A 56,261-nucleotide genomic window follows, 5' to 3' on the forward strand; every position below is an offset into this window, starting at 1 on the left:
CGGCACCCACCTCGCCACCGCCAGCACGGACGGCACCGCACGCATCTGGAACACCACCACCGGCGAACACCAACACACCCTCACCGGACACACCGAACCACTCTGGGGAGTAAACGCAGCGAGGTTCAGCCCCGACGGCACCCACCTCGCCACCGCCGGCACCGACAACACCGCACGCATCTGGAACACCACCACCGGCGAACACCAACACACCCTCACCGGACACACCGAACCACTCTGGGGACTGGCCTACAGCCCCGACGGCACCCACCTCGCCACCGCCAGCGACGACCGCACCGCACGCATCTGGAACACCACCACCGGCGAACACCAACACACCCTCACCGGACACACCGACGAAGTGAACGCCGTGGCCTACAGCCCCGACGGCACCCACCTCGCCACCGCCAGCGCCGACGGCACCGCACACATCTGGAACACCACCACCGGCGAACACCAACACACCCTCACCGGACACACCGGACGCCTCTGGGGAGTGGCGTACAGCCCCGACGGCACCCACATCGCCACCGCCGGCACCGACAAGACCGTACGCATCTGGAACACCACCACCGGCGAACACCAACACACCCTCACCGGACACACCCGCGAAGTGAACGCCGTGGCCTACAGCCCCGACGGCACCCACCTCGCCACCGCCAGCGACGACAACACCGCACACATCTGGAACACCACCACCGGCGAACACCAACACACCCTCACCGGACACACCGGACGCCTCTGGGGAGTGGCGTACAGCCCCGACGGCACCCACATCGCCACCGCCAGCAGCGACAACACCGCACGCATCTGGAACACCACCACCGGCGAACACCAACACACCCTCACCGGACACACCTACGAAGTGAACGCCGTGGCCTTCAGCCCCGACGGCACCCACATCGTCACCGCCAGCGACGACGGCACCGCACGCATCTGGAACACCACCACCGGTCAGCCGACTTGGCTCATCACATTCCTGACGAACACCGCGACCGTGACCTGGTCCCCCACCGACAACCGAGTGCTCTCCACCACCGGCGACGCCTGGCGGTACCTGCGCGCGGCCTGCCTCGACGAGCAGAACCGCGTACTCAGCCTCCAGCCGTACGAGCGCTACTACTCGACGGAGGAGCCGTCCTGAAGATCTTTCAGTAGGCACGGATCTCCAGGTCAGGCCAGGATGATCAGAACGTGGTGGACGCCACTCCATGATCCGTGCAACGGTCGGAGCCTGGGCGTCGATGGTCCCTCGGGAACGAGCGAGGAGGTGGATGGATCATGACGATCAACGAGCGCACCAACGGGGGCAGGGCGGCCAGATGGCCCCTGCTCGAACCGCCGGAACAACGGGCGGAACAGCGGGCGAAGGTCCACCGGCCGAACCTGCTCAAGCACCGGCCGTGGCACGTGCTCGAGGCGCCCACCGGGGAGCTGCCCGCCGTCGAGGCCGAAGAGGCCATGGGGCCGCAGCTGCCCGACGAGACCACCGTCAACTTCGTGCTCGACCTCTCCCTGCGGATCGGGGAGGTGCAGATGGCGAGCGGGGCCGGCGCGTCCGACGTCACCGCGACCATCCTCGCCATCGCCGGGGCGCTCGGGCTGCCGCACTGCGAGGTCGACGTCATCTTCACGTCGATCACCGTCACCTGCCACCGCGGGACCGACCTCTCGCCCGTCACCGCGCTGCGCGTCGTGCGGAGCCGGAGCCTCGACTACACGCGGCTGACCGAGACCGAGAAGCTCGTGCGGAAGATCGTGCGCGGGCACATCGGGGCCGAGCAGGCGCAGACCGAGCTCGAGCGGATCACCTCGGCGCCGCACCCCTACCCGCGCTGGACCGCGACGCTGGCCTGGGGCGGCGTCGCCGCGTTCGTGACGCTGCTGCTCGGCGGCGGGCCCGACATCGCGCTCGTCGCGTTCGTCATCAGCGGGGTCATCGACCGGATCGGGCGGTTCGTGAACCGCTACGGGCTGCCGTTCTTCTTCCAGCAGGTGATCGGCGGCCTGTTCGCGACGCTGTCGGCGATGATCATCCTCAGCACCGGCGTCCTGACCACCGACAAACCGACGCTCGTCGTCGCGGCCGCGGTCACCGTGCTGCTGTCCGGGCTCTCCACCGTCTCGGCGGTGCAGGACGCCATCACCGGCTACAACGTCACCGCCGCCGGCCGCACGATGGAAACCGTGCTGATGTCGGCCGGCCTGATCACCGGGGTCGTGCTGGCCCTGCGCATCGCCGTCATGCTCGGCCTGCCGCGCACGCCGCTGCCCGAGCTGCCGACGTCGACGGCGCTGCAGCTGCCGATGGTCGTCCTCGGCGGCGCCGGCGCGGCCGCCTGCTTCGCGCTCGCGAGCTACTCCAAGATGCGCGCGATGCTGGTCGCGGCGGCCGCCGGGGCCATCGGCGCCGCCGTCTACGGCTCACTCATGGTGGCGCGGCTGGACGGCGTGAGCTCGTCCGCGATCGCCGCCACGCTGGTCGGGTTCTGCGGTGGCGTGCTCGCGCGGCGACTCGGCGTTACTCCACTGGTGGTCGCCGTGTCCGGGATCACTCCACTGCTTCCCGGCCTCTCGACCTACCGTGGTCTGTACCAGATCGGGGTCGAGCCGGGCGGCAACATCTCGATGCTCATGACGGCCGTCGCAATCGGGCTTGCGCTGGCAGCGGGCGTGGTACTCGGGGAATGGCTCGCCCAGCCGGTGCGCACCGGCCTGGGCAGGCTCGAGCGGCGGTTCGCCGGACCACGCATGGCTGGTCCGCTCGAACCGACCGAACGAAGCTTGGAGTAACGCCGCGGTCACCGGCTGTTCATCGCTCACGCGATAGGGTTTCACTCTGGGGCCGCGACCCAGAACGCGAGGAGCAGTCGACGTGGGTGAACCGAAGGAGCACGGGAACCAGGCCGATTTCGTCGTGGTGGCGAACCGGCTACCGGTGGACCTGGAACGGACGACGGACGGCGAACGCCGCTGGACGGCCAGCCCGGGCGGGCTCGTCTCCGCGCTGGAGCCGTTCCTGCGTTCGCGCAAGGGCGCCTGGGTGGGCTGGCCGGGCGTACCGGACGTCGACGTCGACGAGTTCGACGACGACGGGCTCGTGCTCCACCCGGTGTCGTTGAGCGCCGACGAAGTGCGCGACTACTACGAAGGTTTCTCCAACGCGACCCTCTGGCCGCTCTACCACGACGTCGTGGAGCGCCCGGTGTTCGACCGCGTGTGGTGGAACAGCTACGTCAAGGTGAACCAGCGGTTCGCGAAGGCCAGCGCCGAGGTCGCCGCGCCGGGCGCGACCGTGTGGATCCAGGACTACCAGCTGCAGCTGGTGCCGGCGATGCTGCGCGAGTTGAGACCGGACCTGCGCATCGGCTTCTTCCTGCACATCCCGTTCCCGCCGGTCGAGCTGTTCATGCAGATGCCGTGGCGCGCGGCGATCATCCGCGGCCTGACCGGCGCGGACCTCGTCGGCTTCCACCGCCCCGGCGGCGCGCAGAACTTCCTGTGGCTTTGCCGCCAGCTGATCGGCCTCGAGTCGACGCGCGGCGCGGTCGGCGTGCGGTCGCGGCCGGGCACCATGCAGGTCGGCGACCGGACCGTCCGGGTGGGCGCGTTCCCGATCTCCATCGACGCCGCCGGGCTCGACACCCTCGCCCGCACGAAGGGCGTCCAGGAGCGGGCCGCGCAGCTGCGGCGCGACCTCGGCAACCCCAAGACGGTCATCCTCGGCGTCGACCGGCTCGACTACACCAAGGGCATCGACCTGCGGCTGCAGGCGCTGCACGAGCTGCTGCACGAAGGAAGGCTGCAGCCGGACGACGTCACGTTCGTCCAGCTCGCCACCCCGAGCCGCGAGCGCGTCGAGCACTACCAGCGGATGCGCGGCGAGATCGAGCAGATGGTCGGCCGGATCAACGGCGAGTTCGCCCGCGTGGGCCACCCGGTCGTGCACTACTTGCACCAGTCCGTGGACCGGACGGAGCTGGCGGCGTTCTTCTCCGCCGCGGACGTCATGGTCGTGACTCCGTTGCGTGACGGCATGAACCTGGTGTGCAAGGAGTACGTCGCCGCCCGGCACGACCTGGGCGGCGCGCTGGTGCTGTCCGAGTTCGCCGGCGCGGCCGCCGAGCTCTCTAGCGCATTCCTCGTGAACCCCCACGACCTGGACGGGGTGAAGGACGCGCTAGTGGCTGCCATTACGCTCGACCCGGCTGAGGGCCGTCGCCGGATGCGCGCCATGCGTCGCCAGGTCCTCACGCACGATGTCGATCGTTGGGCGCGCTCTTTCCTACAGGCTTTGGGTGCCGAAGCGGTCGATTAGCCCGAACGACCACGCACGAGCTCCTGAGGAGGAGTGTTGACTGCCGAGGCCCTGCCCGCCGAGTTGCGGCGCGCGATCGTCCAGATCGCGCGTACCCCGCGACTGCTGGTCGCGTGCGACTACGACGGCACGCTGGCACCCATCACCCTCAACCCGGACGAGGCACGCCCGCTGCCCGAGTCCGTCGGTGCCCTCAGATCGCTCGCCGGTCTGCACGAGACCACCACCGCGGTCATCTCCGGCCGCGCGCTGCGCGACCTCGCCACGCTGTCGCGGCTGCCGTCCGAGGTGAACCTCGTCGGCAGCCACGGCTCGGAGTTCGACATCGGCTTCATCCACGCCCTCGACGACAAGGCGCGTGAGCTGCACCGGCGGCTCGAAGCCGAGCTCGAACAGCTGGTGCTGGACGTGCCGGGGGTGTCGCTGGAGGTCAAGCCGGCGAGCATCGCGGTGCACGTGCGCCGCGCCGAGCACGAGGCCGGGCGCCGCGTGCTGGCCGCCGTCCACTCCGGACCGTCGAAGTGGGAAGGCGTGTCGACCACCGACGGCAAGGAGGTCGTCGAGCTCGCGGTCGTCCAGACGGACAAGGGCCGCGCGCTGGACATCCTGCGCCACCAGGTCGGGGCGACCGCGGCGATCTTCCTCGGCGACGACGTCACCGACGAGAAGGCCTTCGCCCGCCTCTCCGGCCCGGACCTGGGCATCAAGGTCGGCGACGGGGAGACCCTGGCCGGCTACCGCGTGCCGGACACCGTGGACGTCGCCCTGGTGCTGGCGTTCATGCTGGAAGAGCGCCGCAACTGGCTGTACGGCGAGTCCGCGCCGCCGATCGAGCGGCTGTCGATGCTGGCCAACGAGCGGTCGGTCGCGCTGCTCACGCCGGACGCGAAGCTGACCTGGCTGTGCCACCCGGGGCCGGACGCGCCCGCCGTGTTCGCCGACCTGCTCGGCGGCGAGGGGGCCGGCCACTTCTCGATCAAGCCGCACCGCAACGGCCTCCCGCTCGGCCAGCGCTACCTGCCGAACACGATGACGGTCGAGACGCGCTGGTCGCGCCTGCTCGTCACCGACTACCTCGAGCCGGAGAGCCCGCAGCACCGCACGGACCTGGTCCGGGTGATCTCGGGCGAGGCGGTGGCGAGCGTCAAGTTCGCGCCGCGCCCCGAGTTCGGCGGCGTGCCGGTGAAGCTGGAGATCACCGACGGCGGCGTGCGCGTGCTCGGCACGTCGGAGCCGTTCGTGCTCTATTCGCCGGGCGTCGAGTGGACCATCACCTCCGACGGCCTGCACGACACCGCGACCGCGCTGGTGCAGCCGACGCCGACCCGGCCGGTCGTGCTGGAGCTGCGCTGCGGCACCACGGACCTCGGCCCGCACGAACTGTCCGAAGTGGAGCGACGCGACCGCGCCGGCCGCTACTGGAGCGAGTGGACGTCGAAGCTGCAGCTGCCGAAGGTGCAGACCGACCTGGTGCTGCGCTCGGCGCTGACGCTGCGCGGCCTGGTCAACACCGACACCGGCGGCGTGCTGGCGGCGGCGACGTCGTCGCTGCCGGAGGAGATCGGCGGCGTCCGCAACTGGGACTACCGCTACTGCTGGATCCGCGACGCCGCGATGACCGTGCGGGAGCTCGTGCACCTGGGCTCGATCGACGAGGCCGAGGGCTACCTGCGCTGGCTGCACGGCGTGCTCGCGACGCTGGCCGGCCCGGAGCGGCTGCACCCGCTCTACACCTTGGCGGGCAGCGTGATCGGCGCCGAAGCGGTGATCGAGTCGCTGCCCGGGTACGCCGGTTCGCGCCCGGTCCGCGTCGGCAACCTGGCGAACCACCAGGTCCAGCTGGACGTCTTCGGCCCGGTCGTCGAGCTGGTCGGCACCCTGGCCGCGGCGCGCGGTGACCTGCGCGACGAGGACTGGCAGATGGTCCGCGCGATGGCGGAAGCCGTCACGCGGCGCTGGAACGAGCCGGACCACGGGATCTGGGAGGAGCGGCACGTGCCGCGCCACCGGGTCTACTCGCGGGTCATGTGCTGGGTGACGATCGACCGCGCGGTCAAGCTGGGCGAGCAGTACGGCCGCGGCGTGCCGGGCGCGTGGCCCACGCTGCGCGACGAGATCAAGAACGACGTCCTCGAGCACGGCTGGAACGACGAGGTCCAGGCCTTCACCACGGCCTACGACGGCACGGACCTGGACGCGGCGTCGCTGTTCGTCGGCCTGACCGGGCTGATCGACCCGGCCGACGAGCGCTTCCAGCACACGGTGACCGCGATCGAGGCGGAGCTGCGCAGTGGGTCCACTGTGTACCGTTACCGCCGCGACGACGGCCTGCCGGGCGGCGAGGGCGGCTTCCACATCTGCGCGGCGTGGCTGATCGAGGCGTACCTGCTCACCGGGCGGCGCACCGAGGCGCAGGAGCTGTTCGACCAGATCGTGGCGGCGGCCGGGCCGACGGGCCTGCTGCCGGAGCAGTACGACCCGATCGCGGAACGGTCCCTCGGCAACCACCCGCAGGCCTATTCCCACATCGGGCTCATCCGGTGCGCCAACTTGCTGGCGGCGAGTTAGCCCTTTCGGTCCGAATCTCCGTGAAGGCCACCTTGAGGAAGCACAAGTTCCTTATGGTGGCCTTCACGGCATTCGGAGGTGAGCTGGGTGCAGGGGACGTTCGGGCAGGTCGACTTCGTGCCGCTGCCGCCCCGGTTCGCCGACCGGGTGCGCTGGGGGTCGGTGGTCGTCGGGTCCTCGATGATCGGCGGGATGGTCCTGCTGTTCGGGCTCACGACGTTCCTGCAGGGCATCGTCCACGGCCACGCGTTCCCGGCCACGCTGCTCGGCAAGGCCGCGGCGGTGCTGCCCCCGCTGGGCGTGCTGGCGATCGCGGTGCTGGTGCTCTCGTCCCGGCGCTGCCTGCGGGGTGACTACCTGGTCGTCGCGAGCGCGGCGTCCGCCCGCCACGCGCTGCTGTTCACCTACGCGCTGACGCTGGTGCTGATCCTCGGGTCCTTCGCGGTGCCGATCGTGTTCCGGGTGTGGCCGGACTCCCCGGAGTTCCAGGCGCCGGACCTGCTCACGACGTTCTCGACGCTGGCCTTCGCGACCGTGGGTTTCCTGGCGGGCATGTTCTACGTGCGGCCGAGCGTGCAGACGCTCAGGAAGTTCAGCGACCACCCCATCTGGTGAGTCCACAGTAGACACTCGGCCGGGCACCCGTCTGCGCCGAGTTGCAGAGATTTCTTTGCACAATTTCCTTTGCACGGCTACGGTGGAGCCATGACCAGCGCTCCACCACCGGAAGAGCTCGACCCGGACGCCCTCAAGGCCGTCACGCACCCGCTGCGCCGCCGCATCCTCGGCGTGTTGTCGGCGGGCCCGGCGACCGCCACGAAACTCGCCAAAGCCTTGGGCGAGAACACCGGCGCGACCAGCTACCACCTGCGGGAACTGGCCCGGTTCGGGTTCGTCGAGGACGCCCCGGAGCTCGCGCGGGGCAAGGAACGGTGGTGGCGGACGCGGCCGCGGGACATCCGCTGGCCGCGCCGCAGCGAGCAGAGCGCCGAATCCCGGGTGCTGTTCGACGACATGCAGCGCCAGGGGTTCGAGGAAGACCTCGCGAAGCTCAACCGGTTCGCGGAAACGCGTGAGGAACTGCCCGGCGACTGGCCGGACTCGCTGTTCTACGCGCGTGGCGGCACCTGGCTCACCGCCGAGGAGCTGAAGCAGTTCTGGGACGACTACATGGAGCTGTTCCGCCGGTACTGGCGAGCCGAGGACGACCGGTCACCGGAAGCGCGGCGCGTGCTCGTGCGTCTGCTCGCGTTCCCGGAACCAGGGGAATGACCATGACAGGGGATCTCGCATGCGAAGAGGGGCTCTACTACTGGCCGGGGTGATCCTGGCCGTCACGGCCGCGGCACCACCGGCTTCGGCCGCGGACGGCGCGGACGTGACTTTCGAAAACGGCGGGGTGACCTTGCACGGCACCGTCGTCGCACCACCCGGCGGCTCGAAGCTGCCGGGACTGGTGATGGTCCACGGCTCGGGGGCGCACAGCCGGGAGGACTACCGCGAGCAGGCGGAAGCCTTTGCGCGACAGGGGATCGCGACGCTCATCTACGACAAGCGCACCGAAGGCTATTCCCAGTTCGAACGCTCGTACTCGACGCTGGCGGACGACGCGCTCGCCGCCGTCGAGGCGTTGCGCAAGCGGCCGGACGTCGATCCGGCGCGGGTCGGCGTCTGGGGGCTGAGCGAAGGGGGCTGGGTGGCACCGCTCGCCGCCTCGCGGTCGGCGGACGTCGCGTTCGTCGTGACACTGGGGGCGAACGGCGTCGAGCCGTCGAGGCAGCAGGCGTGGGCGATCGAGAACCAGTTGCGGCGCCTGGGAATGGACGGCTCGATCGTGCGGATGGCGGCTTCGACGATGATGCGCCAGCTCGTCGGCGGCGGCGTGTTCCCGGAAGCGCACCACGACCCGGTGGCGGTGCTGAAGAGCCTGCGCCAGCCGGTGCTCGGGTTGTGGGGCGCGAAGGACGTCCTGACGCCGCCGGGTGAAGCCGTCCGGATCTTCCAAGCGTCCCTGGAGAACTACACGCTGCGGGTGTTCCCGGACGCCCAGCACCAGCTGCGGCGCACGACCGACGGCTTCGACAAGCTGCCCGGTTACGCACCGGGCTACCTGGAGCTGGTGGGCACGTGGGTCAACCACCCGCCGTCGACGTCGAGCGCCGACGCGCCGCCCGCGCAGGACCGGCCGAGCGTCCAGGTGACGCCGTTGAACTGGTACGAGCCGACCTGGCTCCAGCTCGCGGTGCTGGTGCTCCTGCTCGTCGCGTTCGCCTGGTACCCGCTCGTCCGGCGGGGTCCGGCGGCGAAACCGGCGCGGTGGCTGTCGGCGACCGGGTTGCTCGCCGTGCTCGGCTTCCTGGTCGTGGACGTGCTGATCCAGGTCACCATGGGCAAGGGACTGGGCCCGGTCGTCGCCGGCCGTCCACTGGCGTGGCTGGCGTTGCAGCTGCTTTCACTGGGCGCGGTGGCCGCCGCCATCGGCACGGCGGTGGCGTGGCGGCGGCACCGGACCCCACGGCTCGGCGTACCCCTCGCCGGCGGCGTCTTGTTCGTCCCCTGGGCCGTCTACTGGGGCCTGCTGGGGATCTAGGCGGCGTAGCCCTTCGGCGGGATCAGCGTCGCGAGCTGGTCGAAGCTCAGCCAGTAGATCTGGTTCCCGCCGAAGCTTGCCGGGTCGGCGATCTTGACCGTCATGTCGGAGCTGTCGTAGCCGATCACGGTGAAGTAGTGGTAGATCGTGTAGTTCGGGTAGCCCGGCGGGTGGTTGTTCGCGGGCGCGACGATGTTCGCGACGATCGGGTAGCCGTTGTTGATGTCGAGCACGATGTCCCGCCACAGCAGGTCGCGCTGGGCCTGCGTCGGCGGGTCGTTCGGCATCTCCTTCGTCTCGTACCAGCTCGTGCCGAGGTCGGCGTTGAGCACGCCGGTGACCTGGCCGACCCAGTCCGTGCCGTTGGTGGTCGTGCCGAGCTGGGCGGCGAGCGTCGCCTGGCTCGGCAGGTTGCCGGTGCGCGCGGACAGCGCGATCCGGGTGGCGGCCGGGCCGCACCAGTAGCCGGTCTCCTGGACCTGGTACTGGATGTTCAGCACGGCTTCGGTGCTGGCGTCGGCGACCGCGGGCAGCGAGACGAGCCCCATGGCGGCGACGAGCGTGACGAACCCCAGGCGGAATCTGCGCATGACGATCCTTCCCCAGTTAGGGCGTCAGTGGGTCAACGCCTCACGAAGGGATGATCCCGACCACTCGGGCGCTTGTCCCTCACCCACCCCGAACGGATCACGACGAAGGTAGGTTCGCCCGTGAACGCTCGTGCGCGCTGCGGGCAACTGGGGGCATGCAGGTGATCCACGAGGGATCGGAGCTCTGGGGGCACGACCGCCCGGACCTGGGCGGACCCGAGCCCGGGCCGGCGTTCGGGCAGCTCTTCGACGCCCACGCCCCGCAGCTGCGCCGCTACCTCGCCCGCCGGGTCGGGCCCGAACCGGCCAACGACCTCGTCGCCGAGACCTTCCTGGTGGCGTTGCGCCGCCGCGAGACCTACCGGCCGGAGCTGGGCACGGCCCGGTCGTGGCTCTACGGCATCGCGACCAACCTGCTCCGCCACCACGTGCGGTCCGAGCTGCGCGGGCTGCAGGCCACGGCGCGGCTGGCCCGCACCGGCGAAACGAGCCACGCGGGCCACGACGGCCGCGTCGCCGAGCGCGTCGACGCCCAGGTCCGGGCGGCGCAGCTGGCCGCGGCGCTGGCCCGGCTGAGCCCGGCCGACCGCGACACGCTGCTGCTCGTGTCGTGGGCCGGGCTGGAACCGGCGGAGGTGGCCGAGGCCCTCGGCATCCCGCCGGGTACGGTCCGCTCCCGGTTGCACCGGATCAGACGCTGGCTCAGGACGAACGCCCCGATCGAAGAGGAGGTGCAGGACCTTGCGTGAAGACAACGTCCGGAAGATCTGGTCCGAAGCCGAACTCGACGCGGCCCTGTCCGACCTGCACGGCGACGCCGACGCCGACGACGGGCTGGCCTTCGCGCGCGCGTCCCTGATGGCGGCGGCCGGCACGCCCGAGGCCCCGGCGCCGCGGCGCACAGGCACCTGGCGCTGGCTCGCCGTGGCCGCGGCGGTCGTCACGCTGGTGGGCGGCCTGGCGGTGGTGACGTCGCTGCGGCCGTCGGACCCGGAGCCGGCCCGCCCGGCGGCGACCCTCACCGACCTGGACCGCCCGCTGGAGCCGGGCGAATTCCGCTACGCGCAGAGACTCAGCTGGATACCGGAAACGGCGAACGGGCGGCAGTTCCACGCCCAGCGCAAGGTGGAGCTGTGGATCCCGGCGGACCCGAAGGGGATCTGGCACCGGCGCACGATGTGGACGGGCGCGGTGAAGGACCTGCGCGACGGCGAAGCGGCGCGGATCGACCAGGCTCCCACCGACGAGTACGGCCCGGGCGGCCGGTTCCCGGGCGAGCCGCGCCCGGACGGGACGACCAGCCCGAACTGGAAAACGCCGTTCCGGAACTGGTTGAGCCCCGACGCCGCACTGGTCGCTTCGCTCGTCCCCGACCGGACGACGCTGGCCAAGCGCCTGAAGTCCGACACGATCGACTCCACCGACGACGGCCGGGCCCACACCCCGACGGAGTCGCTCACGATGGTGCGGATGGTGCTGGAACTGGGCCTGGCCGGCAAGGACGTCCGCTTCGCCCTGCGCGACGCGCTCACCGACGTCAGCGGGGTCTTCGCGAAGCCGGGCCACACCCCGGACGGCCGCCCGGCCACGGTGTTCGAAACGAAGGACACGAGCCAGCACCTGTACCTCGACCCGGCGACGGCGCAGCTGCTGGCCTGGGACTTCCCCCCGGGCACCCCGCAGACGACCACCCGGCCGAGCGGGATCCCGCTGAGCACGTCCGAGCTGCCGCCGAACCACGGTGGGCCGTCGTCGAGCACGATCGAGAGCACCCCGAATTCGGCGGTGCCGCCGCCGATGGCCACGACGAGCCTGCCCCCACCGATCCCGCCGCAGTTCCAGGGCGCACCGGAGACCGTGTACTCCTACGCGATCACCCGCACGTCCGGCTGAACCCCGGCGGCCGCCGGAGCCCGGGGTCAGCGAGCGTGGCTGGCCGCGTTCAACGCGTCCGCGACGTTCGCCACCTCCAGCACCCGGATCCCCGCCGGCGGCTTCCCCGAATCCGGCGGCACCAAGGCGTGCGTGAAGCCCAGCCGCGCCGCCTCCGCGAGCCGCCGGGTCACGCTCGGCACCCGGCGGATCTCCCCCGCCAGCCCGACTTCGCCCACCGACACCAGCCGTGGCGACAAAGCGACGTCGCCGAACGAAGACGTCAGCGCCAGCACCACCGCCAGGTCGATGCCCGGCTCGGTGATCTTCATGCCGCCGACCGTGGCCGTGTAGACGTCCTTGTCGCCCAGCTTCAGCCCGCCGCGCTTCTCCAGCACCGCGAGGACCATCGCCACCCGCGCCGAATCGAGGCCGCTGACCGCGCGCCGCGGCTGGGGTGCCGACGTCGACGACACCAGCGCCTGAACCTCGCCCAGCAGCGGCCGCTTGCCCTCCATGGACACCGTGATCGCCGTGCCCGCGACCGGCTCCGCCGTGTGGCTGAGGAACAGCCCCGACGGGTCCGGGACGCCGACGATGCCCTCTTCCTGCAGCTCGAAGCAGCCGATCTCGTCGGAGGCGCCGAAGCGGTTCTTGATGCCGCGGAGCATCCGCAACGTCGAATGCTTGTCGCCCTCGAACTGCAGCACCACGTCCACCAGATGCTCCAGCACGCGCGGGCCGGCCACCGAGCCGTCTTTCGTGACGTGCCCCACCAGCACCACCGGCAGCCCGCGCTCCTTGGCCACCGCAACCAGCCCGGACGTCACCGCCCGGACCTGCGTCACGCCCCCTGGCGAGCCTTCGACCTGCGGCGAAGCCATGGTCTGCACCGAGTCGACGATCAGCACGCCCGGCTTGACGTCGTCGATGTGCCCGAGGATGGCCGAAAGGTCGCTTTCCGCGGCGAGGTACATCCGGTCGTGGATGTTGCCCGTGCGCTCGGCGCGCAACCGGACCTGGCCCGCGGACTCCTCGCCCGTGACGTACAAGGAGCGGTCGACCGTCTTCGCCCACTGGTAGGCGACCTCGAGGAGCAGCGTCGACTTGCCGACGCCCGGCTCACCCGCGAGCAGCACCACCGCGCCCGGCACCAGGCCACCGCCCAGCACCCGGTCGAGTTCCGAGACGCCGGTCTTGCGGGCTCGCGCGGCTTCGACGTCGACTTCGCCGATCGGCCGCGCGGGTGCACTGGGCGCCCCGGCCGCGACGCGCTGGATGGCCGGCCTGGCCGGCACCCCGCGTTCCTCGAACGAGCCCCATTCCTGGCACTCCGGACAGCGGCCGAGCCACTTGGCCGCTTCGTACCCGCAGCTCCCGCAGCGGTAGGTGGTCCCTTTCTTCACCCCGCGAGGCTAGCGGCGACCACCGACAAAACCGGGGACCTACTCCTTGGCGTGCGCCGGGGCCGCCACGGGCAGCTCGACGGTGACCGGCCCGGCGTTCTTGAAGACGAACGTGACCTTGAGGACCTGACCCGGCCACAGCGGCTGCTTCAGCGCGGGCAGGGTGACGGTGGCCTGGCCGACCTTCTCCGGCGCGGTCGGCGTCGCGGCCGGGCCGGACGACGGGACCTCGGAGGTGGCGGTCGCGGTCAGGTTGCCCGGGCTGGCGGTCGCCGAGCTGCTGCCGGTCGCGGTCGACGTCGACGAAGACGGCGCTCCCGACGAGGACGGCGCGGCCGGAGCCGAGGTCTGCACCTCGTCGGTCGATTCGACGGCGTCGTCCGGGCCGATGACGAGCGAGTGCGCCGCGACGACGTCCTTGGAGCCGCCGATGGTGGCCTGGGTGCCGTCTTCGGTCGTGACCGAGACGAGCGAGTCGTCCTGGGTGCCCTGGTTCACGATCGTCAGCGTCAGCGCCGGGGTCGCGCCCACCGGGTAACCGGGACCGGACTTCGGGTACTGGACCGCGGCGTCGCGCAGGACAAGGGTCTTGACCTGGGCGTGCGTGCCGTTGACGGCGGGCTGCTGCGTGTCGGTCTGGGTGATCTGGCCTGCCCCGCACCCGGCGAGCACGAGCGCGGCACCGAGCGCCAGCACGCCCGCGCCGAGCACGCGACGATTCTGCAGCCTCACGTCGCAGTCCTTCCCTTTTCACGGCCTCGTCCCCGCGAAGACTAGCCGGGGTCGATCTCCGGCACCGAACCGGTCCGCGTTGCGCCCAAGATCAACCGTCCAAAATGGATTTCGCGATGCCCCCGAAACGCTTCCCCGCTACCTGCGTGAGCACGGGGGTCCGACGTTTGTCAACCCCCGCTCAGGCCGCTGACCTGCGAGGACGAGTCCGGCCCGCTAGGTGGGCACTGGCGGCCCGTGCTAGGATGGAGTCAGCGAAAGGGGCAGAGGACACATGGTTTTCAAGGTCGGAGAGACCGTCGTCTACCCGCACCACGGTGCCGCACTCATCGAAGCCATCGAGACCCGCGTGATCAAGGGCGAGGAAAAGAAGTACCTCGTCCTCAAGGTCGCGCAAGGGGATCTCACGGTTCGCGTGCCCGCTGACAACGCCGAGATCGTAGGCGTACGCGATGTCGTCGGGCAAGAAGGACTGGACAAGGTCTTCGACGTTCTGCGTGCTCCGCACACCGAAGAGCCAACCAACTGGTCTCGTCGGTACAAGGCCAACCTCGAGAAGCTCGCCTCCGGCGATGTGAACAAGGTGGCCGAAGTGGTGCGCGACCTCTGGCGGCGAGAGAAGGACCGCGGACTTTCAGCCGGCGAGAAGCGCATGCTGGCGAAGGCGCGGCAAATTCTGGTCAGCGAGCTCGCGCTCGCGGAGGGCACCGACGAGGACAAGGCTGAGGTCCTCCTCGACGAAGTTCTGGAAACCGCGACGGTCTGAGCCCAAGGCAGTCCGCTGGTGGCTGCCTCTACGATCGCGAACCGATGAACGTCGTCGTGATCGTGACCGTCGCACACCATGCCTCCGACTGGGAGCTCGCTCTCACGCCGGTCCATGGTGAGGCGCTACTCACGCACACCGTGCGGGGGCTGCTCGACGTACCGGAGATTTCTACGGTGCTCGTGGCGGCCCCCCAGCGGTGTGCGAAGTCGTATTCCGAAGCCCTCGAAGGGCTTTCGTGCCGGGTCGTCCCCGGCTCGCTCCGGCAGGCCTTCGCCGTCGTCGAGCCCGAAGTTCCCCGTGACTCAGTTGTACTCCTCCATGACGCTCTGCGTGCCTTCATTCCTGCGCAAACCGTGCGTGACGTGATCAACGCCGTCGGTGACGCCGAAGTGGTCGTCCCGGTGCTGCCGATGGCCGACACGGTGAAGGTGACCGACGACGCATCGCTGATCGTCGGCACGGAGGACCGTTCCCGCCTGCGCACGGCCCAGACGCCGATCGGCTTCACGCTCGACGCGTTCCTCGCGGCCGGCTTCACGACGGCGGTCCCGCCGGGCGCGGCGACCGTGCCGGGCCACCCGGACGCGATGCGCGTCACGACCGATTTCGAACTTTCCCTGGCCGAGGCGATCGCGGCGGCACCGAAGAACGAGGAGACGCTGTGAGGATCGGCAACGGGGTCGACGTCCACCCGATCGAACCGGGCCGCGAGTGCTGGATGGCCGGGCTGCTCTGGCCGGAGGCCGACGGCTGCGCCGGCCACTCGGACGGCGACGTCGCCTCCCACGCGCTCTGCGACGCCCTGCTGTCCGCAGCGGGCCTCGGCGACCTGGGCGCGGTCTTCGGCACGGGCGACCCCCGCATGGACGGCGCCCACGGCGCGGACATGCTCACCGAGGTCAGGGGCCTGCTCGAGGCGGCGGGCTGGCGCGTCGGCAACGCGACGGTCCAGATCGTCGGCAACGCCCCTCGGGTGGGCAAGCGACGCGAGGAAGCGCAGAAGGTCCTCTCAGAGGCGGTGGGCGGCCCGGTGAGCGTCTCGGGCACGACATCGGACGGCTTGGGCCTGACGGGCCGCGGCGAGGGCATCGCGGCCTTCGCGACGGCGCTGCTGCTGGCGGCGGACTAGCGCCCCCGCTCCGCACCGGTTCCGCCCACGCCCGGCTCTGCCGGCCCCACTCCACCCGCCCCGGCCCAGCGCCGCCCTCGGCTCCACGCGGCCAGCCCACCCAGCGCCGACCTGCCCCGCTGCTCTCGGCTCCACACGGCCGGCCGGCGCCGCCCGGCCCGCCGCCGCGCACTCGCGCAGTCCGTCCCCACCCGGCGCCGCCCCGCCGCACCCGGCACCGCCGCTCCGGCCTTCACGACCCGAGCCCCGCCCCGCCCGTCGCGAATGACTCATTCCCGGCCTCCGAGGTCCCGGATGAGTCATTCGCGCCCTCGGCCGAGCCCGCCCCACCAGGAACCAGCGACAACCAGCGCCGGAATAGGCCCCAGCCCGCGCCGGTTCGGCGTGATATGTCCCTCACCCTCCCGGCCGCCGTCCGCGCGCTGATCGACGGCAAGAACTTCGCCACCGTCGCCACCCTCGATCCCGACGGCAGCCCGCAGACCTCCGTCGTCTGGGTCGGGCTCGACGACGGCGACCTCGTCTTCAGCGCGACCGAGGACCGGCGCAAGGTCCGCAACCTGCGGCGCGACCCCCGCCTCGGCGTCTCGATCACCGACGCCGAAAACCCGTACCGGCACACCCAGCTGCGCGGCACCGCCGAGCTCACCCCCGACCCCGGCAAGGCGCTCCCCAGGGCGCTGAGCCACAAGTACCTCGCCCAGGACCCGCCGCCCGAGGGCCCCGAGGTCGAACGCGTGGTCGTGCGGCTGAAAGTCGACCGCATCGCGGGCAACGTGAAATAGGGTCCGGACCATGGGTGTGACATTCAACGAGGCCACCAAGGCCCTGCTCGACGGCCGGAACTACCCGGTCGTCGCCACCACCAACGCCGACGGCTCGCCGCAGAGCTCCGTCGTCTGGGCCAAGCGGGACGGCGACACCGTGCTCTTCGTGACCGTCCAAGGCCGGCGGAAGGAACGCAACATCCGCCGCGACCCGCGGGTGTCGCTCTCCGTCTTCGACCTGGCCGACCCCGAGAACTACGTCGAGATCCGCGGCCGCGCCGAGGTCACCGCCGAGGGCGGGCCCGAGCTGAACGACGAGCTGGCCCGCAAGTACACCGGCGACGTCTTCCCGCCCGAGCCGCCGGAGGTCGTGCGCGTGCTGGTCCGCGTCGTGCCCGAACACATCACAGGGCATTCGGCCTGACCCTCCCGTTAGGCTGGAAACCATGACGATCAGGGCGGTTTTGTTCGACTACTCCGGCACGCTTTTCCGGCTGGAACAGGACGAGTCCTGGCTCGCCGACATCACCGGCCACACCGGCTCGCCGCTCGACCTCGAAGCGCAGACCGAGCTGATGCGCCGGATGACCGCCCCGGTCGGCGAGGTCGTCGAGCTCGACGCCGAGCACCTGCACGCCTGGCAGCACCGCGACCGCGACCCCGGGCTGCACCGGAAGGTCTACCTCGAGGTGCTCAAGAAGTCGGGCGTCCCGCGGCGCGAGGAGGCCGTCGCGCTGTACGAGCGGCTCATCGATCCCAGCCAGTGGACGCCGTACCCGGACACCGAGGCCGTGCTGAAAGCGGCGTCAGAGCGGGGGCTCAAGGTGGGGGTGCTGAGCAACATCGCCTTCGACATCCGGCCCGCGTTCACCGCCCGCGGGTGGGACGCCTACGTCGACGAATTCGTGCTGTCCTTCGAGGTCGGAGCGGTCAAGCCGGAGCTGGAGATCTTCCGCAAGGCCGTCGAGGGTCTCGGCGTCCCGGCCACCGAAACCCTGATGGTCGGCGACAGCGAAGAGGCCGACGGCGGCGCCCGCGCGCTCGGCTGCGAGTTCGCGCTGGTCGACCCGCTGCCGACGGCCGAACGGCCGGACGCCCTGCTCACGGCGCTGCGCACGCACGGCGTCGCCTGAGGGGCAGAGAGGTCCCTCACGCCCGACCCCGTACCCTTTCAGGGTGGCCCTACACCTTTTCGACACAGCGACCCGGAGCGTGCGGGAGTTCCACCCCGTCCGTAGCGGAACGGCGTCGATCTACGTGTGTGGTGCCACCGTGCAGGGCGTCCCCCACATCGGGCACGTCCGCGGCGCGCTGAACTACGACGTCCTGCGCCGCTGGCTCGTCCACAGTGGACTGGACGTGCGGCTGGTCCGCAACGTCACCGACATCGACGACAAGATCCTCGCCAAGGCCACCGACGCCGGCCGGCCGTGGTGGGAGTGGGCGGCGACGCACGAGCGCGCCTTCGAGCAGGCCTACGACCAGCTCGGCTGCCTCCCGCCGTCGATCAACCCGCGCGCGACCGGGCACATCACCCAGATGGTCGAGCTGATGCAGCGCCTGATCGACCAGGGCCACGCCTACGCGACCGAGGGCGACGTCTACTTCTCGGTGAAGTCGTTCGACCACTACGGCGAGCTGTCGCGCCAGGGCCTCGACGACGTCCAGCAGGGCGAGACGCCGACCCGCGGCAAGCAGGACCCCCGCGACTTCACGCTGTGGAAGAGCGCCAAGCCGGGTGAGCCGTCGTGGCCGACGCCGTGGGGGGACGGCCGGCCGGGCTGGCACCTCGAGTGCTCGGCCATGGCCACGGCCTACCTCGGCGCGGAGTTCGACATCCACGGTGGCGGGATCGACCTGATCTTCCCGCACCACGAAAACGAGCGCGCGCAGTCGAACGCCGTCGGCGACCCGTTCGCCCGCTACTGGCTGCACAACGCGTGGGTGACCATGTCCGGCGAAAAGATGTCGAAGTCGCTGGGCAACACCGTGACGATCCCCGCGATGCTGGAGCGCTACCGGGCGGTCGAGCTGCGCTACTACCTGGTGCAGCCGCACTACCGGTCCAACATCGAGTACTCCGACGCCGCGGTCTCCGAGGCCGCGCAGGGCTACCGGCGGATCGAGACGTTCCTGCGCCGCGCGGCCGGGTCCGGCGAGGTCACCACCGGCACGCTGCCCGCGGAGTTCGCGAACGCGCTCGACGACGACCTCGCCACCCCGCAGGCGTTCGCCGTGGTGCACACCACGGTGCGGGACGGTAACGCCGCTCTCGACGCGGGCGACACACCGAAGGCACTCGAACTCGCCGCGGCCGTCCGCGCGATGACCGACGTGCTCGGCCTCGACCCGCTGTCCGCGCGCTGGTCCGAGGCGGGCGGTTCCGACACGCCCACCAAGGAGGCGCTGGGCTCCCTCGTCGAAGGGCTGCTGGCCGAGCGCCAGCAGGCCAGGGCCGAGAAGGACTTCGCCCGCGCGGACGCCGCCCGTGACCGCCTCCAGCAGGCGGGCATCGTGGTGGAGGACACCCCCAACGGTCCGCAGTGGACAGTCAAGTCCGACTGAGCAACGCAAGGAAACTTTCACCATGGCAGGCAATTCGCGGCGCCAGGGCGCGATCCGCAAGACGGGCACCAAGAAGGGTGCCGTCGTCGGCTCGGGCGGTCAGCGCCGCAAGGCCCTCGAAGGCAAGGGGCCGACCCCGAAGGCGGAAGACCGCCCCGGGCACAAGGCGTACCGCCAGTCCAACGCGGCGGCCAAGCGCGACCAGGCCCGGCAGAAGAAGGCCGACAAGCCGGAGCTGATCGCCGGGCGCAACCCGGTGGTCGAGGCGCTGCGCGCGGGCGTCCCCGCGACCGCGCTGTACGTCGCGCTGAACATCGAGATCGACGACCGCGTGAACGACGCCGTCCGGCTGGCCGGCGACAAGGGCATCTCGATCCTGGAGATCCCGCGCGAGGAGCTGGACCGCAAGACGAACCGGGCCGTGCACCAGGGCCTTGGCCTGCAGGTCCCGCCGTTCGAGTACGCCCACCCGGACGACCTGATGGCGGTGGCTCGCAACTCGGGCGAGGTGCCCCTGTTCGTCGCGCTCGACGGCGTCACCGACCCGCGGAACCTGGGCGCGGTGATCCGCTCGGCGGCCGCGTTCGGCGCCCACGGCGTGCTGCTGCCGGAGCGGCGCAGCGCGGGCATGACGGCGGTGGCGTGGCGCACGAGCGCGGGCACGGCGGCGAAGCTGCCGATCGCGGTGGCGACGAACCTCACCCGCCAGCTCAAGTCGTGGGCGAACGACGGCCTGATGCTGGTCGGCCTGGACGCGGACGGCTCGGTCGGCATCGACGAGCTCGAGCTGGCGGCCGACCCGCTGGTCATCGTGCTCGGCTCGGAGGGCCGGGGCCTGTCCCGCTTGGTCCGCGAGACGTGCGACGCGACGGTGTCGATCCCGATGGCGGCGGGCGTGGAGTCCCTGAACGCTTCGGTGGCGGCCGGCGTGCTGCTCGCCGAGGTGGCGCGACGGCGGCGTCTCGCCGGTCGGGTCTGACCCCACCACCCGGTCGGGTTAAGGTCACCGTCGGATAAAACCGAGGGGACCCGATGTCGTTCGTATCGCCACTTTTCTTGTGGTACTTCCTGCCGGCGGTGCTCATCGCCGTGCTGGTGTGCCCGCGGAGCTGGCGCAACGGCATCATCGCGGTCGGCAGCCTGCTGTTCTACACGATCGGCGCCGGCGGCTTCGTGTTCCTGCTGCTGGGCTGCATGGTCGTGAACTTCATGGCCGGCCCGCTGCTGGCCCCGAGCCCGTGGGACGTCCAGGGCGTCCGGCGGCGCCGCATCCTCATCGCGGTGGTGTCGCTGGACGTCGCGGTCCTGCTGGTCTGGAAGTACGCGGGTTTCGCGACCCAGCAGATCGCGGCGGTGGCGCACTGGTTCGGCGGCAGCGTGCCGGTCGCGAGCCTCGTGGTCCCGATCGGCATCTCGTTCTACACGTTCCACCACATCTCGTACGTGGTCGACATCTACCGCGGCGAGCGTCCGGCCCTGCGCAACCCGGTGTCGTTCGCCGCGTACATCGCGATGTTCCCGCAGCTGGTGGCCGGCCCGATCGTCCGGTACCGGGAGATCGCCGACCAGCTCCCCCAGCCGCGGTCCCACCGCCTCGACGACATCGCGGCGGGCTTCCCGCGCTTCGCACTGGGCCTGTGCAAGAAGACGATCATCGCGGACTCGCTCAGCCCGTTGGTGGAAGCGTGCTTCAAGGTCCCCCCGGACCAGATGACGTTCGCGACGGCGTGGCTGGGCGCGATCGGCTACACCCTCCAGCTGTTCTTCGACTTCTCGGGTTATTCGGACATGGCGATCGGCCTCGGCCGCATGCTGGGATTCCGGTTGCCGGAGAACTTCGCGCGGCCGTACTCGTCGGTGACGATCACGGAGTTCTGGCGCCGCTGGCACATGAGCCTGAGCCGCTGGTTCCGCGACTACGTGTACATCCCCCTGGGCGGCAACCGGAACGGTGCGGCCCAGACGTACCGCAACCTCTGCATAGTGTTCGTCCTGACGGGTTTCTGGCACGGCGCCCAGTGGACGTTCCTGGTGTGGGGCTGCTACCACGGAGCCCTCCTGGTGATCGAGCGCCGCTTCGGCCTGGACCTGGACCCGGCGGTCCCGTGGAAGCGCTACCTGCGCCGAGCCCTGACGATGCTGCTGGTGGTGTTCGGCTGGGTCTTCTTCCGCTCACCGGACCTGGGCCACGCGTTGTCGATGATCGGCCACATGCTCCTCCCCGACTTCGAGGGCATCGGAGCGGGCGTGGAGCAGGCGTTCACGAACCAGCGCCTGGTCCTGCTGCTGGCGGCACTGGCGGTCTTCCTCCTGCCGGCCCACCCGGTGACCGGCCCCCTGCTGGAGTCGTCCCGCAGCCGCCCGGCGACGGCGTTGCGCATCGGCGTGATGACGGTGGGCCTGCTGTACGCGGCCATCCTGATCGCGACGGGGACGTTCAGCCCGTTCTTGTACTACCAGTTCTGATTGCGGAGCAACCATGACCGACCCCGTCGACCTGGCCAAGGTGCCCGGCGTGATCCCGTACGTCGACAACCACACCGGCCCCCGCCGCCTCCTCACCCTGGAGATCCCGCACCTGGGCCACACGGTCCGCGCGTACGCCCCGATCGCCAGCATCGACGGCCGCCAGTACGTCGTCTCCTGGGGCTCGGTGACGTTCGAAATCCCCGCGGACCGCAACGTCCACGTGAGCGCCCACCTCCACACGAACAGCGGACACGAGCACACGATCACCCCGTTCGCCTCGATGGTCCTGGTCCCGCACCCGGCCCCGATCAGGCTGAAGGCCCAGTTCGTCCCCACCCACGGCCCCGAAGGCACCCTCATCCCCGTGGGCTGAGGCGCGCCATCAGCGCAGCAGCAGGACGACGAGTACCACCACCACGGCCGAGAGGTTCATGGCGACCATGACCGCCAGGAGCCGCAGTTCCAGCGGTGCCTGCCGCCACGCCGTCGTCTGGCGGGTTTGCGGCACCGGCTGAGTGAGCCGCATCCTGGCGCCCACTTCGTCGACCGGCAGACCCCAAGCATTGAGCACCGCACGCACGAGCCGACGTCCGATGGCTGTGGCTTTCTGCATTGTCTCAACGAAACTGCCCGTAGTGCGGAACCTGACGCCCGACACCTTGAACCCCGGCCCCGCGACCTCAGCGATCACTCCGTTGAATGCCGTGACCAAGCTGCTCGCAACGACACGAAGACCGCCGTCCCTCGTGAGCCGGCTCCAGTCGAGTCGCAGGCCGCCGCGGCGTGTTACCCGGCCCGGCCGCGAGATCGGGACGTGAAAGCCTGAGACCGTGTTGACCACGCGGTACCTGTTCCTCACCCGGCACGGCGAAGCGACCCCAAGCGGCGAACTCACCGAAGCCGGACGGCGCCAAGCAGTCCTCCTCGGGCGGCGGCTGCGAGACGTCCCGGTCACCGCGATCCACCACGGCCCCCTCCCGCGCGCCGCGCAAACCGCCGACCTGATCGCCGCCCAGCTCCCCGGCGTCCCCCGCAACGAGAACGAAGCCGCCGGCGACTTCGTCCCCTACGTACCCCAGCGCGAGGAACTCCCCGAAACCGCGGCCGGCGTCCTCCTCGCCTTCGCCCGCAGCCTCCCCCCGGCCGACGAAGACCTCGCCGCCGAAGCCGAACGCAGGTTCACCGGTCCCGTGCCCGGGACCGAACCGAGGTACGAAGTCCTCGTCACGCACAACTTCCTCGTCGGCTGGCTCGTCCGCGCCTCCCAAGACGCTCCGCCGTGGCGGTGGCTCGCGCTCAACCACGCCAACGCCGCCCTCACCGTCATCCGGTACTCGCCCGCCCGCCCCGCCGCGCTGCTGACCTACAACGACCAGAGCCACCTGCCCGCCGAACTGTGCTGGACCGGGTTCCCGCCCGACTTCTACGTTCCGTAATCGGCAGGTGCGGAGCGTGTCCGCCGCGGAAAACACGTCTCGCCCGAATGGCCGCACCTGTCAGGATGGCCGGATGAGTCCCGGTCCCTCACCCACCTCCGATCGGCTCAGCGACTACCTCGTCGCCGACGCCGTCGTCGATCACCGGCACCCGCTGATCCGGGCGCGGGCCGACGCTTTGCGCGCCACCGGAGAAGATCCCGTCGAAGCCACCTTCCGGTTCGTGCGGGACGACGTCGAACACGTCATCGACGCCGCGGACCCGCGCGTCACCTGGCGCGCTTCCGACGTGCTCCGCGAGCGCGTCGGGATTTGCCACGCGAAGGCGCACCTGCTCGCCGCTTTGCTGCGGGCACAAGGGATTCCGGCCGGGTTCTGCTACCAGGAGCTCTCCGCGCTGCACGGGCTGAATGCCGTGTACCTGCACGGCAAGTGGTCGCGCCTCGACGCCCGCGGCAACCGCACGGGCGCGCGCGGGGAGTTTTCGCTCGACGAGGAGAAACTGGCCTGGCCGGTCGACACCGCGCGCGGCGAACGCGATCTCCCGGAGATCCACCCGGCACCCGCACCGGTCGTCGTGGATTTCCTGATGACCGCCCGACCCGGCCCCGGCTGGTACGAAAACGGCCTCCCGGCCACGCTCTGACCCTGGGTTCCCGGCGTTTTCGGGAAACCAGGAGATCTGGTTAATTATTGCCCAGAGTGACGTCCGGCGGCCCGCGCTGTCCCCCGAACTTCTTATTTCGCACCTCCCGTCAGGCGCGTAAAGTGACTCCGCGCACTCGAACAGACACGATTTGCATACGTCCGTTCGGGTGGTTCGAGGGAGGTGAAGCAAGTGGCCGCGGATGGCGGATCCCGCCGCCGTACCCCACTGCAGGAGATCTTCTGGACCAGGACGAGCTTGCTCCTCACGGTGCTCGTCGTCGTCGCCGGCCTCAGCCTGTGGCTCGCCGGCCTGATGGACCCCGGCACCGGGAAGAACCTGGTGACGTCGCTGGGCACCGGCACCCTGATCTCCGCGATCGTGGGGTTCGGCACCACGCTGATCACCGCCAGCGCTTCTCAGAAGGCGCTGGTGACCCCGGTGATCGAAGAGAGCAGGCGCGCGCTGGAAGACCTCAGCGCCGAATACCGCGCCCTGAACAAGGAGTTCTTCCCCACCGACGTGTTCGAGGCGACCACCGAGCCCGACCCCGCGTTCAACCGCGGGCTGATGGCCGACCTCGACCACACCCGGCAGTACTTCTTCCGCGGCTTCTCCGGGCGGCACGCCGCCGCCCGCCTCTTGCTTTCCCGCACCGAACGCGAACTGCGCGCCGTCATCGCCGATCCGCGCGACGCCACCTCGATCAGCGGGCGCGCCCGCTACCTGTTGCGCCGCGAAGCGGGCGACGTCGACTACGAACAGATCCAGACCCGGCTCGACGAAGAGATCCGGATCGGGCTCGTCGGCCTCTTCCTGGCGCGCAGCCGCTGCGCGTCGGTCGACATCACCGTGGTCGCCGACCCGCCGCTGGACCGGCTCGAGCTGTTCGACGACAGCGTGTGGGTGTCGCTCTACAGCGACGTCCGCGGCGCCACGAAGCTGTACCCGCGGTCACTGCGGTTCACCGAGGGTTCCTTCCTCTACAACATGGAGCGCGCCGAATTCGTGCGCGTCTCGCAGTCCCGGACCGGCCGCCACTTCCGCATCACGTCCGCGACGACGCGGACGGATTTCCTGGCGCTGTTCGAAAAGATCACCGGATCCCCGTTGTCCGAGGAGCAGTTCCGCGAGCTGGAGGCGAAGTTCCACGCCTTCCGCGCGGAGTTCTCCGAAGTCGCCGAGCTAGGGAGCTGACCTTGCTCACCCGCCTGTCCCCCCTCACCGAACTGGCCACGCGCCTGCGCACGGCCGGGTTCCCGCTCGCCGTGGACTGGCGCGCGGTCGACGGCTGGTTCCGGCCGTGGGCCACGCAAACCGGCCTCCGCGAAGAGCTGCGGACCCAGCTGCGCACGCTGTCCGGCGCCCAGGCCGCGAAGGTGCTGCGCTCGTCCAGAGAAACGACCACGCACTTCGCCTGGTGCCTGCTGGATTCGCCGTCCGACCCGTTTTCCTTCTGGCTGCACGAATACAAGGCCCAGGAGGACTGGCGGGAAGGCTACGCGGATTCGGTGCACAACCACAGGTACCACTTCTGCACCACCATTCTCCGTGGTGACTACCTTCACGAGCGGTACGAAACGACGATCGACCACGACACCGGGCTGATCGCGGCCGCGCGGCTGCGCCGCCGGACGTTGTGCCAGGCCGGCTCCTGCGCCACCATGCTGGCCGACGAATTCCACCGGATCCCCGAAGCGGCCGCCGGGACGATGACTTTCCTCGTCAAATCACGCCCCGTGAGCAGTTTCAGCCTTTCTTTCGACCCGGCCCGCGGAATCGGCCATCGTCACGTTCCGGTCGAGAGCCGATTGGGGGAATTGGCGGACCGCATCTAGCTACACACCGGCGTCAGCGGCGCTTACCATTGCTCCACCCGTCTGAACACCACGGCCGGGATGGGAGAGGTGTATGCGCACGCAGGAAAGCACGATCGACCACGTGATCGTCGACGCCGTCGAAGGCCGGGTCCGCCGGCTTTGCCGCCAGTACGCCGAGCGGCTGCAGTTCCACGGCTGGCACCACGTCAGTTTCGTCCGCGCGAAGGCAGGCGGCTTCGCCCGCCACAACGGGGCCGACCCCGCGGTGGTCGAAGTCGCCGCGCTGGTGCACGACGTCAACTACCTGGTGCTCCGGAACTCGCCCGCGTCCGCGGGCCGGAACCTGCGCCTGGAAATCCTCGCCGAATGCGGGGTGCCGCCGCACGTTTCGCGGTGGATCGACGAGATCGTCGACGAAGCGGAAATGGCCACGCGCGGCCGCGACATTTCGCTGGAGGCGCAGGCGTTGAGCGACGCGGACACGTTGTTCAAGGCGCTGCCGGTGACGCCGGTGGTGCTGGCCCACCGGTACCTGCGCGAAAACGGGCTGAGCCTGCGCGAGCTGGCGAACAAGATCGTCGGCGAGCAGTGCGACGTCCACGACGAGGGTTACTACTTCTACAACCCGGAGGCGGCCGCGACGTACTCGCGCTGGGCGACGGCGAACCTCCAGCTGTGGCAGTGCATCAAGGAGGCGGTCGACGACCCGACGGTGGTCGAGCTGCTGGACGCGGTGCACGCCGTGGACGCGCTGGCTTCGTAGTCAGCCCTGTCCGTAGCCGCGCAGCCGGTCGACCACCTTCGCCACCTCGGGCGGCGGGAGCAGGCTCGGCCGGCCGGCGCTCTGCGCGAGCAGCCACACGCGGCACGCCCACTCGAGCTGCTGCGCCCGCTGGTAGGCGGCTTCGAGGCCGTCGCCGTAGGTGAGGGTGCCGTGGTTGGCCATGAGGCAGCCCCGCCGCCCGTCGAGGGCTTCGAGCACGGCGCTGGCCAGCTCGGGCGTGCCGTAGGTGGCGTAGCGCGCGACGCGCACCGAGGGCCCGATGGTGGCGACGATGTAGTGGACCGGCGGCAGCTCCCGCACGAGCGTCGAGGCGGCGGTGGCGTGCGGCGAGTGCGTGTGGACGACGGCGGTCACGGGCTCGCCGTCGGGATCGCGCACGTCCCAGTAGACGGACAGGTGCATCGGGAGTTCACTGGTCGGCTTGAGCGACCCGTCGACCACCTGCCCGCCGAGATCGACGACGGCGACGTCGCCCGGGGTCATGCTCGCGTAGGGAACCCCGGTCGGCGTGACGGCGACGAGGTCACCGGCCCGCACGGAGACGTTCCCGGAGGTACCGACCACGAGGCCGTCACCGACCATCCGGCGGGCGTATGCGCAAACTGCGGCCCGCTCGGTCTCGAGGATCATGCGCACCACTCTGGTCTAGACACGCCCCCGCCCCTCCCTTGGGGGGCGGCCCCTGTCCAGTCTATCGGCTCTCACCTGCAAAAACGGTGCATCCGGAAATCTGTGGACAACTCAGAGCGATGTGGATAAGTGGGCCCGGCGTCTCGACGAGACGCCGGGCCGGGTCGCGAAGTTCCGTGGGTCGCGTGCGCAGCTCAGCCCTTCGCCGCCGAAGCCGGAGCCGGAGCCTTCGAAGCGGCCGACGCAGGAGCGGGAGCAGGAGCCGGCTTGCGGTCCCCGCCAGCCGGAGTCTCCTCCACCGGCGCCAGCAACCGCATCGCTTCCTGGACCGCCACGTCCGTAGCCGCGATGCGTTCCGCGACCTTCTTCCGCAGGTCCAACGCCAGCTTCCGGTTCTGGTCCGCCTCCGCCTGCTGGGCCCGGGCCGAAGTCAACGCCGACTCCGTCTCCTGCTTCTTGCGCGAGACCTCGTCATCGAACGCCTTCTTCTTCCGCGCCAGCTCCTCCGAAGCCACCCGGTCGGCCTCCTGCCGCGCGGCCGCCGCCGCGGCTTCGGCCTTCGCGTCCGCTTCCTTGCGGGCTCGCTCCGCCGCCGCGGCCTGCTCGACTCGCTTCGCGCCCGCTGCCGCGTTCAGCTTCTCGATCTCGCCCCTCGCCTCCGACAGCATCCGGGCGCGGTCCTCCTCCGCGTCCTTCGCCAGCTTGTCGGCCGTGCGGCGGGTCTCGTGCGCGTACTTGTCCGCCTGGTCGCGGGTCGACGCCGCGTCCGCCTCCGCCGCCGCGCGCAGGTCCGCGATCTCCTCCTCCGCGAGCTGCATCATCATGCGGACGCGCTCGGCCATCGCGCCGGCGCCGGACGGGCTCGAGCTCATCCGGGCGAGGGCGGCCTTCGTCTCGGCCAGCTCCTTCTGCGCGTACGAGAGGGCTTTCGTGAGGTCCGAGGACGTCGCGACGGCTTCGTCGCGGCTGCGCGACGTTTCGCGCATCTCCTTGGTCAGCTCGGCGAGACGCTCGTCGACCTGGCGCTGGTTGTAGCCGCGGACACCGACCGCGAACTGGGTGGTCTTCGGGGCGGACTGGGGCTTCTCAGGCGCGACCATCGGCACACCTTAGTGAGCCGGGGACCGTCCGCACGTACCGCCAAACGGATGCATCACGGATATTGGAACCCCCGGTGACACCTGGCATCCTGAGCCTGTTGACCAGCGGTTGACGGCGAGGAGGCCATTGTGGACGTACTCGCCGACATCGGCGCGCACTGGCACGTCTACGCCACCATGCCGCTCATCGCCGCCTTGATCGGTTACCTGACCAAGCGGGTGGCCATCGAGATGATGTTCCGGCCTCTGGAGTTCGTCGGCGTCAAACCCTTCGGCTGGCAGGGCGTCATCCCGGCGAACGCGCGGCGGATGGCCACCACCGCCGTCGACCTGCTGACCCGCAACCTCGTCGACCCGCAGGAGATCTTCAGCAGGCTCGATCCGGAAGAAATGGTCAAAGAGCTCGAACCGCCGCTGCTCAAGGCCGTCGAAGAAGTCACCCGCGAAGTCATGGAGACCTACCAGCCACGTCTCTGGGAACTGCTGCCGACGCCGGCGCAGCGGCTGCTCGTCGAGCAGGTCCAGGCGCAGGCGCCGGCCGTCGTCAAACGGCTCGTGCGGGACGTCTCGGCCAACATCGACGACGTCCTCGACGTCGACGACATGCTGATCAGCGCCATGGTCCGCGACAAGTCGCTGACCTGCCGGCTGATCCGCGAGGTCGCCGCGCCCGAGTTCAAGTTCATCGCGCGGTCCGGGATCGGGTTCGGCTTCGTGATCGGGCTCGTCCAGTTCGTCGCGTGGGCGCTGACCAAGGAGCCGCTGATCATGCCGATCTTCGGTTTCGTCACGGGCTTCGTCACGGACTGGCTCGCTCTCAAGATGATCTTCTACCCGCGTGAGCCGCGCGGCTTCGGCTTCTTCCGCTGGCAGGGCATGTTCCAGAAGCGGCGCCAGGAGGTCGCCGCCGACTACGGCGCGCTGATCGCCGACGAGGTGCTCACCGTGCGGAACGTGCTGGAGGCCGTGCTCACCGGGCCGCGCGCCGACAAGCTGTTCGCGATGATCACGCGCGAGGTCCAGCGCACGGTCGACCGGCAGGCGAGCGTCGCCAAGCCGCTGGTCGCGCTCACCATCGGCGGCCGGCAGTACCAGGAGATGAAGCGCGCGGCGGCGGCGAAGGTCATCGCCTACCTCCCCGAAACGGTGAAGCACGTCGAGAGCTACGCCACCGACGCCCTCGACGTCCGGAACACGATCGTCGGGAAGATGCGGCAGCTGACGCCGATCGAGTTCGAGGGGATCCTGCGGCCGGCCTTCAAGCAGGACGAATGGAAGCTGATCGCCGTCGGCGCGGTCATCGGCGGCCTGGTGGGTGAACTCCAGGTGCTGCTCCTGCTGCACTGATCACGGGCCGATAGCGTGCGCGAGTGGACTTCGGCACGCACTGGCAGGTGTACGTCACCATGCCGTTCATCGCGGCGCTGATCGGCTACGTCACCAAGCGCGTCGCCATCGAGATGATGTTCCGGCCCCTCGAGTTCGTCGGCGTCAAACCCTTCGGCTGGCAGGGCGTGCTGCCGGCCAACGCCGAGCGGATGGCGGCCACCGCCACCGAGATGCTGACGACGAACCTCGTCGACCCCAAGGAGATCTTCGCGCGGCTGGACCCGGCGCAGGTGGCGAAGGAGATCGAGCAGCCGCTGCTGCGGGTCGTCGAGGACGTCACCCGGGACGTGATGGAGACCTACCAGCCCCGGCTGTGGGAGGTGCTGCCGAACGGCGCGCAGCAGCTGCTGCTCAAGCGCGTCCAGGCCGAGGCGCCGAAGGCGATCACGAAGATCATGCGGGAGATCGCCGACAACATCGAGGACGTCCTCGACCTCAAGCACATGGTCGTGACGAACCTCGTCCGCGACAAAGCGCTGCTGAACCGGCTGATCCGCGACATCTCGCGGCCGGAGATGCGGTTCATCGCGCGCTCGGGGATCTGGTTCGGGTTCATCCTCGGCTGCGTGCAGCTGGTGGTGTGGGCGCTGACGAAGTCGCCGATCGTGCTCCCGCTGTTCGGCCTCGGCATCGGCTGGCTCACCGACTGGCTCGCCCTGAAGATGATCTTCCTGCCGCGCGAGCCGCGCCGGTTCCTCGGCCTCTACACCTGGCAGGGCATCTTCCAGAAGCGCCGCGACCAGGTCGCCGCCGACTACGGCGACATGATCGCGCGCGAGATCATCACCATTCCCCACCTGCTGGAAGCCGTGCTGCGCGGGCCGAAGTCCGACAAGCTGTTCGCGATGATCACCCGCGAGGTGCAGAAGACGATCGACGCGCAGGCCAGCGTCGTCAAGCCGTTCGTGGCCATCGCCGTCGGGACGAAGAAGTTCCAGGAGATGAAGCAGACGGCGGCGGCGAAGGCCGCGGAGCGCGTCCCGGAGACGATCCGGTACGCCGAGAACTACGCGATCAACGCGCTCGACGTGCGCAACACGATCGTCGACCGGATGAAAAAACTGAGCGCGCTGGAGTTCGAGCAGCTGCTGCGGCCGGCGTTCCGGCAGGACGAGTGGAAGCTGATCGCCGTCGGCGCGGTGATCGGCGGGCTCGTCGGCGAGCTGCAGGTGCTCGCGCTGCTCGGGTAGCCGGTACGGTTTCGCTCTCGGCATGAGGAGGTCGGATTGGACGCTGTCCTGAACGACCTCGCCGCGCACTGGCCGGTCTACGCGGCGATGCCGTTCATCGCGGCGCTGATCGGGTACGTCACCAAGCGCGTCGCCATCGAGATGATGTTCCGGCCCCTCGACTTCGTCGGGATCCCGCCGCTGCTCGGCTGGCAGGGCGTCGTCCCGAAGCACGGCGGCCGGATGGCGGCGGTCGCTACCGAGCTGCTGACCGAGAACCTCCTCGACCTGCGCGAGGTGCTCGACCGGATCGACCCGGTGATCATCACGACCGAGCTGGAGCAGCCGCTGCTGCGCGCGGTCGACCACATCGCGCGCGAGGTGCTCGCCGAACACCACCCGCGGCTGTGGGAGGTCCTGCCGACGCTCGCCCAGGAAATGCTGATCAAGCAGGTCCAGGCGTCGGCGCCGAGGATGGTGCGGGAGTTCCTCGACGACGTCCGCGAAAACCTCGACGAGGTGCTCGACGTCCAGCACATGACGGTCCAGCGGCTGACGCGCGACAAGGCGCTGCTGGTCCGGCTGATCCGCGAGACGTCCCGCCCGGAGATGGCGTTCATCGCGCGGATGGGGATCTACTTCGGCTTCGGGCTGGGCCTGGTCCAGACGATCGTGTGGGCGCTGACGCGCGAGCCGTGGGTGCTGCCGGTCTTCGGCGGCGCGATCGGGCTGTTCACCGACTGGCTGGCGATCAAGCTGATCTTCGTCCCCCGCGAGCCGGTCCGCGTCGGCCGGGTGATCTTCCAGGGCAAGTTCCAGCGCCGGCGCGCGGAGGTGGCGCGCCAGTACGGCGAGCTGATCGCGACCGAGGTCCTGACGGTCCAGAACCTGCTGGACGCGGTCCTGCGGGGCCCGCGCGCCGACCGCCTGGCGGCGTTGGTGGAGCACCTGGTCTCGGAGGCGGTCGACAAGCAGCTGCCCCTGTCCCGGACGCTGGGCGGCACGCGCCTGAAGGACATGAAGCACGCGGCGACGGTGAAGGCGCTGGAGCAGCTGCCCGACACGGCCCGGTACGCCGAGGGCTACCTGACCGAGGCGATGGACGTCGCGAAGGTGATCGAGCAGCGGATGCTGGCGTTGACGCCACTGGAGTTCGAGGGGTTGCTACGGCCGGCGTTCCGGCAGGACGAGTGGAAGCTCATCGCCGTCGGCGGGGTGATCGGGTTCGTGGTGGGCGAGCTGCAGGTCCTGCTGATGCTCGGCTGACGCCGGCACTGACCCCGCTGCCCTTCGGCGGGCTGCTGCGGCCCGTGTGGCGGCAAGACGAAGGGAAACTCATCGCGGTGGGCGAGTCGTCGGGGAGCTGCAAGCCCTGCAGGTGCTGACGTTGACGCCACTGGAGTTCGAGGGATTGCTGCGGCCGGCGTTCCGGCAGGACGAGTGGAAGCTCATCGCCGTCGGCGGGGTGATCGGGTTCGTGGTCGGGGAGCTGCAGGTCCTGCTGATGCTCGGCTGACCGGGTGACCGCGGCGACGCGCCTAAACCCGGCGCCGGGTTTAGCGCGTGTCCTGTGCGGCCAGCCGGCCGATCAGGGCAAGCAGAGGGGAACTCATGAAACGGTTCGTCACCGCGGTCGTTCTTTCGCTCACCGGCCTGTTCGCGGGTGCGGGTGTCGCGTCCGCCGACGTCATCGTGCCCCCGGAGCAGTTCGGGCACGTGTGCAGCGGCTACCAATACCTGAAAAACGACCGCACGCGGTACTGGCAGGCCTGCGCCTGGGCGGACAACAACGAGGTGTACTTCACCGTCGCCCTCGGGAACGCCGGCGACATCACCTGGGCGCCGGGCGAGGTCAACATCGGCTTCTACAAGTCCGGTGTCTACACCTTCTGCAAATCCGTCACCAGCGTCCGGATCTCACCCCATTCGGTCGGGCACACGGCGAGCAACGAGTGCGTCCGGCCCCGGGTCCGGGCCGCCTACCAGGCCATCGGTTACCCGAACTCGGACAGCACCGCGAAGAGCGACACGCTCCAGGTGCAGTAGCTCAGGCAGCCGCGACGAGGTCCGGGGCCGGGTCCACCGTGCGGACCCGGCTCCGGCGGTCGCGCTGCCAGGCGATGACCCGGCACACGACGTAGATCAGGAACGAAATCGCCGTCACGAACGCGCTCACCGGCAGGCCCGGGGCCAGGGACAGCACGATCCCGCCGATCGCCGCCACCTCCGCGAACACCACCGAAAGCACCGTGGCCTTCCACGGCGACGCCGTCACGCGCGCGGCCGCCGCGGCCGGGGTCACCATCAACGCGACCACCAGCAGCGATCCGACGACCTTCACGCTCAGCGCCGTCGAAACGCCCACCAGCAGCGCGAACACCACGGTCAGCGTCTTCACCGGCACCCCGCGCGCCACCGCCACGTTCCGGTCCACCGAAGCGAACAGCAACGGCCGGTACACCAAAGCCAGCACGGCGAGCACGACGACCGAAGACACCACGAACAACGTCAGGTTCGTCGAATCGATCGTGATGATCTGCCCGGTCAAGATGCCGAACTTGTTCCCGGACCGTCCTTTGTAGAACGACAGGAACAGCACGCCCATGCCGAGGCCGAACGACAGGATCACGCCGATCACCGAGTCGCGGTCCGCGTCGCGCGCGCCCAGGATGCCCAGCAGCAGGGCCGCCGCCACCGCGCCGATCAGCGCCCCGTACTCGACGCCGATGCCGAGCAGCAGGGCCGCCGCGCCGCCGGTGAAGGCCAGTTCGGACGTGCCGTGCACCGCGAACGACATGCGCCGCATCACGATCAGGGGGCCCATCACGCCGGCCACCAGGCCGAGGATCACCGCCGCCACCAGTGCGGTCTGCACCCCGGACAGCTCGGTGATCAGCTCCCAGGTCTTGCCGAAGTCGAACAGATCCAAGACTCAGCCCACTTGCTCTTCGACGTCGTGTTCGTGGTGGTGCGGCTCCTCCTCGCACAACGCGCTCTGCGCGCCCGCGATGTGGATCTGCCCGCCCACCTTCAGCACCTCGACGCGGGTCCCGTACAGCTCGGACAGGGTGGCCGTGGTCATGACCTCGTCCGGCTTGCCGATCCGGAACGAGCCGTTGACCAGGTACAGCACGCGGTCGACGAACGGCAGCACCGGGTTGATCTCGTGCGTCACGAACAGCACCGCGGTGTCGGCCGTGCGCCGGCGGCGGTCGATCAGCTCGCTGATCGCGCGCTGGTGCGCCAGGTCGAGCGACAGCAGCGGCTCGTCGCAGAGCAGCACCTCGGGGTCGCCGACCAGGGCCTGCGCCACCCGCAGCCGCTGCTGCTCACCGCCGGACAGACGCCCGACCGGCTGCTTCGCGTACCGGGTCGCGCCCACCGCGTCGATCGCTTCGGCGACGAGGCGGCGCCGGGCCGCCATGCCGAACAGGCCGGGGCCCCAGCGGTGGCCGTCGAGGCCCAGCCCGACCAGGTCGACGCCGCGCAGCGTCAGCGACTCGTCGATCGCGCGCTGCTGCGGGATGTAGCCGATCTTGCGGTTCGCGCCGCCCGGGCGGCCGCCGGCGATCTCGACCGTGCCCGCCGAGAGGTCCTGCATGCCGAGCAGCGCCTTCAGCAGGCTGCTCTTGCCGGACCCGTTCGGGCCGAGGACAGCGAGGAACTCGCCCGGCTCGACGACCAGGTCCAGGCCCGACCAGAGGGTCCGGGGGCCGAACGCCAGACCCGCCCCGCGGACCCGGACCGCGGGGCGTACGTCGTCGGAGACAGGAGACATGGCTACTTCAACGCTCCTGCCAGCGCATCCACTTCCCCGGTCATCCAGCCAATGTAGTCCGTCACACCTTGCGGCAGCGTCTCGGTCACGTCCACGACGCCGATCCCGGCGGCCTTCGCCCGCCCGACGACGTCCTGGGTCAGCGGGGTGACCGTCTGCGCGTTGTTGATCAGCGCCTTGACCTGCTTGGTGGCGATGAGCTGCTGGTACTCGTTCACCGCGCCGGCCGGGACGTCGGTGTCGTTCTCCACCGCGTCCGAGAACGCCTTGGGCGTCGCGTCGGTCAGCTTCGCGCTCTCGAGCAGGTAGTGCGCGACCGGCTCGGTGACGACGACCTTCGTGCCCGGGTGCGACGCACCCAGCTCGCCGAGGCGCTTCTCCAGCGCGCCGGCCTTCGCCTTGAACGCGGCCGCGTTGTCGGTGAACGCCTGCTTCGACGCCGGCTGGAGCTCGCCGAGCTGCGCCGCGAGCTGGTCGGCGACCTTGCCGACGCCCGGCAGGTCGTACCAGACGTGCTCGTTCTCGTCGCCGGTCGCGGCGATGTCGTACGCGACGAGCTTCTTGGCGTCCCCGGCCTGGCCGGTGAGCTTGTCGAAGAACTCGTCGTACCCGCCGCCGTTGGACAGGAGCAGCTTCGCGTCCTTCGCCGCGAGGGCGTCGTCGGCGGTGGTCTCGTAGGAGTGCGGGTCGGCCGACGGGTCGTGGATGACCGACTTGACCTCGACCTTGTCGCCGCCGACGGCGCTGACGACGCTGCCCCAGACGTCCGTCGAGGCGACGACCTCGATCTTTTCGGAGCCACCGGACTGCGCGCCGCCGTCGGAACCGGATGTCCCGCCGGAGCACGCGGCCAGCGCGAAGAGGGACAGGGCCGAAGCGGCGGCGAGCACGTTCCTGGTGCGGCGGGAACTCATGCGGAACTCCTGGAGACGCTAATGGAAACCGTTGTCAGATTCACCTTACCCCATCCGGATGACTTCCTGGCCATCCGATCCCGGTTTGGTGTATGCGTCTTCGTGCATGCGGATCGAGACATCGACCACGCGGGGTGTCTCTTCATGAATTCGATCTGAACCGTTACGGTTTGCTGATGGGACGTCCTATTCGCACCCGGAGGCAGGCGACGCTGGCGTCGCTCGCGGCGGAGCTCGGTGTGTCCAGGACCACGGTGTCCAACGCCTACAACCGGCCGGACCAGCTGTCCCCCGAACTGCGCCGCCGGGTCCTCGAGACCGCGCGGCGCCTCGGCTACCCCGGTCCCGACCCGGTCGCCCGCTCCCTGCGCACCCGCCGGGCCGGCGCCGTCGGGCTGCTGCTCACCGAGAACCTCTCCTACGCCTTCCGCGACCCCGCCGCCGTCGGCGTGCTCGAAGGACTGGCCCTGGCCTGCGAAGACGCCGGCGTCGGCCTCCACCTGGTGCCGGCGAGCCCGGGCCGCGAGGACGTCGCCGCGGTGCACCGCGCGGGCGTCGACGGCTTCGTCGTCTACTCCGTGCCCGACGACGACCCGAGCCTGGCCGCCGTGCTGGAGCGCCCGGTGCCGACGGTGATCATCGACCAGCCGAGCATCGAGGGCATCGACCGCGTCGGCCCGGACGACGCCGCCGCCGTCGGCAAGATCGCCGAGCACCTGGTCGGCCTCGGCCACCGGCAGGTCGGCGTCATCTGCATGCGGCTGGCCCGCGAGCGCAACGACGACTTCGTGTCCCCGGCGCGCCAGAGCGGCGCGCACTTCCACGTCCAGCGCACCCGCCTGGAAGCCCTGGCCGTGGCGTTCTCGGCGGCCGGCGTCGACTGGGCCGGCGTCCCGGTGGTCGAGCGCTTCGACCACACGGTGGACGACGGCGCTTCGGCGGCCCGCCAGCTGCTGGACGCGTACCCGCAGATCACGGCCGTGATCTGCACCTCGGACATCCTCGCGCTCGGCGCCATGGCCGAGGCCGAACGGCGGGGGCTGCGCGTGCCGCAGGACCTGACCGTCACCGGCTTCGACGGCATCGCCGAAGCCGAGCGGATCGGGCTTACCACGGTCCACCAGCCGGTGCTCGAGAAGGGCAAGACGGCCGGGCGCCTGCTACTCGGTTCCGCCGAGCGCAGCGCGCCGAAGGTGATCACGCTGCCCACCGAACTGCGCGTCGGGCGCACGTCGGGGCCGCCGCGGACGATCGAGGAGCCCTGGTTCGGCGGGTAGAAACCCGTGACATTGCTCGTACTGCATTGCTCGATCGCGCACCGCCCGGTCCAATGGGGTGGACAAGCCCGCGCCGCGGGGCCACTGGCCGGAAGGTGACCGATGACCTCGATCGACGTACTGCTCAAGCGCAACCAGGAACTCGGCGAGGTGACGCCCGGTGACCGGTCGTCCCCCAAGCCCTCGCTCCAGGTGGCCATCCTGACCTGCATGGACGCCCGGATCCGGGTGTTCGAGCTGTTCGGCCTCCTGCAGGGCGAGTCGCACGTCCTCCGCAACGCGGGCGGCGTCGTGACCGACGACATGATCCGTTCGCTGGCCCTCTCGCAGCGCAAGCTCGGCACCCGCGAGGTGCTGGTCGTGCAGCACACCGAGTGCGGCCTCTCGATGGTCACCGAGGACGACTTCAAGGACGAGCTGGAGACCGACACCGGCCTGCGCCCGACGTGGTCGGTCGAGGCGTTCCGCAACGTCGAGAACAGCGTCCGGACGTCCGTGGAGCGGGTGCGGCGCAGCGCGTACCTGCCGCACACGGAGAACGTGCGCGGGTTCGTCTACGACGTGAAGACCGGGAAGCTCACCGAGGTCCAGTAGGTCTTGCGAGTCCTTTTCGCCGGTCTGGCGTCGGCCGGCCACACGTACCCGATGGTCCCGCTCGCGATCGCGGCGCGGGACGTCGGGCACGAAGTCCACTTCGCCGCCGGCGAGCACGTCCACGCGCCGCTGCGCCGGCTCGGGCTCGGCCCCTTCCGGCCCGCGGACGCGTTCTACGAGATCTACGCCGAAGACCTGGCGCCGGATCTGGCGCGGCTGCGGCCGGACCTGGTCGTGCACGGGTGGGGTGTCCCGGAAGCGGGCGTCGCCGCGCGGCGCGCCGGGATCCCGGCACTCTGGCACGGCTTCGGCAGGCTGGTGCCCGAAGGCATCGGGTTCGAGCGCCCCTCCGGTGGCGTGCACGTCGACATCTGCCCGCCCTCGCTGCAGGACGCGGGCTTCCTCGCGACCGCCGAGCGGATCGCCCTGCGCCCGGTGCCCTTCTCGGAGCCGGAGCCGCCCGTGGCCGGCGGTCCGCTGATCTTCCTGACGCTCGGCACCGCGTTCGGCACCCCGGAGGTGCTCACCACGGCGATCCGCGGCCTGGCCGCGCTCGGCGAGCACGTGGTCGTCGCCACCGGCCGGGTGCCGCCGGCGGACCTCGGCGAGGTGCCGGGCAACGTCACCGTCCGGGCGTGGGTGGAGCAGACCGAGGTCGTGCCGCACGCGGACCTCGTCGTGCACCACGGCGGCAGCGGCACCACCCTCGGCGCGCTCGCCGCCGGTGTCCCGCAGCTGGTCCTGCCCCAGGGCGCCGACCAGTTCGCCAACGCCGAAGCGCTCCTCGCCGCCGGTGCCGCGGTGCGTCTCCTGCCCGGCGAGCTGAGCGCGGACGCCGTCACCGAGCAAGCCCGGAAGGCGGCCGCCTGCCGCGGCGCCGCCCGAGCGCTGGCCGAGGAGATCGCCGGGATGCCGTCGCCCGCCGAGGTCGCTCGCGAGCTGCCGAAGCAGGCGAAGTAGCCTCCCGGCGTGGCTGTGGACGCTGACGTACTGCTCGACTGGTTCTCCGCGCACGGCCGGGACCTGCCCTGGCGCGAGCCGGACTGCTCGGCCTGGGGTGTGCTGGTCAGCGAAATCATGCTGCAGCAGACCCCCGTCGTCCGGGTGCAGCCGATCTGGCACGAGTGGCTGGCGCGCTGGCCGGTGCCCTCGGCGCTGGCCGCGTCGTCGCAGGGCGAAGTCCTGCGGGCCTGGGGCAAGCTCGGCTACCCGCGCCGCGCGCTGCGGCTGCACGAAGCCGCCGGCGTGATCGCGCGCGACCACGGGGACGTCGTCCCGTCCGATGTGGACACCCTGCTCGCGCTGCCCGGGATCGGCGCCTACACCGCCCGGGCGGTCGCCGCGTTCGCCTACGGGCGGCGGGCGCCCGTCGTCGACACCAACGTGCGGCGGGTCGTCGCGCGGGCCGTGCACGGGGCCGGGGACGCCGGGCCCGCGTCGAACACCCGGGACATGAACGACGTCGAGGCGCTGCTGCCGGCCGAGGACGCGCCCGCCGCGAAGTTCTCCGCCGCGATCATGGAGCTCGGCGCGCTGATCTGCACCGCGCGCTCCCCGAAGTGCGCCGACTGCCCGATCTACGACGAATGCGCGTGGCAGCTGGCCGGGCACCCGGAGTACGCCGGCCCGGCCAAGCCGGTGCAGAAGTTCGCCGGCACCGACCGGCAGGTCCGCGGGCGGCTGCTGGACGTCCTGCGCGGCAGCGAAGGGCCGGTCGAGAAGGCGAGGCTGGACCTCGTCTGGCACGACGCCGGGCAGCGCGACCGCTGCCTGGATTCCCTGCTGACGGACGGTCTCCTCGAACAAACCCGCGACGGTCTCTTCGCACTACCGGGTGAACACTGACGCACTACGACCAAAGTTGGTCAATAGTTGTCATCGGCGCGATGCGGAGTTACCTTTCTCCGCATGGTCACTGTTGACCGCCGGACCCTGCTCAAAGCGGGGGTGACCGCGACCGCGGCCGGCGCACTGGGGATGACGACCACCGGGACGGCCGCGGCGGCCGTGCCGACACCGACGATCCACCCGACGTCCGAGTGGGGCGCGCGGCCGGCGAGCGGCGCGATCGTGGTGGAGAACCACAGGCCGACGTACATCGTCGTGCACCACACGGTGGACCCGGGCAACAACACCGACTACTCGCTGGCGCACGCCCTCCAGATCTCGCGCGACATCCAGAACTTCCACATGGACACGCGCGGCTGGATCGACACCGGCCAGCAGTTCACGAACAGCCGCGGCGGCTACGTCACCGAGGGCCGCCACCGCAGCCTCGAAATCCTGCGCGGCGGCACCCAGCACGTCCAGGGCGCCAACGTCGGCAACCACAACAGCGAGTGCATCGGCATCGAGAACGAAGGCCTCTACAGCACGGTCGACGTCACGACGGCGCTGTGGAACTCGCTGGTCGGGCTGGTCGCCTACATCGCGCACCAGTACTCGATCACGCCCGAGTTCATCAAGGGCCACCGCGACTTCAACTCGACCGAGTGCTGCGGCCAGGTGCTCTACGACCGGCTGCCGGAGCTGCGGACCGCGGTCGGCCGCGTCCTCGGCGTCTCGGTCGCGCGCACCGAGGCGGAGTGGCCGCTGCTCAAGCCCGGCGCGACCGGCAAGAAGGTGCAGCTGGCGCAGCAGTTCCTGCGGTCGTCGGGCTTCGACGTGCCGACCGACGGCGTCTTCGGGAAGTCCACCACGGACGCCGTGGCCGCGCTGTCCGCCCGGGCCGGCCTCGAGCAGGACACCTGCACCGCGGCGAAGGCGGCGGACGAAACCGGCTTCCTCGGCGCCGACGTCTGGCCGCTGATCGTCCCTTCCGACCGCTCGACCGCCGCTTGGCGGGCAGACCTGTCCCGCACCTGAAGCGCACTTTCCCTATGAAAGCTCCGCTTTGTGGCGCAAAGTGGAGCTTTCGTAGGGAAAGTGGCGTTTCAGCGGGCGAGGACGCTGCTCAGGAAGGCCTCGACCGCGCCGCGGTAGGTCTCCGGGGCCTCGTCGTGCGGTAGGTGCGCGGACCCGGGCACGACGAGGTGCTTCGCGCCCGGCACGCGCGCCGCGACGGCGGCCTGCTGGCCGGGCGGCATCGCCGTGTGCTCGCCCTCGACCAGCAGCAGCGGGCAGCGGATGGCCTCGACGACGTCCCAGTAGTCGCGGCGGCCCCACTCGGCCGCGATGACGTAGAGGTCCTCCAGGTCGGCGACCAGGTGGTAGCCGTCTTCGCGCTCCTCGACGCAGTCGGCGAAGTACTCGCCCGCGTCGCCGAAGAACTCGCGGACGTGGCCGAGCGACTTGAACGGCACGGGCCAGCTCTCGAAGTACCCACGCCAGGTCTCGACGGTCCGGCCGCGCTGGTCCGGCGCGAAGTCCTCGGACACGACCGCGCGCACCAGCTCCGGGTAGCGCGCGGCGGTCGTCCACGCGTGCAGGGCGCCCATCGAATGCCCGATGAGCACGGCCGGGCCCGCGTCGAGGGTCCGGAGCGCTTCGGCGACGTCGTCGGTGAAGCGCTCGGTCGTCCACGGGCCGACGCGCGGGGCGCTGCCGTGGCCGCGCGCGTCGAGGCCGTACACCGCGCCGTAGGGGCGAAGCCACTCCGCGACCCGCCGCCACGTTCGCGCGCGGCCCATCAATCCGTGGAGCAGAACGATCGGCACGCCGGTGCCGCCGAAACAGAGCACGCGGCCACCTAACCACAAAAGGCCTGGTGCGGAACGTGACCGAGTGATCGCTTTCCATCACCTATGGTGTTCGTATGCGCCGCCGACTCGCTGCCCTCGCCGTCTGCGCCGCGGTGATCCTCGCCGCGGCCTGCGGCGGTGACGCCGTCCCCGGCGTGCCCCAGCCGCCGCCGATGCACCCCTTCCCGGGTGCGGCCGGCGCCGGTGATCCGTATTACCCGGACGACGGCAACGGCGGCTACGACGCACTCGGCTACCAGGTGGGCGTCACGTACGACCCGCCGAGCGGCCACCTCGACGGCGACACGACGGTCACCGCGAAGGCCACCCAGGACCTCAGCCGCTTCGACCTCGACCTGCGCGGGCTGACCGTGCGGGGCGTCGAGGTCGACGGCCAGCCGGCCCGCTTCAGCCGGGAGAAGGCGCACGAGCTGGTGATCACGCCGTCGTCGCCGGTCCGCGCGGGCGCGACGTTCCGCACGCGGGTGATGTACGGCGGCGAGCCGGCGAAGACCCCGCACGAGGGCGGCAGCGAGAACGGCTGGCAGCGCTCGGCCGACGGCGGCGCGTTCATGGTCGGCGAGCCGCACTCGGCGGCGTTCTGGTACCCGGTCAACGAGACCCCGCGAGACAAGGCCACCTTCACGCTCACGGCGCACGTCCCGGCCGGCTGGACGGTGATTTCGAACGGCCGCGAGGGCCCGCCGGGCACCTGGACCGAGCCGAACCCGGTGGCGAGCTACCTGACGACGATCGCGATCGGCAAGTTCAGCGTCGACAAGTCGACCCTGCCCGACGGCACCCCGGTGGTGTCGGCGTACGCCCCGGGCGCCGAGGCCCACCGCGCGATCGGCGACCGCCTGCCCGAGGTGCTCGGTTTCCTGACCGCCGAGTTCGGCCCGTACCCGCAGTCGGCGGCGGGCGGCGTCTTCCTGAACGAGGACGTCCACTTTTCGCTGGAGACGCAGACGCGGCCGACGTACGCGAAGTGGGCGGACCTGCCGACGCTGGTGCACGAGAACGCCCACGAGTGGTTCGGCGACTCGGTGTCGCTGCGCGATTGGTCCGACATCTGCCTGAACGAGTGCTTCGCGTCGTACGCGCAGTGGCTGTGGGCCGAGCGCGAGGGCCAGAGCCTGGACGACCGCTACCGCGCGGCGATCGAAATCACCCGCGGCAGCACGGACTTCTGGTCGCAGAAGCTGGTCGCGATGGGGCAGGGCCACGAGTTCGAGGGTGTCTACAACAAGGGAATCCTGGCGCTGCACGCGTTGCGCCGCGAAATCGGCGACCCGGCGTTCGGCCGGCTGCTGAAGGAGTGGCCGGCCCGCTTCCGCCACGCGAACGCGACGTGGCCGGACTTCGAGGCGATGGCGGCGAAGGTGAGCGGCAAGGACCTGCACCAGTTCTTCACGGCGTGGTTCCACGGCACGACACTCCCCGCGGACGCCGACCTCTTCCCCGGCTCACTGCGCAGCTGAGCTGCCCAGCAACGACCGCGTCAAGGCACTCCGCGCGTCCTGCATCTCCCGCAACGCCGTCGTCAGCTCCTCGTCGCCGACCACCACTTCCTCCTCCGGACGCGCGGCCAGCGACAGCAACGAAGCCCGCCGCAACAGCTCCTTCGCGAACGACGCCGTCACCCCTTCCGTCGCCTCGACGATCGGCGCGAGATCCGCCGTCAACCGCAAACCGCGCCCGTACAAGCGAAGCAGCGCTTCACGGCCCACCGCGTCCGGCAGCGGGATCTCCACCGCCAGGTCGACCCGGCCCGGGCGGTCCGCAAGCGCTTTCTCCAGCTCGCTCGCCCGGTTGGTCGTCAGCAGGAACGTCACGTCCGCGTCGCCGCCCACGCCGTCCATCGCGTCGAGCAGGGTGAACAGCAGCGGCTGCACCTGCGGGCCGTAGCTGCGGTCCTGGGCGATCAGGTCGACGTCCTCGAGCACGACCACGCTCGGCTGCAGGCGGCGGGCCAGCTCGGCGGCCTTGCCGACGAAGCGCATCGCCGTGCCGGTCAGGATGATCACCGTGGTGGCCGGGAGGCGGCCCATCAGGTAGCGGACCGTGTGCGTCTTGCCGGTGCCGGGCGGGCCGTGCAGCAGCAGGCCGCGCTTGAGGTGCTGACCCGCCGCCAGCAGCCGGCCGCCGTGTTCGGCGATGCCGACCGTGTGGCGCTCGATCGCGTCGAGCACGCCGTCCGGCAGCACGACCTCCTCGTCGGTCAGGGTGGGCCGCGGGAGGAACGTGAGGAGTTCGTTGGCGCGGTGCTCGCTGGTGCCGAAGGCCAGCACCTGCCCGCGCAGGAGGTCGTGCTCGGCCATCAGCCGCTCGACGCGGTCGCGCACTTCGGTGGCGGTCGCCCGTGACGTCGAGAGGACCTCCAGCCGGCACTGCTCGAGGCCCCACTGCGGGGTCGCGCCGCGGATGGCCACCAGCACCGGCTCGCCGCCCGGCGCGCTCGTGCCGACCAGCCCCAGCTGGACGGCTTCGGTCGCGTCGTGCGGGCCGGTCGCCGTGGTGGTGTAGTCCACCGAGCCCAGCTCGTACATCCCTTTGCTGCGCGCGGTGGCGAGCATCCCGATCAGGTCCTCGTGCGTGCGCTGGCCGCCCGCGATGCCGAACCAGCCGACGGCCGTGCCGTGCTCGGCGAGGTAGGCGTCGACGCCGCGCTGGATGTTGGCGTGCTCCCACATCGGCCAGTTGCGCGTCACGACCACCACTTCCGGCAGCGGCGCCCCCAGGTGGCCGGTCACGCGGTCGATCAGCTCGTTGCCCGCGCCGCCCGCCACCTCGTCGGCGGTGGCGCGGACGATCCGGGCGATGTCGGTGGCCAGGTCCCGCTCGGTGCTCCCCATGACCCCAACAGTGGCACGGGTCACACCGCGGAGCCAACTACGCTGGAGCCATGAGTGTCGTGAAGATCAACGCTATCGAGGTCCCCGAAGGTGCCGGCCCCGAACTGGAGAAGCGCTTCGGCGCCCGCATGCACGCGGTCGACCAGCAGCCCGGGTTCCTCGGGTTCGAGCTGCTGCGCCCGGTCTCCGGTGAGACGCGCTACTTCGTGTACACGAAGTGGGAGACGGAAGAGGCCTACCAGGCGTGGGCGAAGGGCGGCCCGGCCGCGGCGGCGCACTCCGGCGAGCGCGCCAAGCCCGTTTCCACCGGCGCGAACCTGCTGGAATTCGAGGTCGTCCTCGGCTCGAAGCCGGGTGAGTGAGCTCGCTCGCGCGGCGGAGCTGCTCGACGGCGCCGGCGCACTCCTGATCTGCGCCGGCGCCGGCATGGGCGTCGACTCCGGCCTGCCGGACTTCCGCGGCGGCGAAGGGTTTTGGCGCGCGTACCCGCCGTACGCCCGGCTCGGGCTGCGGTTCGAAGAGCTCGCCGACCCGCGGCACTTCGCCGACGATCCCGAGCTGGCTTGGGGTTTCTACGGGCACCGGCTGGCGCTGTACCGCGAAACCGTGCCGCACGAGGGTTTCCGGCTGCTCCTCGACATCGGCGAGAAGCTGCCCGGCGGCACCCGGGTGTTCACGTCCAATGTGGACGGACAGTTCCAGGCGGCGGGCTTCGGCCACGTCGCCGAGGCGCACGGCTCGATCCACCACCTGCAGTGCCTTGCCGGGTGCACCACCGAAATCTGGCCCGCGGCCGGCCTCGACGTCGCCATCGACGAAGAGACCATGCGCGCGGTGCCGCCACTCCCGTCGTGCCCCCGCTGCGGCGGGCTCGCCCGCCCCAACATCCTGATGTTCGGCGACTACGACTGGGTCCCGGACCGCAGCCAGGCCCAGCTCGACGAGCTGACGGCGTGGCGGCGCACCGCGCACGACCTCGTGGTGGTGGAACTGGGCGCGGGCCAGGCGGTCCCGACGGTCCGCCGCTACAGCGAACTGGCCAGCGCGGCGACCGGCGGGTTGATCCGGATCAACCCGCGCGAACCGCAGATCCGCCACAACCGCGGCGTCTCCATCGCGGCCGGCGCACTGGAAACCCTGCAAGCCCTCGTGAGTGTTCAGGGCGGTTAGAACCGCCCTGAACACTCACGAGCGTCACGGCAGGCGCACCTCGGCGAACACCGCCCGGTGGTCGCTGCCCGGGACGTCGAACACGCGGTAGTCCTGCACCGCCGCGCGGTTGTCGACCACGACGTGGTCGATCGTCACCACCGGCAGCGACGAGGGCCACGTCGGGGTCAGCGCCGAGCCGTGCTCCTCCGCCGCGTCGTTGTAGCCGCGGGACAGCACCGTGCGGAACGCCGCGTGGTCCAGCGTCGCGTTGAAGTCGCCGGCCAGGATGCGCAGGCCGTGCTCGCCCGCCGCGCGGGACAGGTCCTTCATCTCGCGCTCCCACTGCGGGGTGTCGACGTCCGGGGAGATCGGGTGGACTGCGACGATCTCAGCCGTCACGCCGTCGCCGAGGTCGGCCTGCGCGCCCGGCTGCTTGGCCGCCGAGTCGCCGGTCAGGTTGACCTCCTTCAGCGGGAATCGCGACACGATCCCCGAGCCGAACGCGCCCGGGGCCGGGTGCAGCACCTTGTACGGCAGGAGCTGGAACAGCCCGGCCGCGGTCAGCCCGTCGACCACCCGCGGCGTCATCTCGACCAGGTTCAGCACGTCGATCCGCTGCTCGCGCACCAGGTCGACGATCGCCTTCGGGTCCGCCTGGCCGTAGAGCAGGTTCGACGAGAGCACGCGCAGTGTCTTGCCGTGCACTTCGCGTTGCTCGCTCGCCGACAGGCGCGGGACCACGAGCACGGCCAGCGCGATCGCCAGCACCAGCGCGACCCCGCCGACCCACCAGCGCCGGCAGGCCAGCGCCAGCCCGCCGGCGAGCACGCCCGCGGCCGCCGCGTACGGCGTCAGCGACAGCGCGACCAGGGTGTACCAGTCGCCGTCGAAGCCGATCAGGCGCAGCGCCGCCAACCCGGCCAACGGCACCACCGGTACCACCAGCAGGGCCGTGACCAGCGGGTTCTTCCGCCGCGACCGCGTCTCTTCCGCAACCACCATGCCGCCGAGTATGCCCAGCCCCGGCGCGGACGGCTCGGGCACCGGCAACTCCTCCACAAGATCTCCACCAGCGGCTGCCAGCGCCTGCCAGCGCGCTGTGCGCGGCCTGCCAGCGCCGCCGTCCACAGTGGTGCCAGAACCCGCGACGAGCGAAGGAGGACGCCCATGTCGCACGCGATCCAGGCCGAGGGCCTGGTCAAACACTTCGGGGAAACCAAGGCGCTGGACGGGGTGGACCTCGAAGTCCCGTTCGGCAAGGTCGTCGGGGTGCTGGGGCCGAACGGCGCCGGCAAGACGACCGCCGTCCGGATCCTGGCGACCCTGATGAAACCCGACGGCGGGAGAGCCACCGTGGGGGGCTACGACGTGGTCAAGGACCCGGTCCGGGTCCGCGGCCTGATCGGGCTGACCGGGCAGTACGCGTCGGTCGACGAGGACCTGAACGGCACCGAGAACCTGGTCCTCATCGGACGGCTCTACGGGATGCCCCGCGCGCACGCCAAGAAGCGGGCCGCCGAGCTGATCGAGCGGTTCGAGCTGACCAAGGCGGCCAAGCGGCCGGTCCGGACGTACTCGGGCGGCATGCGGCGGCGGATCGACCTGGCCGCGAGCCTGGTCGGCGGCCCGGAGGTGCTCTACCTCGACGAGCCGACCACCGGGCTCGACCCGCACGCCCGCAACGAGGTTTGGGACGTCGTCCGCGGCCTCGTCGCCGAAGGCGCCACGGTGCTGCTGACCACGCAGTACCTCGAGGAAGCCGACCAGCTGGCCGACAAGATCACCGTGTTCGACCACGGCCGCGTCGTCGCCGACGGCCGCGCCGACGAGCTGAAGCGCCGCGTCGGCGGGCAGACGCTGCAGGTGCGCCCGACGCAGCTGTCCGACATGGACGCCGTCGACCGGATCCTCGCCGACCTCAGCGGGGTGCGGCCGTCCCGCGACACCGGGACCGGGCTGCTCACCGCGCCGGTCAGCGATCCGGTGCTGCTGTCCACCTTGGTCCGCAAGCTGGACGAAGCCGGGATCACCGCGGACGAGCTGGCGCTGCGGCTGCCCAGCCTCGACGAGGTGTTCCTCGCGCTGACCGGGCACGCCGCCGAATCGTCCGCCGAGGACACCACCCGCGATCTCGAAGGGAGCGTGGCATGACGACGCTGGCGCTCGACCGCCCGGCCCCGCCGCGGCACATCACCCCCGTCAAGGGACTCCAGCACTCGCTTTCGCTGGCCTGGCGCGGGATCTTGAAGATCCGCAAGAACCCCGAGCAGCTCGCCGACGTGACGCTGATGCCGATCGTCTTCCTGGTGGTGTTCGTCTACCTGTTCGGCGGCGCGCTGTCCGGCTCGACCGACGCGTACCTGCAGATGGTCGTGCCCGGCGTCATCGTGATGAACATCCTGCAGGCGTGCCTGACCGTCGGGACGAACCTCAACACCGACGTCAGCAAGGGCGTGTTCGACCGGTTCCGCAGCATGCCGATCGCGCGCTCGGCACCCCTGATCGGGGCCGTGCTCGCCGACGTCGTGCGCTACCTGGTCTGCCTGGTGGTGCTGATGGTCGTGGCGACGCTGATGGGCTACCGGATCGCGACCAGCCCCGGTGAGTTCGCCGTGGCCATCCTGCTCGCGCTGGCGTTCGGCCTCTGCTTCTGCTGGGGCTCGGTGTTCGTCGGCATGCTGATGAAGACGCCGGGTTCGGCGCAGGCGCTGATGTTCGTCTTCATCATGCCGCTGACGTTCGGCAGCAACGTGTTCGTGCAGACGTCCACGATGCCGGGCTGGCTGCGGGCGTGGGCCGACATCAGCCCGGTCAGCCTGATGGCGAACGCGTTGCGCGGCTTGATGAACGGCGGCGCCGTCGCCGGTCCGCTGGCCGGCGCGCTGGCCTGGATGGCCGGTGCCGTCGTGGTGTTCTTCCCGCTGGCCACGTGGGCCTACCGCCGGCGGGTGTGAGGGCGCGGAGACACGGGGATGTTCCGCACCAGGGGAGGTCGTGAGTGGTCAGGCGGGTCAGCACCCGCCTGACCACTCACGACCGGGTTCAGTCCAGTTCGGCCAGGAGCCAGGCGATCGTGTCCTTTTTGGACACGGCCCTGGCTTCTTCGTACTTCGCGTCGTAGTCGGGCAGCACCGCGCGCAGGTCGTCGATGAGCGCGCGGACCTCGGGGCTGCCGAGGTCGAGCCGCCCGCGGATGACGGCGGACGCGGCGAGCACCCGGGCCGCCGTCTCGTGCTCGCCCTGCTGCTCGCGGATCATCGCCAGCAGTTCGACCGCGCCGGCCATGTCCGGCATGTCACCGCGCTTGCTCGTCGCCCGGACCGCGACGACGGCGTGCGGTTCCGCCTCGTCGGCCCGGCCCTCGGCCAGCAGGATCCGCGCCTCGAAGGCGTGCACGAACTCGTCGCCGATGCCGCCGGGGAACCAGTCGTCGCCGCCCATCGCGGTGACGCGGTCGAGCAGCGCCCGCGCTTCGACCAGCTCGCCCGTGCGCAGCAGCAGTTCGAGCCGCCCGAACATCAGGATCGCCCGGTGCTGCAGGTTCGTGATGCCTTCGCCGTAGCGCTCCGCGGCTTCCTGGTCGCGCCAGGCCCCCTCGAAGTCGCCGGTTCGCGCCCGCTCGACGGCCAGCCGCCACCAGTGCTGCACGGCGTCTTCGAACGACCGCAGCTCGATCGAGAGCGCCAGGCCCTCCTGGTAGGTCTCGATGGCCTTCGCGCTGTCGCCGTCCTGGGACAGCGCGTACGCCTTGAAGCTCAACGTCATCGCGGTGCCCCAGCGGTCGCCGACCTCCGCGAACCCGGAGTGCGCCAGGTCGCGCGCCCGGTCCGCGCCCGCGACGTCGCCCGCGTCGTCGAGGAGGAAGCTCTCCACCCAGTGGCCGCCGGCACGCGTCCAGGTGTCCCCGCTCGCCTGGGCCCGGCGCACCTCGCGGATGGCGATTTCGCGGTCACCACCGAGGAAAGCGAGCATCGGCAGCGCCACCGCCAGCCCGGGGTACCGCTCCACCGCGTTCGTGCGCACGCACTCGTCGACCAGCCGGAGGATCTCGCTCTGCTCGGACCGGACCGGGATCGCGTCCATGAGGTAGAAGAGCGCCCGGTAGGCCGCCCCGACCGCGGGCGGCAGCCGGTCGCCGAAGTCGAGGGTCTCGCGGATCAGGCCGCCGACCCGGTGGCCCTGCCCGAGGATGGTCAGGTACCAGAACATCCCGTCCAGCAACGCGACCGCGTTGTCCACATCGGACATCTCGATCGCACCGCGCAGGGCGTCGATCATGTTCGCGTTCTCGGCCTCGTACCGGTCGATCGCGCGCAGCTGCTCGGCGGTGCGCAGCGTCGGCTCCAGCCGCTGCGCGAGCTCGGCGTAGCAGGAGGCCATCGCGCGGCGCGTCCGGTCGCGCTCGCCCGACTCGACCAGCCGCTCGGTGGCGTAGGCGCGCAACGTCTCCAGCATCCGGTACCGCGGCTCGCCGAACCCACCGTCCACAGTGTCCACAATGGACTTTTCGACCAAGCTGCCGAGCACGTACGGGACGTCGGCCGCGGGCAGCAGCTCGTCCGCGCAGACGGCTTCCACCGGACCCAGCTCGGCCCCGCCGGCGAACACCGAAAGCCGCCGGGCCAGCACCAGCTCGGCCTCGGTCAGCAGGTCCCAGCTCCATTCGACCACCGCGCGCAGCGTCCGCTGCCGGGGCAGCGCCGTCCGGCTGCCCGAGGTGAGCAGCCGGAACCGGTCGCCGAGCCGCCCGGCGATCTGGGCCACGGTCATCGACCGCAGCCGGGCCGCGGCCAGCTCCAGCGCCAGCGGCATCCCGTCCAGCCGCCGGCAGATCTCGCCGACCTGGTCCACAGTGGACTCGTCGAGCACGAAGTCGGGGCGGACGGCCGCGGCCCGGTCGAGGAACAACCGCGTCGAGTCCAGCTCGGCGGCTTCGGCGGGCGCGGCGCGTTCGGCGGGCACCGGCAACGGGCCGAGCGGGCACAGCGCTTCCCCGGTGATGGCGAGCGGCTCGCGGCTGGTGGCCAGGATCCGCAGCCGCGGCGCGCGCTGCAGCAGCTCGTCGGCCAGCCTCGCGGCGGCGTCCACGACGTGCTCGCAGTTGTCCAGTACCAGCAGCGCTTCCGCGCCGCCGAGCACCTCGATGGCCTGGTCGAGCGGGTCCAGCGGGCGGCGCATTTCGGTGTCGGTGCTGCGGATGTCGCGGATCTCCAGCGCGCCCAGCAGCGCGCCGCCGAGGTCGTCCGGGTCGCGCACGCCGGCCAGCGCGGCGAACCACACGCGGCCGCGCTGCTGCGCCGGGTGCCGTGACGCCGCTTCGGTGGCCAGCCGCGTCTTGCCCGCCCCGCCCGGCCCGGTCAAGGTGACCAGCCGGGCGCCGCCGAGCAGTTCGGCCAGCAGCTTGAGCTCGTCGTCGCGGCCGATGAACGTCGTCAGCCGGGTCGGCAGCCGGTCGGCCACCGGGGCCGGCGGCGCGAGCTCGCCCCGCAGCGCGGCGACGTGGATCTCCTGCAGCTCGGCCGACGGGTCGACGCCGAGCTGGTCGGCCAGCGTGCGGCGGATCCCGGTGTAGACCGACAGCGCCTCCGACTGCCGCCCGGCCGCGCAGAGCGCCCGCATCCGCAGCCCGGCGAGCCGTTCCCGCAGCGGGTCGGCCTCGGCCGCCGCGGTCAGGTCGGCCAGGACCCGGGCGTGCTCGCCGAGCCGGATCAGGGCTTCGAACCGGTCCTCGGTGGCCTCGGTCCGCAGCCCGGTGAGCCGCCGCGCGGGAGCGTGGGCGAAAGGCGCGTCGAGGACGTCGGCGAGCGCGTCGCCGTGCCAGAGGCCGAGTGCCTCGGCAAGCAGCTCCGCCGCGTAGGCGTCCCGGCCCGCGGCCAGCTCGCGGCGGCCGTCGGCGGCGAGCCGTTCGAACCGTTCCGCGTCGACCTCTTCGCGCGAGACCGCCAGCCGGTAGCCGCCCGGCCCGGATTCGACCGCCACCGGCAGGGCTTTCCGCAGCCGCGAGACCAGCGACTGCAGGGCGTTGGCCGCGTCGGACGGCGGTTCGCCGCCCCACAGGCCGTCGACGAGCGCGTCCGCCGACACCGCGCGCCCGGCGTCCAGCGCGAGCCTGGCCAGGAGCATGCGGAGGCGGGCACCGCCGATGTCGATCGGGGTGCCGTCGTCTTCCGCCGCACGCAGCGGGCCCAGCAGCGCGACGCGCATGCGTCCAGCTTTCCAGACGGCGGCCGGGTGCAGGGCCGGGGCGACGTAAGTGCTGATTATCCGGACAAATGCGACGCGAGCCCCCCAGTGCCCACGTTCGTGGCGATACGTTGCGGGCGAGGTCCACCTGACACCGACAGGAGCGTTCATGAGGGTGAAGAAACCGGTCGTGGTCGCGGCCGCCGTGGTCGCGAGCCTCTGCCTGGGCACCGGCGTCGCCGCGGCCGGCGACGGCTGGGGCGCGAAGCCCGGCAGCGACGGCGCCGGGGACAGCTACTACCCGCAGGACGGCAACGGCGGCTACAACGTCGCGGACTACAACCTCAAGGTCACCTACGACCCGGCGTCGCACCAGCTCACCGGGAACCAGGACATCACCGCGCGGGCGACCCAGTCGCTCAACTCGTTCGACCTGGACTTCAAGGGCCTGACCGTCGACTCGGTGAAGGTCGACGGCCGGGACGCGAAGTTCAGCCGGACCGGCGACCACGAACTGGTCGTCACGCCGGCGCGGGCGCTGTGGCGCGGCCAGAACTTCAAGGTCAAGATCGCCTACCACGGTGTGCCCGCGCCGATCAGCGACCCGGCGCTCGGCGACAACGGCTGGCAGTACGCCAAGGCGGGCGGCGCGTTCGTCGCCGGCGAGCCGCGGTCGGCGACCACCTGGTACCCGGTCAACGACACCCCGCTCGACAAGGCCACGTTCCACCTGGCGATCACCGTGCCGGACGAGTGGGGCGTGATCGCCAACGGCCGCGAGAAGCCGTCCTTCAAGGCGCCGGGCGGCACCACGCACGTCTGGGCCGAAGAGACGCCGATCGTGCCGTACATGACGACGGTCGCGATCGACAAGTGGACCTTCGACCGCCAGACCCGCAAGGACGGCACGCCGATCGTCAGCGCGTTCGCCCCCGGCGTGCCCGACACGACGAAGCAGGCCGAAGGGCGGCTGCCGGAGATCCTCGACTTCCTCGAGTCGAAGTTCGGCAAGTACCCGATCGACGCCGCCGGCGGCATCTTCCTCAACGAGCAGATCGGCTTCTCGCTGGAGACGATGAGCCGGCCGATCTACTCCGCGGGCTGGGCCGGCACGGTGCCGACGATCGTCCACGAGAACGCCCACCAGTGGTACGGCGACTCGGTGGCGGTCGAGCACTGGAAGGACGTCTGCCTCAACGAGTGCTTCGCCTCCTACGCCACGTGGCTGTGGGACGAGGGCAAGGAAGGCGTCGACCTGAACAAGCAGTACGCGGACGACGTCAAGAAGGCGTCGACGGCGTTCTGGAACGGCAAGCTCTACGACATGGGACAGGGCAACGAGTTCACGTACGTGTACTCGAAGGGCCCGGTGATGCTGCACGCGCTGCGCAACTACGTCGGTGAGCAGGCGTTCTCCCGGGTCCTGAAGACCTGGCCGTCGCTGCACCGAGACGGGAACGCGAACATGCAGCAGTTCCAGCGGTACACCGAAGCCGTCTCGCACAAGAACCTCCAGGGGTTCTTCGACGCGTGGGTGTACGGCACCGGCAAGCCCGCCGACCAGTACCTGTACCCGGGTGGCCTGAAGCCCGCCGCCTGACCCGCGTTCCGTGAAGGCCACCTCGGGGAACGTAAGGTTCCCGGAGGTGGCCTTCACGGCGTTTCGGAGGTGGCATGGCCAAGGTGCTGATGACGGGGTTCGCGCCGTTCGGCGGTGAGCCGGTGAACCCCTCGTGGCAGGCGGTTTCGCGGCTCGGCGGGCGCCGGGACGACGTCGCCGCGGTCGAGCTGCCGTGCGAGTTCGCGGCGTCGCTGCCCGCCCTGCGCGCCGCGGTCGAGGAGCACCGGCCGTCGCTCGTGGTGTGCGTCGGCCAGGCCGGCGGGCGGTCCGACGTCACGCCGGAGCGGGTCGCGATCAACCTGGTCGACGCCCGCATCCCCGACAACGCGGGCGCGCAGCCGGTCGACGTCCCGGTGGTCCCGGACGGCCCGGCGGCCTACTTCTCGACGCTGCCGGTGAAGGCCTGCGTGGCGGCGATCCGCGCGGCCGGCGTGCCGGCGTCGGTGTCCCACACCGCCGGGACGTACGTGTGCAACCAGGTCTTCTACGGCCTCATGCACCTGCTGGCGACGGAGTTCCCCGGTGTGCGCGGCGGGTTCGTGCACGTGCCGTTCAGCCCCGGGCAGGTCGCCGCTTCGGGCAAGCAGGCGCCGTCGCTCGGCGTGGACCGGATCGCCGACGCGCTGGACGTCCTGGCGGACACGGCGTTGAAGACGACCGTCGACCTGGTGGTCAGCGCGGGCGCGGAGCACTAACCGCCGCGGCCGGTCAGCTCCACGAACGCCGCCGGGCCCGGGACGTTGTGGTGCACCGTCAGGTCCGCCACCCGGTCGCCGCTCCACGCCGGCGTGAAGCTGACCACCAGCGTGCACCGGCGGCCCGGGGCGATGTCCCGGTCCACGCAGCCGCGCGCGTCCACCACGAAGTCGGTGCTGTCCAGCTCGATCCCGCTCACCCGCAACGCGCTGGCGCCGACGCTGCGGACCGCCACCGTGCACGTCGTCGTGGTGCGCACCGGGGTCGTGCCGCAGGCGACCGACTCCGGCACGACGACTTTCGCCTCCGCGGCCGCGTCCGGCACCACCGGGAACGTCGCCGGCTTGCCGCGCACGAGGTCAAGTACGGTCACCCCGGTCACCGTCAGCACCAGCGCACCCGCGGCCAGCAGCACGATCGCGATCGCCTTGATGCCGCGGGCGGCGCCGTCCTTGGCGGTGAACCCGCCGGCCGCCAGTACGGTGACCACCAGCGTCGAAACCAGCGTCGCGCTCGGGCCTGCGCCGATCGCGGCCGGGACAAGCGTGCCGAGCAGCGACGCCGCGACCGTGACGGCGAACCCGGTCCAGGAGAAGCGTTTCGCCTCGCGCAGCTGCCTCCGCACGGTCGGCGGCCGGGGCTTCGTCGCGGTGCTCATGCAGGTAAGAGCGCCGAGCACCCCGCACACGGACGAGGTTCCCCCGTTCGGCGGTACGGCGGGCCGTTCGTGATCTGGGGCACACCGCCGTCGAATCCCCCAGCCGGGCGAGCGAACGGTGTTTACATGTCCCGATGATCGGATTCGAAACCGACCTGCAGGACCTGCGGGATTCGGCCGGTGCCCTGCAGTCCGCGGCCGACGCCGCGGAAGCCGCGTCGAACGGCCTGCGTGGCACCGACGTCCCCGTCTCCTCCGGCGGTGACGGCTTCTTCGGGGGCATCGCCGGGATGCTCCCCGTGGCCAACGCCTTCGGCCGCACGCTCGGCATGCCGGCCGTCGCGAAGGCCTACAACGACCACCTGGTGAAGATCCAGAAGCTGGTCGCGCAGCTGCACCAGACGACCGCCGACACCAGCCACGCGCTGCTGCGGGTCGCGGAGCTGTACGAAACGGCCGACGAGGACTCGAAGCAGCGCGTCAACCGCGCGGCGGCCGGCCTGGAGGGGAACTGACGTGGACGGCTACTTCGACTCCGGGCTCGACGCCCAGCCGATGTCGAACGGCGACGACCGCCGCGCGGAACTGCTCGTGGGCATTTCGGAGGACCTGGAGGAAGGCGCGAACGACGCCCTCGACGCGCTCGAGATCCTGCGGGTGACCGACTGGATCTTCGGCATGGGCAGCGACGACTCCGGGTTCAAGCAGATGCAGGACGAGACCGCGGGCGTCTACCGCGAGTTCTCCGACGCCGACATCGACCACGAGTCGGCCGAGGGCCTGCAGAGCCTGATCATGAAGCACGACGCCGTCTGGAAGGCGCTGCAGCGCGACTCGAAGCCGAAGCTCGACGACGCCCGGCAGTTCCTCGACGTCTGGCGCGGCTCCGCGGCGAACGCCGTCAAGGCGTACCTGAACGAGCTCGCCGACGCTTTCACCGAGGTCGAAACCAAGATCACGGTGCTGGAGAGCGACATCGTCGCGGCGCGCGAAGCGATCGCTTCGGCCCGGCAGGACCTGAACAACCTCGGCTCGACGTTCAAGCAGACGGCCGAGGACTACCAGAAGTCGCAGGAGCGCAAGCGCGAAGCGGCGATGTCGAAGGTGCTGGCGGCGACGTTCGCGGGCGCGGTCACCGGTTTGCTGACCGTGGCGACCGCCGGCGCGGGCGCGGTGGCGGGCGCGTCGATGTTCACCGCCGCCAACGGGGCGCTGATCGCCGGGAACGCCGCCGGCGGCGCGATCACCGCCGTCGTGGCCAACCAGGCGGAGATCACCGGCGACAACGCGTTCGACCTGTACCAGAGCTTCGCCGAAAGCGCGGGCAAGATCCGCGGCGGCGCCGAAGACGCGGCTCGGACGTTGGCCGACCGCATCGGTGACGAGGCCGTCGACCTGCCGAAGATCCCGGACGCGCCGGACGTCAGCCCGGGTGCGAACTTCGACCCGTCGAACTTCGAGACCGACCACACTTCGCGGCAGACGGAGAAGAACGTCCGCGACGCGAACGTCGACATCGCGCCCGACGGCCAGGTGTCCAGCGGCGCCACGCACGCCGGGAGACCGGGTGGCTGACGGCCCGGACCGCGATGCCCTGCTGGCCGAGCTGTCCGCGCTCTCGGCGACGGCAACGTCCGACGACGGCGCGGTTTCGCTGGCGGTCAACACCGACGGCGTGCTGACCCGGCTGCGGCTGAGCGACGCCGTCTCGGGGATGTCGCCCGCCGAGATCGCGGACGCCGTCCTGCGGACGTACGTCGAAGCGCAGCGCGAGTCGGCGAAGCGGACCGGGCAGCTGCTGGCGCCGCTGGGCAGCGGCGGCTACCTGATGGACCGGCTGCGCTGGCGGGTGCAGTTCGAGCCGGCGCCGGTTCCGGTCGCGCCGCCCGCTGTTCCCCGTGCGGCGGACAGCACCGTGCTCAAGGACCGGTCGTCGGAAGCGCCGGCCGCGGCACCCCCGCCGTCCGGGCCGGTGCCGGACGACGACTACTACGGCAAGGGCATGCGGTTCGAGCAAGCCTGGTGAAGCTCCACTGTGGACTGGTCACCGCGACCACCACCGCTTGCGCGGCGGTTCCGGTTGTGGCGCGTACCGCGGCGGTGG

At 70.8% G+C, this 56,261-nt stretch carries 57 protein-coding genes and 2 pseudogenes (1 of these 59 running past the window's edge); 44 read left to right on the forward strand and 15 right to left on the reverse strand.

The window, feature by feature from the left end; all coding sequences use genetic code 11:
- From AB0B33_RS28825 to AB0B33_RS28855, 7 genes are all read left to right on the forward strand, one after another.
- Nucleotides 1-1,144, forward strand: a 1,144-nt coding sequence (locus AB0B33_RS28825) for a WD40 repeat domain-containing protein (protein ID WP_360777371.1), incomplete at its 5' end; no start/stop codon positions are given.
- 137 nt (nt 1,145-1,281) lie between these two features.
- A complete protein-coding gene (locus tag AB0B33_RS28830) occupies nt 1,282-2,793 on the forward strand; it encodes a threonine/serine exporter family protein (RefSeq protein ID WP_360777373.1) in 1,512 nt (503 codons plus the stop codon).
- 82 nt (nt 2,794-2,875) lie between these two features.
- Nucleotides 2,876-4,318, forward strand: coding sequence for a trehalose-6-phosphate synthase (locus AB0B33_RS28835; protein ID WP_247017583.1), 1,443 nt, complete (start codon nt 2,876-2,878; stop codon nt 4,316-4,318).
- 36 nt (nt 4,319-4,354) lie between these two features.
- Nucleotides 4,355-6,886 carry a trehalose-phosphatase gene (otsB, locus tag AB0B33_RS28840; protein WP_360777375.1) on the forward strand — a complete coding sequence of 844 codons (2,532 nt, stop codon included), beginning with the start codon at nt 4,355-4,357 and terminating at the stop codon, nt 6,884-6,886.
- A gap of 87 nt (nt 6,887-6,973) precedes the next feature.
- On the forward strand, nt 6,974-7,501 hold the full coding sequence (locus AB0B33_RS28845) for a hypothetical protein (protein ID WP_247017579.1): 528 nt from the start codon (nt 6,974-6,976) through the stop codon (nt 7,499-7,501).
- Between the two features lie 90 nt (nt 7,502-7,591).
- Entirely contained in the window at nt 7,592-8,158 is a 567-nt protein-coding gene (locus tag AB0B33_RS28850) for a helix-turn-helix domain-containing protein (protein ID WP_360777377.1), read from the forward strand.
- Between the two features lie 49 nt (nt 8,159-8,207).
- Complete coding sequence (locus AB0B33_RS28855) at nt 8,208-9,476, forward strand: alpha/beta hydrolase (protein ID WP_360777726.1); 1,269 nt, start codon at nt 8,208-8,210, stop codon at nt 9,474-9,476.
- Here AB0B33_RS28855 and AB0B33_RS28860 read toward each other — a convergent pair.
- Nucleotides 9,473-10,066: a C39 family peptidase gene (locus AB0B33_RS28860; RefSeq protein WP_247017573.1), complete on the reverse strand. Its 594-nt coding sequence runs from the start codon at nt 10,064-10,066 to the stop codon at nt 9,473-9,475. The genes AB0B33_RS28855 and AB0B33_RS28860 overlap by 4 nt on opposite strands.
- A 155-nt stretch (nt 10,067-10,221) precedes the next feature.
- On the opposite strand from AB0B33_RS28860, the gene AB0B33_RS28865 reads away from it, so the two are divergent.
- Together AB0B33_RS28865 and AB0B33_RS28870 are read left to right on the forward strand one after the other, a co-directional pair.
- Complete coding sequence (locus AB0B33_RS28865; protein ID WP_360777379.1) at nt 10,222-10,815, forward strand: RNA polymerase sigma factor; 594 nt, start codon at nt 10,222-10,224, stop codon at nt 10,813-10,815.
- Nucleotides 10,808-11,959, forward strand: coding sequence for a hypothetical protein (locus tag AB0B33_RS28870; RefSeq protein WP_360777381.1), 1,152 nt, complete (start codon nt 10,808-10,810; stop codon nt 11,957-11,959). Before AB0B33_RS28865 ends, AB0B33_RS28870 begins: the two co-directional genes overlap by 8 nt.
- Nucleotides 11,960-11,985: 26 nt before the next feature.
- Here AB0B33_RS28870 and radA read toward each other — a convergent pair whose 3' ends face one another.
- Both radA and AB0B33_RS28880 read right to left on the reverse strand, forming a co-directional pair.
- The gene (gene radA / locus AB0B33_RS28875) at nt 11,986-13,344 is read right to left on the reverse strand and encodes a DNA repair protein RadA (RefSeq protein ID WP_247017567.1); all 1,359 of its coding nucleotides are present in this window, start codon (nt 13,342-13,344) and stop codon (nt 11,986-11,988) included.
- A gap of 39 nt (nt 13,345-13,383) precedes the next feature.
- Complete coding sequence (locus tag AB0B33_RS28880) at nt 13,384-14,076, reverse strand: hypothetical protein (protein ID WP_360777383.1); 693 nt, start codon at nt 14,074-14,076, stop codon at nt 13,384-13,386.
- Between the two features lie 274 nt (nt 14,077-14,350).
- On the opposite strand from AB0B33_RS28880, the gene AB0B33_RS28885 reads away from it, so the two are divergent.
- The 10 genes from AB0B33_RS28885 (at nt 14,351) to AB0B33_RS28930 (ending at nt 22,148) form a co-directional block, all read left to right on the forward strand.
- Nucleotides 14,351-14,842 carry a CarD family transcriptional regulator gene (locus AB0B33_RS28885; protein WP_004559016.1) on the forward strand — a complete coding sequence of 164 codons (492 nt, stop codon included), beginning with the start codon at nt 14,351-14,353 and terminating at the stop codon, nt 14,840-14,842.
- Nucleotides 14,843-14,886: 44 nt separating this feature from the next.
- Nucleotides 14,887-15,510, forward strand: a complete 624-nt coding sequence (locus tag AB0B33_RS28890) for a 2-C-methyl-D-erythritol 4-phosphate cytidylyltransferase (protein WP_247017563.1) — start codon at nt 14,887-14,889, stop codon at nt 15,508-15,510.
- Complete coding sequence (ispF, locus tag AB0B33_RS28895; RefSeq protein ID WP_360777386.1) at nt 15,507-15,974, forward strand: 2-C-methyl-D-erythritol 2,4-cyclodiphosphate synthase; 468 nt, start codon at nt 15,507-15,509, stop codon at nt 15,972-15,974. The genes AB0B33_RS28890 and ispF overlap by 4 nt, the downstream gene beginning before the upstream one ends.
- A gap of 389 nt (nt 15,975-16,363) precedes the next feature.
- Nucleotides 16,364-16,759, forward strand: coding sequence for a PPOX class F420-dependent oxidoreductase (locus tag AB0B33_RS28900; protein WP_360777388.1), 396 nt, complete (start codon nt 16,364-16,366; stop codon nt 16,757-16,759).
- A gap of 10 nt (nt 16,760-16,769) precedes the next feature.
- Nucleotides 16,770-17,165 (forward strand): PPOX class F420-dependent oxidoreductase, encoded by a 396-nt coding sequence (locus tag AB0B33_RS28905; protein WP_290057966.1) that lies wholly within the window; start codon nt 16,770-16,772, stop codon nt 17,163-17,165.
- Nucleotides 17,166-17,187: 22 nt separating this feature from the next.
- A complete protein-coding gene (locus tag AB0B33_RS28910) occupies nt 17,188-17,874 on the forward strand; it encodes an HAD family hydrolase (protein WP_360777390.1) in 687 nt (228 codons plus the stop codon).
- Nucleotides 17,875-17,917: 43 nt separating this feature from the next.
- The gene (gene cysS / locus AB0B33_RS28915) at nt 17,918-19,306 is read left to right on the forward strand and encodes a cysteine--tRNA ligase (RefSeq protein WP_360777392.1); all 1,389 of its coding nucleotides are present in this window, start codon (nt 17,918-17,920) and stop codon (nt 19,304-19,306) included.
- A gap of 22 nt (nt 19,307-19,328) precedes the next feature.
- The gene (gene rlmB, locus AB0B33_RS28920; RefSeq protein WP_360777394.1) at nt 19,329-20,285 is read left to right on the forward strand and encodes a 23S rRNA (guanosine(2251)-2'-O)-methyltransferase RlmB; all 957 of its coding nucleotides are present in this window, start codon (nt 19,329-19,331) and stop codon (nt 20,283-20,285) included.
- Nucleotides 20,286-20,338: 53 nt separating this feature from the next.
- Complete coding sequence (locus AB0B33_RS28925; protein WP_247017549.1) at nt 20,339-21,772, forward strand: MBOAT family protein; 1,434 nt, start codon at nt 20,339-20,341, stop codon at nt 21,770-21,772.
- A 13-nt stretch (nt 21,773-21,785) separates the two neighbouring features.
- Nucleotides 21,786-22,148: a hypothetical protein gene (locus tag AB0B33_RS28930; RefSeq protein WP_360777396.1), complete on the forward strand. Its 363-nt coding sequence runs from the start codon at nt 21,786-21,788 to the stop codon at nt 22,146-22,148.
- 9 nt (nt 22,149-22,157) lie between these two features.
- On the opposite strand, the gene AB0B33_RS28935 is transcribed toward AB0B33_RS28930, so the two are convergent.
- Complete coding sequence (locus AB0B33_RS28935; protein ID WP_360777398.1) at nt 22,158-22,616, reverse strand: hypothetical protein; 459 nt, start codon at nt 22,614-22,616, stop codon at nt 22,158-22,160.
- On the opposite strand from AB0B33_RS28935, the gene AB0B33_RS28940 reads away from it, so the two are divergent.
- From AB0B33_RS28940 to AB0B33_RS28960, 5 genes are all read left to right on the forward strand, one after another.
- A complete protein-coding gene (locus AB0B33_RS28940) occupies nt 22,606-23,211 on the forward strand; it encodes a histidine phosphatase family protein (RefSeq protein ID WP_360777400.1) in 606 nt (201 codons plus the stop codon). The genes AB0B33_RS28935 and AB0B33_RS28940 overlap by 11 nt on opposite strands.
- Nucleotides 23,212-23,284: 73 nt before the next feature.
- A complete protein-coding gene (locus tag AB0B33_RS28945; protein ID WP_360777402.1) occupies nt 23,285-23,857 on the forward strand; it encodes a transglutaminase family protein in 573 nt (190 codons plus the stop codon).
- Between the two features lie 183 nt (nt 23,858-24,040).
- Nucleotides 24,041-25,054, forward strand: a complete 1,014-nt coding sequence (locus tag AB0B33_RS28950) for a hypothetical protein (RefSeq protein WP_360777404.1) — start codon at nt 24,041-24,043, stop codon at nt 25,052-25,054.
- A gap of 2 nt (nt 25,055-25,056) precedes the next feature.
- On the forward strand, nt 25,057-25,695 hold the full coding sequence (locus AB0B33_RS28955; RefSeq protein WP_247017537.1) for a hypothetical protein: 639 nt from the start codon (nt 25,057-25,059) through the stop codon (nt 25,693-25,695).
- Between the two features lie 73 nt (nt 25,696-25,768).
- Nucleotides 25,769-26,440 (forward strand): HD family phosphohydrolase, encoded by a 672-nt coding sequence (locus AB0B33_RS28960; RefSeq protein WP_360777406.1) that lies wholly within the window; start codon nt 25,769-25,771, stop codon nt 26,438-26,440.
- On the opposite strand, the gene AB0B33_RS28965 is transcribed toward AB0B33_RS28960, so the two are convergent.
- Together AB0B33_RS28965 and AB0B33_RS28970 are read right to left on the reverse strand one after the other, a co-directional pair.
- Nucleotides 26,441-27,091: a class II aldolase/adducin family protein gene (locus AB0B33_RS28965; RefSeq protein ID WP_360777408.1), complete on the reverse strand. Its 651-nt coding sequence runs from the start codon at nt 27,089-27,091 to the stop codon at nt 26,441-26,443.
- 194 nt (nt 27,092-27,285) lie between these two features.
- On the reverse strand, nt 27,286-28,191 hold the full coding sequence (locus tag AB0B33_RS28970; RefSeq protein ID WP_360777410.1) for a hypothetical protein: 906 nt from the start codon (nt 28,189-28,191) through the stop codon (nt 27,286-27,288).
- 177 nt (nt 28,192-28,368) lie between these two features.
- Between AB0B33_RS28970 and AB0B33_RS28975 the strand changes: the two genes are divergently transcribed.
- From AB0B33_RS28975 to AB0B33_RS28995, 5 genes and pseudogenes are all read left to right on the forward strand, one after another.
- Nucleotides 28,369-29,538 (forward strand): DUF445 family protein, encoded by a 1,170-nt coding sequence (locus AB0B33_RS28975; RefSeq protein ID WP_360777728.1) that lies wholly within the window; start codon nt 28,369-28,371, stop codon nt 29,536-29,538.
- Between the two features lie 59 nt (nt 29,539-29,597).
- Nucleotides 29,598-30,770, forward strand: a complete 1,173-nt coding sequence (locus AB0B33_RS28980; protein ID WP_247025479.1) for a DUF445 family protein — start codon at nt 29,598-29,600, stop codon at nt 30,768-30,770.
- Nucleotides 30,771-30,806: 36 nt separating this feature from the next.
- On the forward strand, nt 30,807-32,015 hold the full coding sequence (locus tag AB0B33_RS28985) for a DUF445 domain-containing protein (protein ID WP_360777412.1): 1,209 nt from the start codon (nt 30,807-30,809) through the stop codon (nt 32,013-32,015).
- A gap of 109 nt (nt 32,016-32,124) precedes the next feature.
- A pseudogene (locus AB0B33_RS28990) lies at nt 32,125-32,265 on the forward strand (DUF445 domain-containing protein); the annotation flags it as partial.
- A gap of 95 nt (nt 32,266-32,360) precedes the next feature.
- A complete protein-coding gene (locus AB0B33_RS28995) occupies nt 32,361-32,795 on the forward strand; it encodes a hypothetical protein (RefSeq protein WP_360777414.1) in 435 nt (144 codons plus the stop codon).
- Nucleotide 32,796: 1 nt separating this feature from the next.
- Here AB0B33_RS28995 and AB0B33_RS29000 read toward each other — a convergent pair whose 3' ends face one another.
- The 3 genes from AB0B33_RS29000 to AB0B33_RS29010 are packed head-to-tail and all read right to left on the reverse strand — an operon-like array spanning nt 32,797 to nt 35,441.
- Nucleotides 32,797-33,678 (reverse strand): metal ABC transporter permease, encoded by an 882-nt coding sequence (locus tag AB0B33_RS29000; RefSeq protein WP_360777416.1) that lies wholly within the window; start codon nt 33,676-33,678, stop codon nt 32,797-32,799.
- Nucleotides 33,679-33,681: 3 nt separating this feature from the next.
- On the reverse strand, nt 33,682-34,527 hold the full coding sequence (locus AB0B33_RS29005; protein WP_247017523.1) for a metal ABC transporter ATP-binding protein: 846 nt from the start codon (nt 34,525-34,527) through the stop codon (nt 33,682-33,684).
- 2 nt (nt 34,528-34,529) lie between these two features.
- Nucleotides 34,530-35,441 (reverse strand): zinc ABC transporter substrate-binding protein, encoded by a 912-nt coding sequence (locus AB0B33_RS29010; RefSeq protein ID WP_360777418.1) that lies wholly within the window; start codon nt 35,439-35,441, stop codon nt 34,530-34,532.
- 176 nt (nt 35,442-35,617) lie between these two features.
- On the opposite strand from AB0B33_RS29010, the gene AB0B33_RS29015 reads away from it, so the two are divergent.
- From AB0B33_RS29015 to AB0B33_RS29035, 5 genes are all read left to right on the forward strand, one after another.
- On the forward strand, nt 35,618-36,718 hold the full coding sequence (locus AB0B33_RS29015) for a LacI family DNA-binding transcriptional regulator (RefSeq protein WP_360777420.1): 1,101 nt from the start codon (nt 35,618-35,620) through the stop codon (nt 36,716-36,718).
- Between the two features lie 102 nt (nt 36,719-36,820).
- Nucleotides 36,821-37,312 carry a carbonic anhydrase gene (locus AB0B33_RS29020; RefSeq protein WP_247017516.1) on the forward strand — a complete coding sequence of 164 codons (492 nt, stop codon included), beginning with the start codon at nt 36,821-36,823 and terminating at the stop codon, nt 37,310-37,312.
- A 3-nt stretch (nt 37,313-37,315) separates the two neighbouring features.
- A complete protein-coding gene (locus AB0B33_RS29025) occupies nt 37,316-38,272 on the forward strand; it encodes a glycosyltransferase (RefSeq protein WP_360777422.1) in 957 nt (318 codons plus the stop codon).
- A gap of 9 nt (nt 38,273-38,281) precedes the next feature.
- Nucleotides 38,282-39,157, forward strand: coding sequence for an A/G-specific adenine glycosylase (locus AB0B33_RS29030; protein ID WP_360777424.1), 876 nt, complete (start codon nt 38,282-38,284; stop codon nt 39,155-39,157).
- Nucleotides 39,158-39,220: 63 nt separating this feature from the next.
- Complete coding sequence (locus AB0B33_RS29035) at nt 39,221-40,177, forward strand: N-acetylmuramoyl-L-alanine amidase (RefSeq protein WP_360777426.1); 957 nt, start codon at nt 39,221-39,223, stop codon at nt 40,175-40,177.
- Between the two features lie 68 nt (nt 40,178-40,245).
- On the opposite strand, the gene AB0B33_RS29040 is transcribed toward AB0B33_RS29035, so the two are convergent.
- Nucleotides 40,246-40,992, reverse strand: coding sequence for an alpha/beta hydrolase (locus tag AB0B33_RS29040; protein WP_360777428.1), 747 nt, complete (start codon nt 40,990-40,992; stop codon nt 40,246-40,248).
- Between the two features lie 74 nt (nt 40,993-41,066).
- Between AB0B33_RS29040 and AB0B33_RS29045 the strand changes: the two genes are divergently transcribed.
- Nucleotides 41,067-42,473, forward strand: a complete 1,407-nt coding sequence (locus AB0B33_RS29045) for a M1 family metallopeptidase (protein ID WP_360777430.1) — start codon at nt 41,067-41,069, stop codon at nt 42,471-42,473.
- Here AB0B33_RS29045 and AB0B33_RS29050 read toward each other — a convergent pair.
- Nucleotides 42,459-43,847: an ATP-binding protein gene (locus AB0B33_RS29050; protein ID WP_360777432.1), complete on the reverse strand. Its 1,389-nt coding sequence runs from the start codon at nt 43,845-43,847 to the stop codon at nt 42,459-42,461. The two genes, AB0B33_RS29045 and AB0B33_RS29050, sit on opposite strands and share 15 nt — an antisense overlap.
- 50 nt (nt 43,848-43,897) lie before the next feature.
- On the opposite strand from AB0B33_RS29050, the gene AB0B33_RS29055 reads away from it, so the two are divergent.
- Both AB0B33_RS29055 and AB0B33_RS29060 read left to right on the forward strand, forming a co-directional pair.
- On the forward strand, nt 43,898-44,209 hold the full coding sequence (locus AB0B33_RS29055) for an antibiotic biosynthesis monooxygenase (protein ID WP_247017502.1): 312 nt from the start codon (nt 43,898-43,900) through the stop codon (nt 44,207-44,209).
- Nucleotides 44,202-45,017, forward strand: coding sequence for a Sir2 family NAD-dependent protein deacetylase (locus tag AB0B33_RS29060; RefSeq protein WP_360777434.1), 816 nt, complete (start codon nt 44,202-44,204; stop codon nt 45,015-45,017). Before AB0B33_RS29055 ends, AB0B33_RS29060 begins: the two co-directional genes overlap by 8 nt.
- Nucleotides 45,018-45,041: 24 nt before the next feature.
- On the opposite strand, the gene AB0B33_RS29065 is transcribed toward AB0B33_RS29060, so the two are convergent.
- Nucleotides 45,042-46,001: an endonuclease/exonuclease/phosphatase family protein gene (locus tag AB0B33_RS29065; RefSeq protein WP_360777436.1), complete on the reverse strand. Its 960-nt coding sequence runs from the start codon at nt 45,999-46,001 to the stop codon at nt 45,042-45,044.
- A gap of 165 nt (nt 46,002-46,166) precedes the next feature.
- On the opposite strand from AB0B33_RS29065, the gene AB0B33_RS29070 reads away from it, so the two are divergent.
- Both AB0B33_RS29070 and AB0B33_RS29075 read left to right on the forward strand, forming a co-directional pair.
- Nucleotides 46,167-47,150, forward strand: coding sequence for an ATP-binding cassette domain-containing protein (locus AB0B33_RS29070; RefSeq protein ID WP_360777438.1), 984 nt, complete (start codon nt 46,167-46,169; stop codon nt 47,148-47,150).
- Entirely contained in the window at nt 47,147-47,953 is an 807-nt protein-coding gene (locus AB0B33_RS29075; RefSeq protein ID WP_360777440.1) for an ABC transporter permease, read from the forward strand. Before AB0B33_RS29070 ends, AB0B33_RS29075 begins: the two co-directional genes overlap by 4 nt.
- Nucleotides 47,954-48,041: 88 nt before the next feature.
- Here AB0B33_RS29075 and AB0B33_RS29080 read toward each other — a convergent pair whose 3' ends face one another.
- A complete protein-coding gene (locus AB0B33_RS29080) occupies nt 48,042-51,203 on the reverse strand; it encodes a BTAD domain-containing putative transcriptional regulator (protein ID WP_360777442.1) in 3,162 nt (1,053 codons plus the stop codon).
- Nucleotides 51,204-51,351: 148 nt separating this feature from the next.
- Here AB0B33_RS29080 and AB0B33_RS29085 point away from each other — a divergent pair, with 148 nt between their 5' ends.
- Together AB0B33_RS29085 and pcp are read left to right on the forward strand one after the other, a co-directional pair.
- Nucleotides 51,352-52,782 carry a M1 family metallopeptidase gene (locus AB0B33_RS29085; RefSeq protein ID WP_360777444.1) on the forward strand — a complete coding sequence of 477 codons (1,431 nt, stop codon included), beginning with the start codon at nt 51,352-51,354 and terminating at the stop codon, nt 52,780-52,782.
- 74 nt (nt 52,783-52,856) lie between these two features.
- Entirely contained in the window at nt 52,857-53,498 is a 642-nt protein-coding gene (gene pcp / locus AB0B33_RS29090) for a pyroglutamyl-peptidase I (protein ID WP_247025477.1), read from the forward strand.
- Here the strand turns inward: pcp and AB0B33_RS29095 are convergent.
- Nucleotides 53,495-54,157, reverse strand: coding sequence for a hypothetical protein (locus AB0B33_RS29095; protein ID WP_360777446.1), 663 nt, complete (start codon nt 54,155-54,157; stop codon nt 53,495-53,497). The two genes, pcp and AB0B33_RS29095, sit on opposite strands and share 4 nt — an antisense overlap.
- A gap of 134 nt (nt 54,158-54,291) precedes the next feature.
- On the opposite strand from AB0B33_RS29095, the gene AB0B33_RS29100 reads away from it, so the two are divergent.
- The 3 genes from AB0B33_RS29100 to AB0B33_RS29110 are packed head-to-tail and all read left to right on the forward strand — an operon-like array spanning nt 54,292 to nt 56,183.
- Nucleotides 54,292-54,672, forward strand: coding sequence for a hypothetical protein (locus AB0B33_RS29100; RefSeq protein WP_360777448.1), 381 nt, complete (start codon nt 54,292-54,294; stop codon nt 54,670-54,672).
- Between the two features lies 1 nt (nt 54,673).
- Nucleotides 54,674-55,732, forward strand: coding sequence for a hypothetical protein (locus AB0B33_RS29105; RefSeq protein ID WP_360777450.1), 1,059 nt, complete (start codon nt 54,674-54,676; stop codon nt 55,730-55,732).
- Entirely contained in the window at nt 55,725-56,183 is a 459-nt protein-coding gene (locus tag AB0B33_RS29110; RefSeq protein WP_360777452.1) for a YbaB/EbfC family nucleoid-associated protein, read from the forward strand. The genes AB0B33_RS29105 and AB0B33_RS29110 overlap by 8 nt, the downstream gene beginning before the upstream one ends.
- 30 nt (nt 56,184-56,213) lie before the next feature.
- On the opposite strand, the pseudogene AB0B33_RS29115 reads toward AB0B33_RS29110, so the two are convergent.
- A pseudogene (locus AB0B33_RS29115) lies at nt 56,214-56,261 on the reverse strand (Hsp70 family protein); its annotated part runs 1,143 nt beyond the window's last position; the annotation flags it as partial.

This window comes from Amycolatopsis sp. NPDC049159 (genome assembly GCF_040648295.1).
GTDB classification, from domain to species: Bacteria; Actinomycetota; Actinomycetes; order Mycobacteriales; family Pseudonocardiaceae; genus Amycolatopsis; species Amycolatopsis pretoriensis_A.

Coding starts and splice junctions, on each gene's coding strand:
- AB0B33_RS29070 (WP_360777438.1), top strand. CDS start 46,167: ATGTCGCACGCGATCCAGGCCGAGGGCCTGGTCAAACACTTCGGGGAA.
- AB0B33_RS28960 (WP_360777406.1), top strand. CDS start 25,769: ATGCGCACGCAGGAAAGCACGATCGACCACGTGATCGTCGACGCCGTC.
- AB0B33_RS29085 (WP_360777444.1), top strand. CDS start 51,352: ATGAGGGTGAAGAAACCGGTCGTGGTCGCGGCCGCCGTGGTCGCGAGC.
- AB0B33_RS29045 (WP_360777430.1), top strand. CDS start 41,067: ATGCGCCGCCGACTCGCTGCCCTCGCCGTCTGCGCCGCGGTGATCCTC.
- AB0B33_RS28970 (WP_360777410.1), bottom strand. CDS start 28,191: ATGGTCGCGCCTGAGAAGCCCCAGTCCGCCCCGAAGACCACCCAGTTC.
- AB0B33_RS28980 (WP_247025479.1), top strand. CDS start 29,598: ATGCCGTTCATCGCGGCGCTGATCGGCTACGTCACCAAGCGCGTCGCC.
- AB0B33_RS28945 (WP_360777402.1), top strand. CDS start 23,285: ATGAGTCCCGGTCCCTCACCCACCTCCGATCGGCTCAGCGACTACCTC.
- AB0B33_RS28975 (WP_360777728.1), top strand. CDS start 28,369: ATGCCGCTCATCGCCGCCTTGATCGGTTACCTGACCAAGCGGGTGGCC.
- AB0B33_RS29005 (WP_247017523.1), bottom strand. CDS start 34,527: ATGTCTCCTGTCTCCGACGACGTACGCCCCGCGGTCCGGGTCCGCGGG.
- AB0B33_RS28925 (WP_247017549.1), top strand. CDS start 20,339: ATGTCGTTCGTATCGCCACTTTTCTTGTGGTACTTCCTGCCGGCGGTG.
- AB0B33_RS28905 (WP_290057966.1), top strand. CDS start 16,770: ATGGGTGTGACATTCAACGAGGCCACCAAGGCCCTGCTCGACGGCCGG.
- AB0B33_RS29010 (WP_360777418.1), bottom strand. CDS start 35,441: ATGAGTTCCCGCCGCACCAGGAACGTGCTCGCCGCCGCTTCGGCCCTG.
- AB0B33_RS28910 (WP_360777390.1), top strand. CDS start 17,188: ATGACGATCAGGGCGGTTTTGTTCGACTACTCCGGCACGCTTTTCCGG.
- AB0B33_RS28830 (WP_360777373.1), top strand. CDS start 1,282: ATGACGATCAACGAGCGCACCAACGGGGGCAGGGCGGCCAGATGGCCC.
- AB0B33_RS29100 (WP_360777448.1), top strand. CDS start 54,292: ATGATCGGATTCGAAACCGACCTGCAGGACCTGCGGGATTCGGCCGGT.
- AB0B33_RS29035 (WP_360777426.1), top strand. CDS start 39,221: ATGGTCACTGTTGACCGCCGGACCCTGCTCAAAGCGGGGGTGACCGCG.
- AB0B33_RS28885 (WP_004559016.1), top strand. CDS start 14,351: ATGGTTTTCAAGGTCGGAGAGACCGTCGTCTACCCGCACCACGGTGCC.
- AB0B33_RS29065 (WP_360777436.1), bottom strand. CDS start 46,001: ATGGTGGTTGCGGAAGAGACGCGGTCGCGGCGGAAGAACCCGCTGGTC.
- AB0B33_RS29015 (WP_360777420.1), top strand. CDS start 35,618: ATGGGACGTCCTATTCGCACCCGGAGGCAGGCGACGCTGGCGTCGCTC.
- AB0B33_RS29020 (WP_247017516.1), top strand. CDS start 36,821: ATGACCTCGATCGACGTACTGCTCAAGCGCAACCAGGAACTCGGCGAG.
- AB0B33_RS29055 (WP_247017502.1), top strand. CDS start 43,898: ATGAGTGTCGTGAAGATCAACGCTATCGAGGTCCCCGAAGGTGCCGGC.
- AB0B33_RS29050 (WP_360777432.1), bottom strand. CDS start 43,847: ATGGGGAGCACCGAGCGGGACCTGGCCACCGACATCGCCCGGATCGTC.
- AB0B33_RS28930 (WP_360777396.1), top strand. CDS start 21,786: ATGACCGACCCCGTCGACCTGGCCAAGGTGCCCGGCGTGATCCCGTAC.
- AB0B33_RS28860 (WP_247017573.1), bottom strand. CDS start 10,066: ATGCGCAGATTCCGCCTGGGGTTCGTCACGCTCGTCGCCGCCATGGGG.
- AB0B33_RS28850 (WP_360777377.1), top strand. CDS start 7,592: ATGACCAGCGCTCCACCACCGGAAGAGCTCGACCCGGACGCCCTCAAG.
- AB0B33_RS28890 (WP_247017563.1), top strand. CDS start 14,887: ATGAACGTCGTCGTGATCGTGACCGTCGCACACCATGCCTCCGACTGG.
- AB0B33_RS28900 (WP_360777388.1), top strand. CDS start 16,364: ATGTCCCTCACCCTCCCGGCCGCCGTCCGCGCGCTGATCGACGGCAAG.
- AB0B33_RS29075 (WP_360777440.1), top strand. CDS start 47,147: ATGACGACGCTGGCGCTCGACCGCCCGGCCCCGCCGCGGCACATCACC.
- AB0B33_RS28965 (WP_360777408.1), bottom strand. CDS start 27,091: ATGATCCTCGAGACCGAGCGGGCCGCAGTTTGCGCATACGCCCGCCGG.
- AB0B33_RS28995 (WP_360777414.1), top strand. CDS start 32,361: ATGAAACGGTTCGTCACCGCGGTCGTTCTTTCGCTCACCGGCCTGTTC.
- pcp (WP_247025477.1), top strand. CDS start 52,857: ATGGCCAAGGTGCTGATGACGGGGTTCGCGCCGTTCGGCGGTGAGCCG.
- AB0B33_RS29095 (WP_360777446.1), bottom strand. CDS start 54,157: ATGAGCACCGCGACGAAGCCCCGGCCGCCGACCGTGCGGAGGCAGCTG.
- AB0B33_RS28865 (WP_360777379.1), top strand. CDS start 10,222: ATGCAGGTGATCCACGAGGGATCGGAGCTCTGGGGGCACGACCGCCCG.
- rlmB (WP_360777394.1), top strand. CDS start 19,329: ATGGCAGGCAATTCGCGGCGCCAGGGCGCGATCCGCAAGACGGGCACC.
- AB0B33_RS29080 (WP_360777442.1), bottom strand. CDS start 51,203: ATGCGCGTCGCGCTGCTGGGCCCGCTGCGTGCGGCGGAAGACGACGGC.